The organism is Sphingobium cupriresistens LL01, assembly GCF_001046645.1.
Classification (GTDB): Bacteria; Pseudomonadota; Alphaproteobacteria; order Sphingomonadales; family Sphingomonadaceae; genus Sphingobium; species Sphingobium cupriresistens.
In genome coordinates this window covers 377,941-434,269 of the sequence record NZ_KQ130435.1, presented here as the reverse complement: position 1 = coordinate 434,269, position 56,329 = coordinate 377,941, and the positions used below count along the sequence as shown (strand labels likewise).

51 protein-coding genes, 1 tRNA gene and 1 riboswitch (2 of these 53 running past the window's edge) are annotated in these 56,329 nt (G+C 65.6%); of the genes, 14 read left to right on the top strand and 38 right to left on the bottom strand.

Annotation, left to right across the window (positions count from 1 at the left end):
• On the bottom strand, positions 1-1,519 hold the 5' portion of the coding sequence (gene acs, locus V473_RS15130) for an acetate--CoA ligase (protein ID WP_066607468.1). 425 nt of this gene lie to the left of the window's left edge; only the first 1,519 of its 1,944 coding nucleotides appear in the window; the start codon lies at positions 1,517-1,519; its stop codon lies off the left edge, out of view.
• 184 nt (positions 1,520-1,703) lie between these two features.
• Here acs and V473_RS15125 point away from each other — a divergent pair, with 184 nt between their 5' ends.
• Positions 1,704-2,375 carry a glutathione S-transferase family protein gene (locus V473_RS15125; protein ID WP_066606631.1) on the top strand — a complete coding sequence of 224 codons (672 nt, stop codon included), beginning with the start codon at positions 1,704-1,706 and terminating at the stop codon, positions 2,373-2,375.
• Between the two features lie 5 nt (positions 2,376-2,380).
• Here the strand turns inward: V473_RS15125 and V473_RS15120 are convergent, their stop codons facing one another.
• The 3 genes from V473_RS15120 to V473_RS24145 are packed head-to-tail and all read right to left on the bottom strand — an operon-like array spanning position 2,381 to position 4,658.
• The gene (locus tag V473_RS15120; RefSeq protein ID WP_066607460.1) at positions 2,381-3,538 is read right to left on the bottom strand and encodes a GGDEF domain-containing protein; all 1,158 of its coding nucleotides are present in this window, start codon (positions 3,536-3,538) and stop codon (positions 2,381-2,383) included.
• A 58-nt stretch (positions 3,539-3,596) separates the two neighbouring features.
• Entirely contained in the window at positions 3,597-4,475 is an 879-nt protein-coding gene (locus tag V473_RS15115) for a LysR substrate-binding domain-containing protein (protein ID WP_066606627.1), read from the bottom strand.
• A 6-nt stretch (positions 4,476-4,481) separates the two neighbouring features.
• Positions 4,482-4,658 (bottom strand): hypothetical protein, encoded by a 177-nt coding sequence (locus V473_RS24145; protein WP_169793948.1) that lies wholly within the window; start codon positions 4,656-4,658, stop codon positions 4,482-4,484.
• Positions 4,659-4,811: 153 nt separating this feature from the next.
• Here V473_RS24145 and V473_RS15110 point away from each other — a divergent pair, with 153 nt between their 5' ends.
• The 4 genes from V473_RS15110 (at position 4,812) to V473_RS15095 (ending at position 10,589) form a co-directional block, all read left to right on the top strand.
• Positions 4,812-7,106 (top strand): CDC48 family AAA ATPase, encoded by a 2,295-nt coding sequence (locus V473_RS15110; RefSeq protein ID WP_066606624.1) that lies wholly within the window; start codon positions 4,812-4,814, stop codon positions 7,104-7,106.
• A gap of 143 nt (positions 7,107-7,249) precedes the next feature.
• On the top strand, positions 7,250-7,894 hold the full coding sequence (locus V473_RS15105; RefSeq protein ID WP_066606622.1) for a class I SAM-dependent methyltransferase: 645 nt from the start codon (positions 7,250-7,252) through the stop codon (positions 7,892-7,894).
• Between the two features lie 108 nt (positions 7,895-8,002).
• On the top strand, positions 8,003-9,103 hold the full coding sequence (locus V473_RS15100) for a helix-turn-helix transcriptional regulator (protein ID WP_066606620.1): 1,101 nt from the start codon (positions 8,003-8,005) through the stop codon (positions 9,101-9,103).
• 220 nt (positions 9,104-9,323) lie between these two features.
• A complete protein-coding gene (locus tag V473_RS15095) occupies positions 9,324-10,589 on the top strand; it encodes a glutamate-5-semialdehyde dehydrogenase (RefSeq protein WP_066606618.1) in 1,266 nt (421 codons plus the stop codon).
• A gap of 82 nt (positions 10,590-10,671) precedes the next feature.
• Here the strand turns inward: V473_RS15095 and kdsA are convergent, their stop codons facing one another.
• The gene (kdsA, locus tag V473_RS15090) at positions 10,672-11,499 is read right to left on the bottom strand and encodes a 3-deoxy-8-phosphooctulonate synthase (protein WP_066607454.1); all 828 of its coding nucleotides are present in this window, start codon (positions 11,497-11,499) and stop codon (positions 10,672-10,674) included.
• Positions 11,500-11,504: 5 nt separating this feature from the next.
• Positions 11,505-11,798: a hypothetical protein gene (locus tag V473_RS15085; protein ID WP_066606615.1), complete on the bottom strand. Its 294-nt coding sequence runs from the start codon at positions 11,796-11,798 to the stop codon at positions 11,505-11,507.
• Positions 11,799-11,820: 22 nt separating this feature from the next.
• Here V473_RS15085 and V473_RS15080 point away from each other — a divergent pair, with 22 nt between their 5' ends.
• Complete coding sequence (locus V473_RS15080; protein WP_066607456.1) at positions 11,821-12,954, top strand: hypothetical protein; 1,134 nt, start codon at positions 11,821-11,823, stop codon at positions 12,952-12,954.
• Positions 12,951-14,312 (top strand): cytochrome P450, encoded by a 1,362-nt coding sequence (locus tag V473_RS15075; RefSeq protein WP_066606614.1) that lies wholly within the window; start codon positions 12,951-12,953, stop codon positions 14,310-14,312. The genes V473_RS15080 and V473_RS15075 overlap by 4 nt, the downstream gene beginning before the upstream one ends.
• On the opposite strand, the gene V473_RS15070 is transcribed toward V473_RS15075, so the two are convergent.
• The 4 genes from V473_RS15070 to V473_RS15055 form a co-directional block, all read right to left on the bottom strand.
• Positions 14,305-15,201: a transglutaminase family protein gene (locus tag V473_RS15070; protein WP_066606612.1), complete on the bottom strand. Its 897-nt coding sequence runs from the start codon at positions 15,199-15,201 to the stop codon at positions 14,305-14,307. The genes V473_RS15075 and V473_RS15070 overlap by 8 nt on opposite strands.
• Entirely contained in the window at positions 15,198-17,669 is a 2,472-nt protein-coding gene (locus V473_RS15065; RefSeq protein ID WP_066606610.1) for a circularly permuted type 2 ATP-grasp protein, read from the bottom strand. The genes V473_RS15070 and V473_RS15065 overlap by 4 nt, the downstream gene beginning before the upstream one ends.
• Positions 17,669-21,028: a transglutaminase family protein gene (locus tag V473_RS15060; protein WP_066606608.1), complete on the bottom strand. Its 3,360-nt coding sequence runs from the start codon at positions 21,026-21,028 to the stop codon at positions 17,669-17,671. Before V473_RS15060 ends, V473_RS15065 begins: the two co-directional genes overlap by 1 nt.
• A gap of 124 nt (positions 21,029-21,152) precedes the next feature.
• Positions 21,153-21,239: transfer RNA gene (locus tag V473_RS15055), tRNA-Leu, on the bottom strand.
• Positions 21,240-21,399: 160 nt separating this feature from the next.
• Here V473_RS15055 and V473_RS15050 point away from each other — a divergent pair.
• Positions 21,400-21,897 (top strand): hypothetical protein, encoded by a 498-nt coding sequence (locus V473_RS15050; protein WP_066606605.1) that lies wholly within the window; start codon positions 21,400-21,402, stop codon positions 21,895-21,897.
• 7 nt (positions 21,898-21,904) lie between these two features.
• Here V473_RS15050 and gltB read toward each other — a convergent pair whose 3' ends face one another.
• The 5 genes from gltB to V473_RS15025 all read right to left on the bottom strand — a co-directional run bounded on the left by gltB (position 21,905) and on the right by V473_RS15025 (position 30,556).
• On the bottom strand, positions 21,905-26,443 hold the full coding sequence (gltB, locus tag V473_RS15045) for a glutamate synthase large subunit (protein ID WP_066606602.1): 4,539 nt from the start codon (positions 26,441-26,443) through the stop codon (positions 21,905-21,907).
• Positions 26,444-26,493: 50 nt separating this feature from the next.
• On the bottom strand, positions 26,494-27,939 hold the full coding sequence (locus V473_RS15040) for an NAD(P)-dependent oxidoreductase (protein WP_066606600.1): 1,446 nt from the start codon (positions 27,937-27,939) through the stop codon (positions 26,494-26,496).
• Between the two features lie 164 nt (positions 27,940-28,103).
• Entirely contained in the window at positions 28,104-28,913 is an 810-nt protein-coding gene (locus tag V473_RS15035; RefSeq protein ID WP_066606598.1) for an undecaprenyl-diphosphate phosphatase, read from the bottom strand.
• Between the two features lie 58 nt (positions 28,914-28,971).
• Positions 28,972-29,898, bottom strand: a complete 927-nt coding sequence (locus V473_RS15030) for a complex I NDUFA9 subunit family protein (protein WP_066606596.1) — start codon at positions 29,896-29,898, stop codon at positions 28,972-28,974.
• Between the two features lie 79 nt (positions 29,899-29,977).
• A complete protein-coding gene (locus V473_RS15025) occupies positions 29,978-30,556 on the bottom strand; it encodes a TMEM165/GDT1 family protein (RefSeq protein WP_066606593.1) in 579 nt (192 codons plus the stop codon).
• Between the two features lie 17 nt (positions 30,557-30,573).
• Positions 30,574-30,764: riboswitch (yybP-ykoY riboswitch) on the bottom strand.
• 33 nt (positions 30,765-30,797) lie between these two features.
• Between V473_RS15025 and V473_RS15020 the strand changes: the two genes are divergently transcribed.
• Positions 30,798-31,214, top strand: a complete 417-nt coding sequence (locus V473_RS15020; RefSeq protein ID WP_066606589.1) for a DUF1801 domain-containing protein — start codon at positions 30,798-30,800, stop codon at positions 31,212-31,214.
• Positions 31,211-32,785, top strand: a complete 1,575-nt coding sequence (locus V473_RS15015) for an amidase (protein ID WP_066606587.1) — start codon at positions 31,211-31,213, stop codon at positions 32,783-32,785. The genes V473_RS15020 and V473_RS15015 overlap by 4 nt, the downstream gene beginning before the upstream one ends.
• A gap of 100 nt (positions 32,786-32,885) precedes the next feature.
• Here the strand turns inward: V473_RS15015 and V473_RS15010 are convergent, their stop codons facing one another.
• The 12 genes from V473_RS15010 to V473_RS14960 all read right to left on the bottom strand — a co-directional run bounded on the left by V473_RS15010 (position 32,886) and on the right by V473_RS14960 (position 42,340).
• Entirely contained in the window at positions 32,886-33,287 is a 402-nt protein-coding gene (locus tag V473_RS15010) for a hypothetical protein (protein WP_066606582.1), read from the bottom strand.
• A 92-nt stretch (positions 33,288-33,379) separates the two neighbouring features.
• Positions 33,380-33,928 (bottom strand): hypothetical protein, encoded by a 549-nt coding sequence (locus V473_RS15005; protein ID WP_066606580.1) that lies wholly within the window; start codon positions 33,926-33,928, stop codon positions 33,380-33,382.
• 13 nt (positions 33,929-33,941) lie between these two features.
• A complete protein-coding gene (locus V473_RS15000; RefSeq protein WP_066606578.1) occupies positions 33,942-34,496 on the bottom strand; it encodes a demethoxyubiquinone hydroxylase family protein in 555 nt (184 codons plus the stop codon).
• The gene (locus tag V473_RS14995) at positions 34,493-34,969 is read right to left on the bottom strand and encodes a disulfide bond formation protein B (protein ID WP_066606575.1); all 477 of its coding nucleotides are present in this window, start codon (positions 34,967-34,969) and stop codon (positions 34,493-34,495) included. Before V473_RS14995 ends, V473_RS15000 begins: the two co-directional genes overlap by 4 nt.
• A 146-nt stretch (positions 34,970-35,115) precedes the next feature.
• On the bottom strand, positions 35,116-36,468 hold the full coding sequence (locus V473_RS14990; protein ID WP_066606572.1) for a S41 family peptidase: 1,353 nt from the start codon (positions 36,466-36,468) through the stop codon (positions 35,116-35,118).
• Between the two features lie 103 nt (positions 36,469-36,571).
• Entirely contained in the window at positions 36,572-37,765 is a 1,194-nt protein-coding gene (locus tag V473_RS14985; protein ID WP_408021515.1) for a murein hydrolase activator EnvC family protein, read from the bottom strand.
• Between the two features lie 178 nt (positions 37,766-37,943).
• Entirely contained in the window at positions 37,944-38,366 is a 423-nt protein-coding gene (locus tag V473_RS14980) for a 23S rRNA (pseudouridine(1915)-N(3))-methyltransferase RlmH (protein ID WP_066606566.1), read from the bottom strand.
• 41 nt (positions 38,367-38,407) lie between these two features.
• Positions 38,408-38,725 (bottom strand): ribosome silencing factor, encoded by a 318-nt coding sequence (gene rsfS, locus V473_RS14975; RefSeq protein ID WP_408021514.1) that lies wholly within the window; start codon positions 38,723-38,725, stop codon positions 38,408-38,410.
• Between the two features lie 84 nt (positions 38,726-38,809).
• A complete protein-coding gene (locus tag V473_RS14970) occupies positions 38,810-39,439 on the bottom strand; it encodes a nicotinate-nucleotide adenylyltransferase (RefSeq protein ID WP_066607450.1) in 630 nt (209 codons plus the stop codon).
• Between the two features lie 58 nt (positions 39,440-39,497).
• Positions 39,498-39,671 carry a hypothetical protein gene (locus tag V473_RS24140; protein WP_165363623.1) on the bottom strand — a complete coding sequence of 58 codons (174 nt, stop codon included), beginning with the start codon at positions 39,669-39,671 and terminating at the stop codon, positions 39,498-39,500.
• Between the two features lie 78 nt (positions 39,672-39,749).
• A complete protein-coding gene (rmuC, locus tag V473_RS14965) occupies positions 39,750-41,228 on the bottom strand; it encodes a DNA recombination protein RmuC (RefSeq protein WP_066606561.1) in 1,479 nt (492 codons plus the stop codon).
• A 128-nt stretch (positions 41,229-41,356) separates the two neighbouring features.
• The gene (locus V473_RS14960) at positions 41,357-42,340 is read right to left on the bottom strand and encodes a GlxA family transcriptional regulator (RefSeq protein ID WP_066606555.1); all 984 of its coding nucleotides are present in this window, start codon (positions 42,338-42,340) and stop codon (positions 41,357-41,359) included.
• Positions 42,341-42,469: 129 nt separating this feature from the next.
• Between V473_RS14960 and V473_RS14955 the strand changes: the two genes are divergently transcribed.
• The 3 genes from V473_RS14955 to V473_RS14945 all read left to right on the top strand — a co-directional run bounded on the left by V473_RS14955 (position 42,470) and on the right by V473_RS14945 (position 44,806).
• Positions 42,470-43,300: an alpha/beta fold hydrolase gene (locus V473_RS14955; protein ID WP_066606552.1), complete on the top strand. Its 831-nt coding sequence runs from the start codon at positions 42,470-42,472 to the stop codon at positions 43,298-43,300.
• Positions 43,301-43,385: 85 nt separating this feature from the next.
• Positions 43,386-44,162: an SDR family NAD(P)-dependent oxidoreductase gene (locus tag V473_RS14950; RefSeq protein ID WP_066606550.1), complete on the top strand. Its 777-nt coding sequence runs from the start codon at positions 43,386-43,388 to the stop codon at positions 44,160-44,162.
• Positions 44,163-44,293: 131 nt separating this feature from the next.
• Positions 44,294-44,806, top strand: a complete 513-nt coding sequence (locus tag V473_RS14945; protein WP_066606549.1) for a hypothetical protein — start codon at positions 44,294-44,296, stop codon at positions 44,804-44,806.
• On the opposite strand, the gene V473_RS14940 is transcribed toward V473_RS14945, so the two are convergent.
• From V473_RS14940 to rpsM, 9 genes are all read right to left on the bottom strand, one after another.
• Entirely contained in the window at positions 44,761-45,933 is a 1,173-nt protein-coding gene (locus tag V473_RS14940; protein ID WP_066606543.1) for an aminotransferase, read from the bottom strand. The two genes, V473_RS14945 and V473_RS14940, sit on opposite strands and share 46 nt — an antisense overlap.
• Positions 45,934-46,011: 78 nt before the next feature.
• A complete protein-coding gene (gene guaA / locus V473_RS14935; protein WP_066606541.1) occupies positions 46,012-47,571 on the bottom strand; it encodes a glutamine-hydrolyzing GMP synthase in 1,560 nt (519 codons plus the stop codon).
• A 43-nt stretch (positions 47,572-47,614) separates the two neighbouring features.
• Positions 47,615-48,865: a TCR/Tet family MFS transporter gene (locus V473_RS14930; protein WP_066606539.1), complete on the bottom strand. Its 1,251-nt coding sequence runs from the start codon at positions 48,863-48,865 to the stop codon at positions 47,615-47,617.
• 47 nt (positions 48,866-48,912) lie between these two features.
• Positions 48,913-49,539 carry a hypothetical protein gene (locus V473_RS14925; protein ID WP_201785529.1) on the bottom strand — a complete coding sequence of 209 codons (627 nt, stop codon included), beginning with the start codon at positions 49,537-49,539 and terminating at the stop codon, positions 48,913-48,915.
• Positions 49,540-49,603: 64 nt separating this feature from the next.
• Positions 49,604-51,799: a prolyl oligopeptidase family serine peptidase gene (locus V473_RS14920; RefSeq protein ID WP_066606536.1), complete on the bottom strand. Its 2,196-nt coding sequence runs from the start codon at positions 51,797-51,799 to the stop codon at positions 49,604-49,606.
• 101 nt (positions 51,800-51,900) lie between these two features.
• Positions 51,901-52,323, bottom strand: a complete 423-nt coding sequence (rplQ, locus tag V473_RS14915) for a 50S ribosomal protein L17 (protein WP_066606534.1) — start codon at positions 52,321-52,323, stop codon at positions 51,901-51,903.
• 176 nt (positions 52,324-52,499) lie between these two features.
• The gene (locus V473_RS14910; RefSeq protein ID WP_066606532.1) at positions 52,500-53,561 is read right to left on the bottom strand and encodes a DNA-directed RNA polymerase subunit alpha; all 1,062 of its coding nucleotides are present in this window, start codon (positions 53,559-53,561) and stop codon (positions 52,500-52,502) included.
• Positions 53,562-53,679: 118 nt separating this feature from the next.
• Positions 53,680-54,069: a 30S ribosomal protein S11 gene (gene rpsK / locus V473_RS14905; RefSeq protein ID WP_004208752.1), complete on the bottom strand. Its 390-nt coding sequence runs from the start codon at positions 54,067-54,069 to the stop codon at positions 53,680-53,682.
• 111 nt (positions 54,070-54,180) lie between these two features.
• Complete coding sequence (rpsM, locus tag V473_RS14900; RefSeq protein ID WP_066606530.1) at positions 54,181-54,549, bottom strand: 30S ribosomal protein S13; 369 nt, start codon at positions 54,547-54,549, stop codon at positions 54,181-54,183.
• Between the two features lie 279 nt (positions 54,550-54,828).
• Between rpsM and V473_RS14895 the strand changes: the two genes are divergently transcribed.
• On the top strand, positions 54,829-55,410 hold the full coding sequence (locus tag V473_RS14895; RefSeq protein ID WP_066606528.1) for a hypothetical protein: 582 nt from the start codon (positions 54,829-54,831) through the stop codon (positions 55,408-55,410).
• A gap of 454 nt (positions 55,411-55,864) precedes the next feature.
• Here the strand turns inward: V473_RS14895 and V473_RS14890 are convergent, their stop codons facing one another.
• Positions 55,865-56,134 (bottom strand): 3TM-type holin, encoded by a 270-nt coding sequence (locus V473_RS14890; RefSeq protein ID WP_066606526.1) that lies wholly within the window; start codon positions 56,132-56,134, stop codon positions 55,865-55,867.
• An 11-nt stretch (positions 56,135-56,145) separates the two neighbouring features.
• Positions 56,146-56,329, bottom strand: the 3' end of a protein-coding gene (locus V473_RS14885; RefSeq protein WP_066607444.1) for a glycoside hydrolase family 108 protein. It continues 356 nt past the right edge of the window; only the last 184 of its 540 coding nucleotides appear in the window; its start codon lies beyond the right edge, outside the window; the stop codon is at positions 56,146-56,148.

The window sequence follows — 56,329 nt, the reverse complement described above, 5'->3', positions numbered from 1 at the left end:
AGCCGTCGCCGTCGCGCCGGGCGCCGTCGCCGGTGGTATATTTGCCGGGGAAGGTGGTGAAATAGGTCTGGAAGAAGCGGTCATGATCGCCCCAGACGGTGCGCATCTGGCCCGGCCAGCTTTGCGCGATGACGAGATTGCCCTCAGCCGCGCCGTCCAGCACATGGCCCTCCGCATCCACGATCTGCGGCGCCACGCCGGGCATGGGGAAGGTGGCGGAGCCGGGCTTGAGATCGGTGGCGCCCGGCGTCGGTGCGATCATGGCGCCGCCCGTCTCGGTCTGCCACCAGGTGTCGATGATCGGGCAGCGGCCTTCGCCCACGACTTCATGATACCAGCGCCAGGCTTCCGGGTTGATCGGTTCGCCCACCGTGCCGAGCAGACGCAGCGAAGCGCGGCTGGTGGAATGGACGAAGCCGTCGCCTTCCTTCATCAGCGCGCGCAGCGCCGTGGGGGCGGTGAAGATGGTCTGGACCTGATGCCGGTCCACTACTTCCCAGATGCGGCTGGGGGTCGGCCAGTTGGGGACGCCTTCGTACATCAGCGTCGTCGCGCCGTTCGCCAGCGGGCCATAGACGATATAGCTGTGGCCGGTGACCCAGCCGATATCGGCGGCGCACCAGTAGATGTCGCCGGGGCGATAATCGAAGCAGAGTTCGTGCGTGAGGGCCGCCCAGAGCAGATAGCCCCCGGTCGTGTGCAGCACGCCCTTGGGCTTGCCGGTGGAACCGGAGGTGTAGAGGATGAACAGCGGGTCTTCCGCGTTCATTGGTTCGGGCGGGCAGTCGGGCGATGTCTTGGCGGCTTCCTCATGCAGCCACAGGTCGCGGCCGTCCTGCATCGTCACCGTTCCGCCGGTCGCCTTGACGACGATGACCTTCTTCACACTGGGGCAATGGACGAGCGCGGCGTCGACATTGACCTTGAGCGGCACCGCCTTGCCGCCGCGGCGGCCTTCGTCGGCGGTGATGACGATATTCGAATCGCAATCCTGGATGCGACCGGCCAGCGCGTCGGGCGAGAAACCGCCGAACACGACGCTGTGGACCGCGCCGATGCGGGCGCAGGCGAGTAGCGCGAAGGCGGCCTCCGGGATCATCGGCATATAGATGGTGATGCGGTCGCCCTTCTTCGCGCCGGCGGCCTTGAGCACATTGGCGAGGCGGCACACCTCTTCGTGCAGTTGGGCATAGCTGTAGCGGCGCGGCTGGGCATCGGGCGAATCGGGTTCCCACAGAATGGCGGTCTGGTCCGCCCGCTGCGCCAGATGGCGGTCGATGCAATTGGCGCTGACGTTCAGCACGCCGTCGGCGAACCATTTGACGCCGAAATCGCCCTCGGCGAAGCTGCTTTCATTGCATTTGGTCGGGACTGTAATCCAGTCCAGCCGCTGTGCCCGCTCCAGCCAATAGGCGTCGCTATCCTCGATCGAGCGCGCATAATCGGCGTCGCGCGCCGCCCGGTCCATCAATGCTCCCTTCGCCCAGCTTTCAGGGACCGGGAAGAAATCATCAGACATTGGGCATCCTTTCCATCGCGAAACCGTTATTGCCGCCTCTTCTATCGCGCTGATAGCAGGATCGAAAGGCCGCACCATGCCGATCGCCACCATCCTTTTGGCCAATAGCGCCCTATGAATGGAATATTATGCGGCGATTTTGCTGCTTCCCCCGCGGCGCGCCCGCGCCTAACAGGGGTCGCTTATGTGGCTGCTTTATCAATTCCCGCTCTGTCCCTTCTCTCGCAAGGTCCGGCTTCTCCTGGGCGAGAAGGGGATCGGCTATGATCTGGTGCGAGAATCGCCCTGGGCGATGCGCGACGAATTTCTGGACCTGAACCCGGCCGGCACGACGCCGGTGATGGCGGACGCGGACAAGGGCGTCACCCTGATCGACAGCCAGGCGATCTGCGAATATTTCGAGGAGACGGTAGAGAAGTTCCCGCTGATTTCCGGCACCGCCGCAGGGCGGGCGGAAGTGCGGCGGCTCACCGTCTTTTTCGACCAGAATTTCTATGGAGACGTGGTCGGCCCGCTGCTGCACGAACGAATGAAGAAGCGGCTGATCGAGCGTGCGCCGCCCGACGCGCGCATCCTGCGCGAGGCGATGAAGCGCGCCAATGTCCATATGGACTATATGGACTATCTGCTGGATCATCGCAGCTGGATGGCGGGTGGGACGCTGAGCCTGGCCGACATCGCGGCGGCGGCGCATCTGTCGGTGGCGGACTATCTGGGTGGGATCGACTGGCAGGGGCATGAGCCGGTCAGACGCTGGTATGCGGGCTTCAAGTCGCGCCCCTCCTTCCGGCCTCTATTGTCGGAACGGATGGAGGTCATCACCCCGCCGGCGCATTATGAGAAGCCGGATTTTTAGCGGTTTTAGTCCGTTTCGGCCGCGAGATAGACGCGGTTGCGGCCATGTTCCTTGGCCAGATAAAGGGCGCGGTCGGCGGCCTTGAGCGCGGCGCGCGGGTCTTCGTAGATCAGCACATTGGCGACGCCGGCGGAAAAGCTGACTCGCTCCATCCGTTCGCCATTGGTGCGGTTGACCAGGCTGCGCGTGGCCAAATCCTCGCGCACGCTGTCCACCGCTTCGCAGGCTTCGGCAGCGCTCTTGCCGCGGAACAGCATCACAAATTCCTCGCCGCCATGGCGGGCGACGTGGCAATGGTCGTTCGAAGCCTTGGCCAGCAGGCCGGCGACGAATTTCAACACCCGGTCGCCCGTATCATGGCCGTGCGTGTCGTTGACATGCTTGAAATGGTCGATGTCGCAAAAGGCGACCGAGAGCATTTCGCCATTCTGCTGCGCCAGGGCCACTTCCTCCCGCAGCACCCCTTCGAATGCGCGGCGGTTGGGGAGGCCTGTGAGATGGTCATGTTCGGCGGCGCGGCGGGCATTTTCCAGGCTGGACTTGAGCGCCTGGGTCTGGCGCTGATTATCGCGCAACTGGGTTTCGACCTGACGGGTCTTTTCGACCATTGAGCGGGTCAGGCCGACCAGGCGGGCCAATACCGGTTCATTGTCGCGGCCTTCGCCCAAATCCTTGGCTTGCTCCTGCAGCGCAGCGCCATAATCCTTCGCCGAATTGCGCGACTCATGCATCAGGCCGGTGAATTGGGTGAGGTTTTCCTCCACCTTGTCCAACATGGTCGCCAGCGATTCGGGCGTCACCTCATCGGCGCGCTGTTCGGCGGCGATCGATTCGATCCAGCCATTGGTGATCTTGCCGCGTTCCATCATCACCGCCCTGATCGCCTTTTCGACGCCAATATTGGCGCCGGTCAGATAATCCAGCGCGACGCTGAAATTGATGGGAGTCAGATCGAGATCATGGGCGAAGAGGAAATCGCCTATATCGCCATAAAGCTGTCGGCGGCGGTTGATTTCCCGGTTGGATGCGGTGCCGCTGCGCGGCCTTAATTCCTCTTCGACGCTATCCTCCTCGGATTTGCCGGAAAACCCTCTGGCCCAGCGCGCCAGACGATCGGTCAGCCCATGTTGCGGGCTGGCGGAAGAAGATTGTGCCCCGTTCATATGCTTCATAACGGACGGCGGGAAACAAGGTTAAGGCGGCGACAGCGAAATAATCGGGTCAGATGTCGGCGCTGACCAGCCAGTCGCGGAAAATGCGCACGGCGCGGGTCTGCAGCGCGCGGGGCCGGCAGACGAAGAAATAGCGATAGGGGCTTTCGACATGGATCGGGAACAGCCGCACCAACCGCGGATCGCCCGACTGTTCATAATGGCTGGCGTGCATCACCGCGACGCCCAGCCCCTGGGCGGCGGCCTCCAGCATCAATTGCCCTGAATCATAATTGTCGATCGCCAGCGGTTGCAGGTCGGGCAGGCCCGCCGCCTCCTTCCAGGCGTCGAACGACATCGCCATGTCGCGGTGGAGCAGGATCGTCTGCTGCGCCAGTTCGGTGGGAGAGGCGAGCGCCTGTGACCCCTCCAGCAATTCGCGCCGGCCGATCAGATAGACTTCCTCATGATCCAACTCATGTGCGTAGAGCGCGGGATCGATGTCCTTCGACAGCACGATCGCCGCATCCAGCCCTTCGCCCAGCCGCGCGACCGCATGGGGCGTCGTTTCGATGTCGATATGCAGCTGTGGATGTTGCTGGCGCAGCTTGCCCAGATGGGGAAAAAGGCGCTGCGTCGCGAACAGCGGCATCACGGCCAGGCGCAGGCGCAACTGGTTGCCGCCGCTCTGAATATTTTCCAGCGCCTGCGCCAGGGAATCGAGGGCGGGCGCGATATCGTCCAGCAACCGCTGCCCTTCGGCATTGATTTCCAGCGCCTGATGCTTGCGGTCGAACAGGGGGCGGCCAATGAAGCGTTCCAGCGCCTGCACGCGGCGGCTGAGCGCCGGAGTCGAAAGGGCGAGTTCTTCCGCCGCCGCCTTGACGGAGCCCAGGCGAGCAACCTGAACAAAGGCCTCCAGGGCCGTGAGGGGCGGCAATCTGCGCATATCTCGTCAAATATCAAAGCCGGTGCGCTGCGCCGCGTCATGTCTTCTTGTCGGGCGCATCGCGAGCCGGGGTTCAAGCATCCTCTCCGCACTGAGCAGGAAAATGGGCAAAATGGCAAGATGCATTTTTTGCAACTCCGCGTTTCTTTTCGCACTTGCAATAAAATGTGCCGCGCCGCACATAGGAGGTGCCTTTCAGGCATCCTCTCCTAAAACTTTCAGGGCTGGCCTTTTGGGCTGGCCCTTTTTTTCGTCGGTCGATCCGGCGGCTTGCCCCTTTTCGCGCGTCCTTGCGTTTCCTATCTCGTTACGGAACCAGAAAGACGGGGATGGCTTGTGGCCGATCAGGAAAGTAGCGGACGCCGGATTCAGGTCGCCAATGCACGGCCGGAGGATGCGGGGCGCGGTTTGGCGCGGTTGCCGCTGGCGGTGATGGCGGAATTGCAGCTGGCCGAAGGCGATGTCATCGAGATTGTGGGCAAGCGATCGACATCGGCGCGGGTCGTGCGGCCGTATAAGGAGGATGAGGGCTTGGATGTGCTGCGCCTGGATGGCTTGCAGCGCGCCAATGCCGGGGTCGGCTCTGGCGACTTCGTGGAGATCGGCAAGGCGGAGCCGCGGCCCGCCCAACGAGTGGTGTTCGCGCCTGCACAAAATAATCTGCGGTTGCAGGGCAATCCCGATGCCTTGAAGCGCGTCTTTTATCAGCGGCCGCTGACCGCGGGCGACGTCGTCGCGACATCGGGACAACAGCAGGTGCCGCCCGGCGACATGCCTCCGCAGTTGCGCCAGATGCTGGCCGCGCCCGCCTATGCCTTGCAGGAAATCCGTCTGGTCGTGGTGTCGACGGTGCCCAAGGGCATCGTCCATATCGACGCGGATACCGAAGTGGAACTGCGCGCTGAATATGAGGAGCCGCGCGAATCGCGCCGGGCCGACGTGACCTATGACGATGTCGGCGGCATGGCCGATGCGATCGACCAGCTGCGCGAGATGGTCGAGCTGCCGTTGCGTTATCCCGAATTGTTCACCCGGCTGGGCGTCGATCCGCCCAAGGGGGTGCTGTTGCATGGCCCGCCGGGGACCGGCAAGACGCGGCTGGCGCGGGCGGTCGCCAATGAATCGGACGCTGAATTCTTCCTGATCAACGGGCCGGAGATCATGGGGTCGGCCTATGGCGAATCCGAAAAGCAGTTGCGCGAGATTTTCGAGGCGGCAGCCAAGGCGTCGCCTTCGATCCTGTTTATCGACGAGATTGATTCGATCGCGCCCAAACGGGGGCAGGTGACGGGTGAGACGGAGAAGCGTCTGGTCGCCCAGTTGTTGACGCTGATGGACGGGTTGGAGCCGCGCACCAATCTGGTCGTCATCGCCGCGACCAACCGGCCCGAGGCGATCGACGAGGCATTGCGGCGGCCCGGCCGGTTCGACCGCGAGATCATCGTCGGCGTGCCCGACGAGCGCGGGCGGCGCGAGATATTGGGCATTCATACCCGCGGGATGCCGCTGGGTGACAAGGTCGACCTCGCCGAACTGGCGCGCATGACCTATGGATTCGTCGGCGCGGACCTCGCCGCGCTGACCCGCGAGGCGGCGATCGAGACGGTGCGCCGCTTCATGCCGCGCCTGAACCTGGAGGACGGGACGATTCCGGCCGACGTGCTGGAGGAATTGTCCGTCACGAGGGAGGATTTCCTGTCGGCGATCAAGCGCGTCCAGCCTTCGGCGATGCGCGAAGTGATGGTGCAGGCGCCCAATGTCAGTTGGGAGGATATTGGCGGGCTGGACGACGCGCAGATGCGGTTGAAGGAAGGGGTTGAGCTGCCGCTGAAAGACCCCGACGCCTTTCGCCGCATCGGCATCCGCCCGGCAAAGGGGTTTTTGCTTTACGGCCCGCCCGGCACCGGCAAGACCTTGCTGGCCAAGGCGGTGGCGCGTGAGGCGCAGGCCAATTTCATCGCTACCAAGTCGAGCGACCTGCTGTCCAAATGGTATGGCGAAAGCGAACAGCAGATCGCTCGCCTGTTCGCGCGCGCGCGGCAGGTGGCGCCGACGGTCATCTTCATCGATGAACTGGACAGCCTAGTGCCTGCGCGCGGCGGGGGGCTGGGCGAACCGGCGGTGACGGAGCGGGTCGTGAACACCATCCTCGCCGAGATGGACGGGCTGGAGGAGTTGCAGTCGGTGGTCGTCATCGGCGCGACCAACCGCCCCACCCTGATCGATCCGGCGCTGCTGCGGCCGGGGCGGTTCGACGAGCTGATCTATGTGCCGGTCCCCGACGAGGCGGGCCGCCGCCGCATATTGGGCATTCATACCGGCAAGATGCCGCTGGCCGATGATGTGGACCTCGATCATATGGCGCGCGAGACGGAGCGTTTCACCGGCGCGGACCTAGAGGATCTGGTGCGGCGCGCGGGCCTGTTCGCGCTGCGCCAGTCGCTGTCGGTCGACAAGGTGACGCAGGCGCATTTCGACAGCGCGCTGGGCGACACTCGCGCGTCCGTCACGCCCGAAATGGAGCGCGAATATGAGCAGATCCAGTCGCAATTGAAGCAGCGGGCGATGCAGGTCGATCCGATCGGCTTCGTGTCGCCAGGCATGGTTCGATCGCGCGACGGGGCTGACTGAGCGAGCGGATCGACTGAACGGGCGGGGCGGCGGATTGAACCCATCCGCCGCCGCCGCGTTCATGACGATAGTGTCGCAAAGCCGCTTGCCAGCAAGGCCGGGATTTGCAAGGCGGTGAGCATGATCCAGATAGGCGGGTGTTGATGGCCTCCATTCCATTGAAGAAGAACAAGAATAAGGCCGACGCGGGTAAGGCGGGGTCATTTTTCAGCCAATGGGGCATGTTCTTCCGCCAGTTCGTCAGGCATCCCGGCATGATAGGTTCTGTCATCCCGTCCTCCGCGACATTGGTGGACCGGATGCTGGACCAGGTCGATTGGCGCGATACGCGGCTGTTCGTGGAATATGGGCCGGGTGTGGGCACCTTCACCCGATCGATCCTCGATCGCTTGCCGACCGACGGCACGTTGCTCGCGATCGACCTCAATCTCGACTTCGTCGCCTATCTGGAGGCGAAGATCGACGATCCGCGTTTGCGCGTGGTCCACGGATCGGCAGCCGATGTACGCCGCTTCATCAAGGAAGCGGGCCATTATCAGGCCGATTATGTCTTGTCGGGCATCCCCTTTTCGACCCTGCCCGAAGGCGTGGGCGAGTCGATCTGCGCGGAAACGCGCAGCGCATTGCGGCCGGGCGGGGCGTTCCTGATCTACCAATATTCGCGCTATGTGCTGCGCCTGCTCAATCCGCTGTTCGGCGATGTCAGCGATTCGCTGGAATGGCGCAACATCCCGCCCTGCCGGATGATTCGCGCGGTCCGGCGGGAGGCATTGGCACAAGCCGCCTGAAATTTCCTAATCGAGATCAAGTCTCCGGACTAAACCGGCAGCCTTCCAAAGCGAATTTGACTTCCGCCCCGCTTGAGCTAACCCCGTTGCGGGGCATGGGGGAAGATCATGGCGACACGCGCCGAAGGTAGCGATCCGTGGGCGGACCTGTTCCTGTCCGCAGCGCTGCAACCGGAAAAATGGGGGGAAGCCATCAAGGCGATGGCCGACGCCACAGGATCGCGCCATGGGCAGTTGATCGGCTTTGGGCCGGGCGCGTCGAGCTTCAACTGGATCAGCGATATCGACGCCAGCGTCGTCACCAAGACGGCATCGATCGACCAGTCCGCGCCCGACCTGAATTTCCGGGTGGCGGCGGATCGGCTGGCCGATCGGCCGACCATCGTGCATGAAGCCCATTATGACGTCGCCCGGCAATCGCTGCGGTCCGACGTTTATCTGGACCTATGTTCCGACTTCGATATTTTCGATGGGTGCCAGACGCGGCTGGTGGTCAATGACGACCAGATGATCGGACTGGCCCTGTTGCGCGACAGCAAGGACGGGCGGACCAGCGAGCGGGATCGTGATCTGTTCGGGCAGATTGCGGGCCATGCGCGGAACGCCGTTCGGCTCCAACAGGCGATCGAGCAGCAGGGCTTCGCCTTGCTGTCCGGCACGTTCGAGGCGATGGACCGGGCCTGCTGGCTGCTCGACGCGACCGGACGGGTGGGCGGCATGACGCCGCGCGCCGAAGCGTTGCTGTCGTCCAGCCGAATCAGGGTCAGCGACGGCTGGTTGGCCAGCGATCGGGCGGAGGAAACGCGCGCGATGGTGCGGGCGATGCGTGCGGTGATCGATCCGCCCGGCCTGCCGGCCGATCCGGTCGCGCTGGCGGACGATGCCGGCGGGGTCGCGATCATGCTGGAGTTTCATCCTTTGCCGGTGCGGCCTTGGGCGCTGCCCTTCGCCCCGCGCGCGATCGTCATCGCCCGCGTCGGCGCGCCGACCGACCGGCATGTGCAATCGCTGACGCGGGCCTTCCGCCTGACCCCTGCCGAAGCGGACATCGCCATACGGCTGGCGGCGGGCCAGGGGCGCAAGGACATTGCCGTGGCCCGCGGCGTGTCGGTGGAAACGCTCAAGGTGCAACTGCGCAGCATCTACGACAAGACCGGTTGCAGCCGGGAATCGCAACTGGTGCGCATCGTCGGCCTGATCAGTCACTGATTTTGCGAATTTTCTGTTGCCTACCCCCTTTGGGGTATGTGGCGGCCATCACGAAAGGGTAGAGAATGCCGCAGGCGGGTTCGTCCTGCTGGGCCGGCGGCCGGATCATATTGCGACCCATGATCCGGTCGTCGGCACTATTTCTCCCCAAGGTCTGCCGCTTTCGTTTCGGCGCGCTTTCATGCTAAGGCGCGGCCGACCTTTCGGCGAGAGCTTTCCCATGAACGACCTGACCCAGACCCCTGAAATGTTGATCGCCATGCTGGGCGCGCGGGCGCGCGCGTCCGCCGCGACGATCGCGCAGGCGAGCGACGCGCAAAAGGCCGACGCGCTGCGGCGCGCGGCGCAGGCGTTGCGGGATCAGGCGCCGGCGATCATCGCCGCCAATGCGCGCGACATGGACAATGCGGTCGCCAATGGCCTCTCGCCTGCGCTCCTCGACCGGCTGAAGTTGAACGCAGAGCGCGTCGCCGCCACCGCCGAGGGCGTTGAGCAGGTCGCGACGCTCGCCAATCCGCTAGGCAGCGTGATCGACAGCGTGGTGCGCCCCAATGGCTTGGAACTCAGTCGGGTGCGCGTGCCGCTGGGCGTGATCGGCATCATCTATGAAAGCCGCCCCAATGTGACGGCGGACGCGGCGGCTTTGTGCCTGCGCGCGGGCAATGCGGTGATCCTGCGCGGCGGCAGCGAAGCGAAGGAGAGCAACCGTGCGATCCATGCTGCGATGGTCGAGGGCATCGTCGCCGCCGGCCTGCCCGCCGATGTCGTGCAATTGGTGCCCACGACCGATCGCGCGGCCGTGGGTGCGCTGCTGAAAGCCGCCGAGTTTGTCGATCTGATCGTGCCGCGCGGCGGCAAGAGCCTGGTCGCGCGGGTGCAGGAAGAGGCGCGCGTGCCGGTGCTGGCGCATCTGGACGGCATCAACCACAGCTACGTCGACGGGGCGGCCGACCCCGCCATGGCGCAGGCGCTGGTCGTCAACGCCAAGATGCGGCGGACGGGCGTGTGCGGCGCCACCGAAACGGTGCTGATCGATCGCGCCTATGGCGCGGCGGCGGCACTGGTGACGGCGTTGCTGGACGCCCGATGCGAAACGCGCGGCGACGAGGATGTGCAGGCGATGGATGCGCGGGTCATTGCGGCGGCGGATGCGGACTGGGACACCGAATATCTCGACGCGATCGTATCGGTTCGGTTGGTCGATGGCGTGGAGGATGCCATTGCCCATATCGCCGCCCATGCCAGCCACCATACTGACGCGATCATCACGGAGGATGGCGCGACGGCCGAGCGCTTCCTCAACGCCGTGGATAGCGCGATCGTGATGTGGAACGCATCGACCCAGTTTGCCGATGGCGGCGAATTTGGGCTAGGCGCGGAGATTGGCATTTCGACCGGGCGGCTCCATGCGCGTGGGCCGGTGGCGCTGGAAGGGCTGACGACCTATAAATGGATCGTGCGCGGGACGGGGCAGGTGCGGCCTTAAAGATATGGGGTGCTCCCGCGCAGGCGGGAGTCCAGTTCTGAGGCCGGGACTAGCTTCCCGCCTGCGCGGGAACCGGCGGTTTTTATCCCTTCACAACCTCGTCGATCGCCTTGAGCTTCTCCAACATTGGCCCCACCCAGTCCAGCGGCAGCATCACCGGGCCGTCGGAGGGCGCGTTGTCGGGGTCGTCATGTGCTTCGGCGAAGATCGCGCCGACGCCTGCCGCCACCGCGCTGCGGGCCAGAAGGGGCGCAAATTCGCGCTGGCCGCCCGATGCGGTGCCTAGACCGCCGGGCTGCTGCACCGAATGGGTGGCGTCGAAGATCACCGGATAGCCGGTCTGGGCCATGGTCGGCAGCGCGCGCATGTCGCTGACCAAGCTGTTGTAGCCGAAGCTCGCCCCGCGTTCGGTCAGCAGGATGCGGTCGTTGCCGGTGGAGGCGACTTTCTGCGCCACTGCCGCCATGTCCCAGGGCGCGAGGAACTGGCCCTTTTTCACGTTGATGATCGCCCCGGTGCGCCCGGCGGCGAGCAGCAGGTCGGTCTGGCGGCAGAGGAAGGCGGGGATTTGCAGGATATCCACCGCCTGCGCCGCGGCTTCGACCTGTTCGGGACCATGGATGTCGGTCAGCACCGGGCAGCCGAGCGTCGCCTTAACGTCCGCCAGAATCGCCAGCCCCGCGTCAATGCCGACGCCGCGTCGGCCCGATACCGACGTCCGGTTCGCCTTGTCGAAGGAGGATTTGAAGATGAAGGGCACGCCCGCTTTGTCGGCCGTCTTGGCCAGCGCATCGGCCATGAACAGCGCATGGTCGCGGCTTTCGATCTGGCAGGGGCCGGAAATCAAGACGAAGGGCAGGTCGTTGCCGAAGGTGATAGGCCCTGCGGACACATGTTTGGGATTGGTCATGGCGGTCATTTGGGCGCTTTAGCGAAGCGGCGCAACAATTGCCCGCGCCACAGCCCCTTGTCCGGATGATAGTTCCAGCAGAACCAGCCGAAGGCGAGGCAGGCGAGCAAGGACGGGATTGCCATCGGATCGCCATTGGATTTCATGTGGCGGTAGAAGGTCAGGTCGGCCCGCCACCGGTCCCGTTCGCTGCCGCCGCCATTGATGCCGTACATATTGTCATGCTTTCGACAGCCGACATTGCGGTTGTATTTGCGGTGGTCGATGAAATAGCAGTAGTCGCGTTCGGGCGTGCTCATGCGCGTGATTAGGGCAATGCTGTTGGAAAAGTTCAAGCGTAAAGTCTTCTACCTCGGCGGTTTCGATCCACGTGGCGTGCGTTTCTACCACCAGCTCTATCGCGAGCAGGCGGCGCGCCATGCGGCACTGACGGGCGAAACGCTGGCCGTGGGCGGCCGGCAGGCGGGGGCAGCCGGATCGATCGTATCGGCGCATTGGACCGTCGATAACCCGCAGGCTGGAGTCGAAATCGACTATGAATATCTCCGCTGGGAGGATTTGATCGGCAAGGTGTGGATTCGCAATCCGCTCAGCCTCGCCCTGCGCGCGGCCCGCGCCTATGCCGGCCATGCCCGTCAGATGGATTTCCTGCGGATGCGCCGGCTGCGCAAGGGGCCGGTCGTCACCATCCTCTATCCGCCGCTGTTGGCCGTGCTGATCCCGCTGTTGCTGGCGCTGGCGCCCGCGCTGTTGCTGTCGCTGCTACTGCCCTTCTGGATCGGGGCGATCATCGGCATCGCGTTCAGCGCCTTTCTGTCGGGCCGCATCCTGGCCAAGCTGGTCGTGCCCTGGCTGCTGCGCTTCATGACCTATCATGGCGCGCTGGCCGCGCAGGGACCGGGCGCGGCGCTGGATGAGCGGATCGACCAGTTCGCCGCGCGGATGGCGCAGGAACTGGATGGGAATTGGGACGAGGTGCAACTTGTCACGCACAGCGCGGGGACGATATTGGGGATGCGGTTGATGCGCCGCCTGATCGCGTTGCGCGGCGGCAGCCTGCCCGATCATTTCGTGATGCTGGGGTTGGGGCAGGTGGTGCCGGTCATCGGCCTGCGCCGCGACGCGACCTGGTATCATGACGATCTGCGCGCGCTGACCGACAAGGCCTTCCGCTATGTCGACATCAGTTCCCCGCCCGATGGCGCGGCCTATTATAACGTCAATCCGTTCCGGCTCGTCGCCGACGCCCATGCGGCGCGGGTCGACATGCTATCGCCGCGCTTCCATCTCTTCTACGAGCCGGACAATTATCATGGCGGATGGTCGAACAAATATGAGGCCCATTTCGACTATCTGCGCGTCGGCGATCGGCTCTCGCCGCTCGATTTCATCAGCCTGACCGCTGGCCGCCGCACTGTGGACGACGCCGTCGCCGCGTTCAGGACGATCCCGTGACCGATCTTTTCACGCCCCCCTATCCGCAGCCGCCCCGCACCAAGCGGGGCCTGATCAAGCGGTTTCTGCGCGGCTGGCATAGCTGGATCCATGTGCTGTTCGACAAAAGCTATACGATGAAGATGGGCGAGATCCGCTTGCCCGGACGCACCATGTATATCGCCAACGAACTGAGGCTGGTCGACCAGATATTGCGCGGCGGCACCGCTTATCCCAAGCATAGCGAACTGGTGCGTAACCTCGATCCGCTGATCGGTAACAGCGTCTTTTCGGCCAATGGTGCGGATTGGGAAAGCCAGCGGGCGATGGTCAACCCCGCCTTCGCCCATACTGCGCTTGGCCGCTCGATGCCCTTGATGGTCGGGGCGGCGGACGACCTGCTGGCGCGGCTCGACGCGGCGGACCGGGACAAGCCGGTCGATATCGACCCGATGATGACCCATGTGGCGGCCGACATCATCTTTCGCACGCTGTTTTCGCAGACGCTGGATGCCGAGCGATCGAACATCATCCACACCGCCTTTGGCAAATTCCAGCGGCTGGCGCACAGCGCGTCGATGCTGCGCCTCTACGGCATCCCAGCTGGCTGGTTCGAGAAGCGGTCGAAAGGTCCGGCGCGGGCGATCCACGACGTGTTCCGGCCGATCGTGGAGGCGCGCTACGAAGGATGGCACGCCCGCGGGCAAGCGCCGCATCGCGACATATTGCAATCGCTGATCGAGGCGAAGGACGCGCAGACCGGCTTATCCTTCACCTGTCAGCAGGTGATGGAACAGGTGTCGACCATCTTCCTGGCCGGGCATGAAACATCGGCCAGCACCATGACCTGGGCGCTCTACATGCTGGCCGAATGCGCCCATATCCAGGATCGGGTCCGGGCGGAAATCGCGGAGGTCGCGGGCGACGCCCCGCTGACCGCGGCGATGCTCAAGGACATGGGACAGGTCCGCAATATCTTCAAGGAGACGCTGCGCCTCTATCCGCCCGTGTCCTTCCTGCCGCGCGAAGTTACCTGCCCGATGCCGATGCGCGACAAGCATCTGGAAGCCGGATCGATGCTGGTGGTCGCGCCCTGGCTGACCCAGCGCAACAAGGATAATTGGGCCTGTCCCCATGCCTTTGATCCCGATCGCTTCGACGATCCGGCCAATGCGGACATGGCGAAACAGGCCTGGTTCCCGTTCGGCCGCGGCCCGCGCGTGTGCGTCGGCGCGGGCTTCGCCCAGCAGGAGGTGATGACGGTGATCGCCAGCGTCGTGCGCCGCTTTTCCCTTGCCGTGCCGGAAGGCTTCAAGCCCGAACCGATCAGCCGCCTGACGATTCGGCCCAGGACGGGAATGCCGCTTCTGTTCAGCTGAGCGCGGTTTCTTCTTCCGGCGCGACGTCGACCATGACTCGCAGGCTCTGGCCCGCGCCGCCGACGAACAGCCCGTCCATCGGCGCGACATCGGCATAGTCGCGGCCCATCGCCACGAACAGATGCCCGTCATGCGTGATGACGCCGTTGGTGGGGTCGAAGCCGATCCAGCCGCGCGTCGGGCCGCACCACAGCATCACCCAGGCGTGCATCGCGTCGGCGCCGATCAGCCGGGGGCGGCCGGGCGGCGGCAGGGTGCGCAGATAGCCGCTGACATAGGCGGCGGGCAGGCCGGCGAGGCGCAGCGCCACCACCATCACATGCGCGAAATCCTGACACACGCCATGGCGCGCGGCGAAGGCGTCGGCGACCGGGGTGGAGGCGTCGGTCGCACCGGGTTCATAGGCGAACTCGGCCTGGATGCGCCGGGTCAGGTCCAGCGCGGCGGCGACGATCGGCCGGTCCGGGGCCAGCATATTCCCCACCCATTCGCCGATTGGCGCCAGCAGCGGCGCGCGGGGCGAGGCATAGAGATAATGGGCGGGGGCGGACGGCCCCATGTCGCGATCCAGCAGGGCGGCTTGCGCGACGGTGGCGATGGTCGGGTCGTCGCTCTGCGGCGCGATCTGTGGGCCATTATCCACCCCGGCCCGGAACCGGCTTTCGATCGTCAACTGGCGGATCGGATTTTCGATCACCAGCCGGGCGACGTTGACCGGCCAGGCGCCGGGCCGCGATTCGATGGCGGAGGGCAAGGGATCGACGGTCAGCGCATAGTCGGACGTCCACTGGCCCGTCCAGGGCGCGGGGCGCAGCCGCAGGTTGAAGCGGGCGAGCCGCACGGGACTGGCATAGCGGACGATGGTCTGGTGGCGGACATGGTAGATCATGACAGCAGGTCCGGCGTCTGGGTCTTGCGCAATTGCAGGAAGTAACGCTGGCCGATCGCATCCGACAGGCGCAGCAGGCGGCTTTCAACATCGCCGATGTCGCCCATGGTCAGCATGTCTCCGGTCAGCGGCGCGAGCCGGGCGACCAGCGCGTCGGCCAGGCGGCGGGGCTCTTCGGGCATGCCGTCGGCACGCAGCGTGGGCAGAGCGGCGACATGCTCGGCCAGCCGCGCCGCCTGATAGGCGATGGCGCGGGGATTATGCGGCTCCAAAGCAACCAGATCGCGCACCGGGGGCAGCGCCGGGCCGGTCAGGTAGCGGGTGCGATAGCTGATCTGGCTGTCCATCAGGTCCAGCAGCACGGTCAGGTCGTCGGCTGAGGCCTGGTCGTTGCCGAACGCGGTCAGCAGGCGGCAGCCGTTGACCGCCCGTTCCATCCGCCGCCCCATATCGTGGAAGCGCCAGCCCTCGGTCCGGCCCATATTTTCCGCGGCCAGGCCCGACAGCGCGGAAATCCGCTCGATCATGCGGGACGAGGCGTCGAGCAGGGTTTCGGTGACGTTCCCGTCGAAGCCGGGCAGGGGAAGGCGCACCAGTCGCCAGAAATCGCTGGCGAGCCGGTCGCGCAGCCCCTCGCCGATATTGGCCACCACGCCCATCAGCGCGCGCACGCTGCCCGACTGGCGCGCATCGCCCAGCGCCGTGGCGCAGAGGGGGCCGATCGCGCCGCCTCGCCCCGCGATCGCGCCCCACAGCGCCAACTGGTCGACCAGCCGCGCCATGGTGGGCGAAGCCAGCGACGGCCCCAGATCGGCCTCGATCGATCCGCCGACGATCGCCCGGACCAGCCGCAGCGTCATTTCCGCCCGTTCGATATAGCGGCCGAGCCAGAAGAGATTGTCCGCTGCCTTGGCCGGCAACATGCCGCCGACGCGGCGGATGGCAGGCGCACCGACGCCCAGCAGGCTGTCGGGCGGCACCGGATGGCTGTCGATCACGCACAGGTCGGCGGACATGTCGCCCCGACCCATCAGCGCGGCGCGAATGTCGCCATGGCCCGCCAGCCGCGCAAAGCCGCCGGGCATCACCCGCCACTGGCCGGCGGCGTCGCGCGCGACGAAGATGCGCAGGGTGAAGGGCAGCGGCGTCAATTGCCCGTCGATGATCGCGGGCGTGGTCGAGAGCTTGACCACCTCCTGCCCGACATAGTCCATCGGCCGCCGCGCCATCGCATCGAGCAGGGCCGCGCGCTGCGTGCCGTCCAGCGCCGATCCGGGGGTGAAATGGGCGTCGGGCAGGCCCGCGACATCCTGGTCGAAGGCGGAACCGACGACCAGATTGTCGAGCTGCGCCCGCACATGGTCGCGCTCCTGCCGCTGGCCGCACCACCAGGTCGCGATATTGGGCAGCAGCAATTCTGCGCCCAGCAACTCGCGCGCCAGTTGCGGCAGGAAAGCGGCGAAAGCGCGCGATTCGATCACGCCGGCGCCGGGCCAGTTGCTGACCATCAACCCGCCCCGCGCGCAGGCGTTATAGAGGTCGGGCACGCCGATATGCGATCGGCCGTCGAAGGCGAGCGGGTCGAGGAAGCGGCTGTCCATCCAGCGCCAGAGGCCATCGATTCGCTTGAGCCCCTGGATGGTGCGCACGAACAGTCGCCCGTCCGACACGATCAGGTCGTCGCCCTCCACCAGCAAGAGGCCGAGATAGCGGGCGAGATGCGCCTGTTCGGCATAGCTCTGATTGAATCGACCGGGCGTCAGCAGGCCGATGCGCGGATCGGTGCGCTCGCAATCGGCGGCGAGGCCGCGGCGCAACTCGTCGAAAAAGGGGGCGAGCCGCCGCGTGTTCATCGCGCCGAGCAGGTCGCCGGTGGCGCGGGACAAAGCGAGCCGGTTTTCCAGCGCATAGCCCACGCCGACGGGGGTCCGCACCCGATCGGCCAGCACGCGCCATTCGCCGGTCGGCCCGCGGCCGATATCGGCGGCGTAGAAATGAAGATGATGGCCGCGCGGCGGCGGTGTGCCGGTCATTACCCGCCAATAATGGGGGCTGCCGGTAAGGATGCTGGCGGGGAGCTTGCCGTCGCGAACCAGCGACTGGGTCGAATAGATGTCGCTGACCACCCGTTCGAGCAGGTTGGCCCGCTGCATCAGCCCGCGTTCGATCTGCGCCCATTCCGCCGCGTCGATCAACAGCGGCACCGGGCCGAGCGGCCAGGAGCGTTCCTGTTCGTCGCCGGTCAGGCGGAACGCCATGCCGAGGTCGATCGCCTGCCGCGACACATGGTCGGCCAGCGTCGCGGGATCGCCCTGCGCCTGAATCGACAGCCGCCCCAGCATGTCGCGCCAGCGCGTCGCCATGGCGGGGGCCGCGCCGGCGAACAGGTCGCCGGCCGGCGCGGTGGCGAGATAGGCGTCCGCCCAGGCTTCACCGCTTGCGCGGGGCGCGAGGACGTCCGCGGCCATCAGAGTCCGCTATAGTGGAAACGCAGGTCGAGCGTCATCGGGAACTCGTTGGCGGGTTCGGCGGCGGGCATGTCGACCTGGCCGGGCGTATGGCCATAATCCTGGAACCGCGCCTTGCGCCGCGCCTCCGCTTCATAGCCGTTGACCGGCAGCGTGTCGTAATTGCGCCCGCCCGGATGGGCGACATGATAGACGCAGCCGCCCAGCGACCGCCCGCTCCAGCTATCCAGCACATCGAAGGTGAGCGGCGCATTGGCGGGCAGGTTGGGGTGGAGGCAATTGGCGGGCGTCCAAGCCTTGTAGCGCACGCCGCCCACGCCTTCGCCGGGCACGGCGGTCGCGGTCATCGGTACGCGGCGACCGTTGCAGGTCACGATGTGGCGACCGGCGACCAGCCCGGTGGCGCGGACCTGCAACCGTTCGGTCGATGAATCGACATAGCGGACCGTGCCGCCGATCGCGCCGGTTTCGCCCAGCACGTTCCAGGGTTCGAGCGCATGGGTGATCTCCAGCCCAACGCCGCCCGCATCGACCGCGCCATGGATCGGGAAGCGGAACTGGCGCTGCGCCTCGAACCAGTTGGGGTCGAAGTCATAGCCTGCGCCGCGCAGGTCGGACAATACCTCCAGGAAATCGGCCCAGACGAAATGGGGCAGCATGAAGCGGTCGTGCAGTGTTGTGCCCCAGCGGACCAGGCCACCCTGTTGCGGCTGGCGCCAGAACCAGACGGCGAGCGCACGGATCAGCAATTGCTGGGCCAGGCTCATGCGGGCTTCGGGCGGCATTTCGAAACCGCGAAACTCCAGCAGGCCCAGGCGTCCGGTCGGGCCGTCGGGCGAGAACATCTTGTCGATGCAGATTTCGGTACGATGGGTGTTGCCCGTCACGTCGACCAGCAAGTTGCGGAACAGGCGATCAACCATCCACGGCGCCGGAGCCACGCTTTCTCCCGCGAACGGGTTGGGCACCTGCGCCAGCGCGATCTCCAATTCGTACAGGCCGTCATGCCGGGCTTCGTCGATGCGCGGTGCCTGGCTCGTCGGGCCGATGCACAGGCCCGAAAAAAGATAAGAGAGGGCCGGATGCCGCTGCCAGTAGAGGACGAAGCTCTTCAGCAGGTCCGGGCGGCGGATGAACGGGGAATCGGTCAGCGTCGCGCCGCCCAGCACGATATGATTGCCGCCGCCGGTGCCGACGGAGCGGCCGTCCACCATGAACTTGTCGGCGGTCAGTTCGCATTCGCGGGCCAGCGCATAGAGGCGTTCGGTGATCGCGACCGTTTCGTCCCAGCTTGATGCGGGCTGGACATTGACCTCGATCACGCCGGGATCGGGGGTCGCCTTCAGCACGTCGATGCGCGGGTCCGGCGGGGGGGCATAGCCCTCGATCCGCACGGGGATGCGCAGCGCTTCGGCGGTCGCTTCTACTTCCGCGATCAGTTCCAGATAATCTTCCAGCGCCTGCACCGGCGGCAGGAAGACCGACAGATAATGGCCGCGCGGCTCGACGGTGACGGCGGTGCGCACCGCGCCCTCGATGAAGACCTGCTCGACCCGGTCCTGCGCGGCGACGCCGCCGTCCGGCCCGGCGACGCGCTGCGATTGCTGGGCGCGGACTTCCTCGATGCTGGCCTGTTGCGGCGCCTGCGCACGGAAATCGGGCAGGGGTTCGCGCGGCTCGCTGGTGTCGCGGGGATGGATATAGGGATAGTCGGACGGCGGCACATAGGGCAGCGACCCCAGCGGCAGGCGATAGCCCAGCGCCGAATCGCCCGGAACCGCGAACAGGCGGCCGCGGCGCAGCTGCCAGATTTCGCTCTGCCAGCGGGGCGTCGCGGCCTGGCTTTGCCAGCGTTGTACGGGCAGGACGTAGCCGACCGGCTGGTCGAGGCCGCGCTCGAACGTCTTGACCATGCGCGCGCGGGCTTCGGGATCGCTGATCTTGGGATCGTCGGGGCTGGCGTTGAGCGGCAGGTCGGCTTCCTTCACCGCCCACACCGCCGGATCTTCATAGACGGCATGGGTGTATTCGTCAGAAAAGCCCATATTGCCCGCCATGTGGGCGAGGAACGCCTTCGCGTCGGCGGCCGTGACCTGCGCCGCGCCTTCGGGCGCGTCGTCGGGCGCGATCAGGCTGTCGTCGCGCCAGATCGGCGTGCTGTCCTTGCGCCAATAGACCGCATAGGCCCAGCGCGGCAGGCTTTCGCCCGGATACCATTTGCCCTGGCCATGGTGCAGCAGGCCGCCGGGCGCAAATTCGGCGCGCAGCTTGCGGATCAGCCGGTCGGCGTAGGCGGCCTTGGTCGGGCCGACCGCATCGCCATTCCATTCGCCCGCGTCGCCGCCATCTTCGGCCACGAAGGTCGGCTCGCCCCCGGTAGTGAGCCGCACATCCTGCGCGATCAGGTCCGCATCCACCTTGGCCCCCAGCGCCATCACCGCGTCCCAGCGATTGTCGGTGAAGGGCTTGGTGATGCGCACCGCTTCGGCGATGCGGCTGACGGTCATCGCAAATTCGAAATCGACTTCGGCCGGTTCGGCCATGCCGCTGATCGGCGCGGCGGACTTGTAGTGCGGGGTGGCGCAGAGCGGGATATGGCCTTCGCCCGCGAACATGCCGCTGGTCGCGTCGAGCGCGACCCAGCCTGCGCCGGGCACATAGGCTTCCGCCCAGGCGTGGAGGTCGACCACGTCCTGGGTGACGCCCTTTGGCCCTTCGATCGGTTCGACATCGGCGACGAGTTGGATCGAATAGCCCGACACGAAGCGCGCAGCAAAGCCCAGCCGGCGCAGCAACTGCACCAGCAGCCAGGCGGAATCGCGGCAGGAGCCGGTGCCGATGTCCAGCGTCTCCTCCGGCGTCTGTACGCCTGCCTCCATGCGGATGACGTAACCCACCTGTTGTTGCAGGCGGCGGTTCACCTCCACCAGGAAATCGACGGTGCGGCTTTGATAGCCGTCATATTGGGCGACCATTGCCTCGAACCTTGGCCCCTGATCCTCGATATCGAAATAGGCGGCGAGGTCGGTCTTTAGCTGGTCGTCATAGGCGAAGGGATAATTTTCCGCATAGGGCTCCACGAAGAAGTCGAACGGATTGATGATGTCGAGATCGGCAAGCAGGTCGACCTGGATGCGGAAATGATCGACCGGATCGGGAAACACCACCCGCGCCAGCCAGTTGCCGTGCGGATCCTGCTGCCAGTTGAGGAAATGGTTCGCCGGCTCGATCTTCAGCGCATAATTGGGCACCTTGGTCCGGCTGTGCGGCGCGGGGCGCAGGCGGATCACCTGCGGGCCGAGCCGGATCGGGCGGTTGTAGCGATAGGCGGTGAGATGGTGGAGGGCGGCCTTGAGCATGGCCGGATCAAACGCCACCGCTTGTTGCAATGCAACAGCCAATCTCTGCATGGGTGAAGTTTCTGGCCTGTATCGGCCAGCTTTCCCGGCCGCTCGCCCCGATGGCGATGGCGCGGGATAATGATGGTGCGGCCAAGAAGACTCGAACTTCCACGGGCTTTCGCCCACAACGACCTCAACGTTGCGCGTCTACCAATTCCGCCATGGCCGCACATCAACAGGGAAACCGGCGGGGCCGGTGCCTTGGTAGGAGGCGGCCCTTAGCAAAGGCTTTTACACCATGCAACAAGTGATCGGCGTCGGCGTTGTGATTGGTTGGAGAAGGTGATGCCGCTGTCGCGCCATAGCGTGAGCGGCCTAGGAGAAACCGCATGACGACGGCGCATTTCTGGATGGGTGCCGGCGCGACCTTGGGCGCGGCGGCCATGATGGGGCTGGGGCTGGGCAGTTATGTGACCAGCCCGCAGGTGCCTGCGCGCAACGCCAGTGAATATGTGGAGACGGTGATCAGCGATCAGGCGGCGACCGACACGTCGTTTGCAATGCAGAAAGGGCCGGGGGCGATCCATTGCACAGGTTGCGGCCCGACACTGGCCGAGCGGCGCTGGCAGGCGGACATGGCGGAGCTAGAATTGGACGCCATGACCCGCGGCGGGAGTAGCGATCCAGCGATGCGGGATTACGAGGCGGAACAGCCGCCTGAAGACATCATGCCTGCGGCCGCGCCTGTGCCGGTCCGTATCGTGCCGCCACAGGCCGCGCGATTCGCCGACGACGCGCCGCCGCCCGCCATCGTGACGCGCACCGGCGCAAGCGCGGTTCCGCCGCCGACGCTGGTGGCGACGACGGCGGAGGGTGTCCGGCCTTAAAGCGGGTCTATTCGGCGGCGACCGTTTCCGCTGCGCTGTCGCTGAGCGGATGGGCGATGCGGCCCAGCATTTCCTTGGGGCAGACCTGCCAGATATAGCGGCGCCAGCGATCCCAGTCGTCCAATATGGTGTTGGACCATTTGCTGTCGGTCGCCACCGCATGTTCGGCGATCAGCGCCTTGACCTGCGCCTCCCAATGGGCGCTGTCCAGTCGCTGCCAGACAATGCCTTCGGGGTTGGCCTGCGCCGGGAAGCTGCCATCCTCGTCCAGGATGAAGGCCATGCCGCCGGTCATGCCCGCGCCGAAATTCGCGCCGGTCTTGCCCAGAATGACGGCTGTGCCGCCGGTCATATATTCGCAGCCGTTCGCGCCGCAGCCTTCGACCACGACCTGCGCGCCCGAATTGCGGACGGCGAAGCGCTCGCCCGCCTGACCCGCCGCGAACAGCTTGCCGCCGGTCGCGCCGTAGAGGACGGTGTTGCCGATGATCGTATTGTCTTTTGACGACAGCGGGCTGGATACGGTCGTGCGCACCTTGATGATGCCGCCCGACAGCCCCTTGCCGACATAGTCGTTGGCGTCGCCGAACACTTCAAGCGTGATGCCCTTGCACAGGAACGCGCCCAGCGACTGCCCGGCGGACCCGCGCAACCGCACGGTCAGATGCCCGTCGGCCAGCGTGGACATGCCGAAACGATCGGTTACGGCGGACGACAGACGGGTGCCGACCGCACGGTGCGTGTTGCGCACCGTGTAGGTCAATTGCATCTTCTCGCCCCGTTCAAACACGGCCTTGGCATCGCGCATCATCTGCGCGTCCAGGCTGTCGGGCACTTCGTTGCGCCAATGGTCCAGGCTGAACCGGCGCTGGTCGTCGGGGGCATCCACCTTGGCCAGAATGGGGTTGAGGTCGAGATCGTCGAGATGTTCGGCCCCGCGATTGACCTGCTTGAGCAGTTCCGTCCGCCCGATCACTTCGTCCAGGCTGCGGAAGCCGAGGCGGGCGAGGACTTCGCGCACTTCCTCCGCGATGAAGGTCATCAGGTTGATGACCTTCTCCGGAGTGCCGGTGAACTTCTGGCGCAGCTTTTCATCCTGCACGCACACGCCCACCGGGCAGGTGTTGCTATGGCACTGGCGCACCATGATGCAGCCCATGGCGACCAGCGACAGCGTGCCGATGCCATATTCTTCCGCGCCCAATATCGCGGCGATCACGATGTCGCGCCCGGTTTTCAGGCCGCCATCGGTGCGCAGCTTCACCCGGTGGCGCAACCCGTTGAGGGTCAGCACCTGATTGGCTTCGGACAGGCCCATTTCCCATGGTGTGCCGGCATATTTGATCGACGTCTGGGGCGACGCGCCAGTGCCGCCGACATGGCCCGCGATCAGGATGACGTCGGCGTGCGCCTTCGCCACGCCTGCCGCGACGGTGCCTATGCCGGCCTGGCTGACCAGCTTCACGCAGACGCGAGCGCGCGGGTTGATCATCTTGCAGTCGTAGATGAGCTGCGCCAGATCCTCGATCGAATAGATGTCGTGGTGCGGCGGCGGCGAGATCAGCGTCACGCCCGGCGTCGAATGGCGCAGCTTGGCGATGAACTCGGTCACCTTGAAGCCGGGCAACTGGCCGCCCTCGCCGGGCTTGGCGCCCTGCGCGACCTTGATCTCGATCTCCTCGGCCGACGCCAGATATTCGGCATGGACGCCGAAGCGGCCCGACGCGATCTGCTTGATGACCGAATTGGCGTTGTCGCCATTTTCGTATGGCTTGAAGCGGTTCGCATCCTCGCCGCCTTCGCCCGACACCGCCTTGGCGCCGATGCGGTTCATCGCGATCGCCAGCGTTTCATGCGCTTCGGGGCTGAGCGCGCCCAGCGACATGCCGGGCGTTACGAAGCGTTTGCGGATTTCGGTGGTGGCTTCCACTTCATCGATGGGCACGGCTTCGCGGGCGAAGTTGAACTCCATCAGATCGCGCAGATAGACCGGCGGCAAATCGCGCACGCCGCGCGAAAATTGCAGATAGGTCGAATAGCTGTCGGTCGCCACGGCCGTCTGTAACAGGTGCATCAGCTGCGCCGAATAGGCATGGCTCTCGCCGCCCTGGCGCTGGCGGTAGAAGCCGCCGATCGGCAGGCGTACGGCAGCGGCGTCGAACGCCTGCTCGTGGCGCAGCATCGCGCTGTAATGGAGCGAGGCATAGCCCTCGCCTGAAATCTTCGCTGGCATACCGGGGAACAGATCGTTGACCAGAGCGCGCGACAGGCCGACCGCCTCGAAATTATAGCCGCCGCGATAGCTGCTGATGACCGCGATGCCCATTTTGGACATGATCTTGAGCAGGCCTTCGTTGATGGCCGTGCGATAGCGTTCGAAGCAGGCGTCCAGCGACAGGTCGCCGAACAGGCCGCGGCCATGGCGGTCGGCGATGCTGGCTTCGGCCAGATAGGCGTTCACCGTGGTCGCGCCGACGCCGATCAGCACCGCGAAATAATGGGTGTCGAGCGCTTCGCACGACCGCACGTTGATCGATGCGTAGCTGCGCAGCCCCTTGCGCACCAGATGCGTATGGACCGCCGCCGCCGCCAGCACGCCGGCGATCGCCGCACGATCGGCATTGACGCCCTCGTCGGTCAGGAAGATTTCGGTGCGCCCCTCGCGCACCGCCTGCTCGGCCTCCTCGCGAATGCGGGAAATGGCGGCGCGCAGTTGCTCCTGCCCGCCGCTCGCGGGGAAGGTGCAGTCGATCACGGCCACGGACGGACCGAAATAGGCCTTCAGCCGCGCCCATTCGGCGCTCGTCACGACCGGCGATTCCAGCACCAGCACATGGCTGTTCTGTGCGCCTTCCTCCAGAATGTTGTGGAGGTTGGAGAAGCGCGTCTTGAGGCTCATGACGTGCCGTTCGCGCAAGGGGTCGATCGGCGGGTTGGTGACCTGGCTGAAATTCTGCCGGAAGAAATGGCTGATCGTGCGCGGCTTGTCGGAAATGACGGCCAGCGGCGTGTCGTCGCCCATTGATCCGATGGCTTCCTTGGCGTCCTCCACCATGGGCGCGAGGATCAGTTCCAGATCCTCCAGCGTCAGGTTGGCGGCGACCTGGCGGCGGGTCAGTTCAGCCTTGTCCCAAGCCGGCAGCGCGGTCGGCGCTTCGGCCAGGTCTTCCACGGCCAGGAAGTCCTTGATCAGTTCGCCATAGGGGCGTTCGCCCGCGATCCGGTCCTTGATCGCGCGGTCGTCATAGATTTCGCCTTCGAGCAGGTCGACGGCGATCATCTGGCCTGGCCCCATGCGGCCCTTCTTGACGATGGTGGTTTCGGGCACGACGACCATGCCGGTTTCCGACCCTACGATCAGCAGATTGTCGCCGGTCAGCGTGTAGCGCAGCGGACGCAGCGCATTGCGATCGACACCAGCCACCACCCAGCGGCCGTCGGTCATGGCGAGCGCGGCCGGGCCATCCCACGGCTCCATGACGGAGGCGAGATAGTCGTACATGTCGGCATGGGCCTTGGGCAGGTCGGCGCTTTTGGCCTGCCAGGCTTCGGGGACCAGCATCAGCTTGGCCGTCGGCGCGTCGCGGCCCGACCGGCAGATCGCTTCGAACACGGCGTCGAGCGCGGCGGTATCGGACGCACCCGCCGGGATCACCGGCTTGATGTCCTCCGACTGCTCGCCGAAGGCGAGGCTCGCCATCTTGATCTCGTGGCTCTTCATCCAGTTCTTGTTGCCGCGGATCGTGTTGATCTCGCCATTATGGGCGAGAGTGCGGAACGGCTGGGCCAGCCACCATTGCGGGAAGGTGTTGGTCGAATAGCGCTGGTGAAAGATCGCGACCCGGCTTTCGAACCGCTCGTCCTGCAAATCGGGGAAGAAGACCGACAGGGATTCGGCGAGGAACAGCCCCTTGTAGATGATCGACCGGCACGACAGCGAGCATACGTAGAAATCCTGGATCTGCGCGGCGATGACCTGCTTTTCGATCCGGCGGCGGATCAGGTAGAGATCCTTTTCGAATTCGGCTTGGTCGCGTTCCTCCGGCATCGGGCCGGCGATCATGATCTGCTCGATTTCGGGGCGCGTGCGCTGCGCCTTTTCGCCGATGACCGACACGTCCACCGGCACCTGGCGCCAGCCATAGATGGTGTAGCCGGCCTCAATGATTTCGGCTTCCACGATAGTACGGCAGGTTTCCTGGGCGCTGAGGTCCGTGCGGGGCAGGAAGATCATGCCGACGGCGAGGCGATTGGGCAGCGGCTTGTGGCCCGAATCCGCGATCGCATCGTCGAAGAAGCGCACCGGCAGGTCGACATGGATGCCCGCGCCGTCGCCGGTCTTGCCATCGGCATCGACCGCGCCGCGGTGCCACACGGCCTTGAGCGCATCGATCGCGGAGGCGACGACGCGGCGGCTGGGGCGACCATCGGTCGCGGCGACCAGGCCCACGCCACAGGCGTCGCCTTCCATTTCGGGGTGATACATGCCCTCGGCCGCGATCCGTGCGCGTTCTTCGGGGCTGGCCATGAAATTGGTGTCGGTCATGATCGGGCCTTCCTTCCGATGATGATGGTGTTGAACGGGCGAGGGGCTGCTTACGCCGCGACCCTTTCGCCCGTCTTCGCCTTGGCCTTTAGATATTTGTGCATATGCTCGATCACGTCGCGGCCGTCGCGGATCGCCCAGACGACCAGCGATGCGCCGCGCACGATGTCGCCTGCGGCGAACACGCCGTCCACGCTGGTCATCATCGTCTTGTGATCGACGCGAAGCGTGCCCCAGCGGGTGACCGACAGGTCGTCGGCGCCGAACAGCCTGGGCAGTTCTTCAGGGTCGTAGCCCAGCGCCTTGATGACGAGATCGGCTTCCAGCGTATGTTCGCTGCCCGGATCGGCTTCCGGCGCACGACGACCGGAGGCGTCGGGCTGGCCGAGACGCATCTTGGTGACCTTGACGCCGGTGACATGCTCCGTGCCTTCAAAGGCGATCGGGGCGGTCAGCCAGACAAATTCGACCCCTTCTTCTTCCGCATTGGCGACTTCGCGCTGCGATCCGGGCATATTTTCCCGGTCGCGGCGATAGAGGCACTTTACCGACTTAGCGCCCTGGCGGATGGCGGTGCGGACGCAGTCCATCGCGGTGTCGCCGCCGCCGATGACGACGACATTCTTGCCGGTCGCCAGCAGCGACCCGTCGTCATGTTCCGGCACCGCATCGCCGAAGCCCGCCTTGTTGGAGGCGGTGAGATAGTCGAGCGCCTTCACCACGCCCGCGGCGCCGACGCCCGGCGCCTTGATGTCGCGCGGCTTATAGACGCCCGTCGCGATCAGGATCGCGTCATGCTTGGCGCGCAGGCCTTCCAGCGTCGCATCGCGGCCGATCTCGAAATTCTCATGGAAGACGATGCCGCCATCCTTGAGGCGCTGGACGCGGCGCATGACCACGTCTTTCTCCAGCTTGAAGCCGGGGATGCCATAGGTCAGCAGGCCGCCGGCGCGGTCGTGTCGGTCATAGACATGGACCTCATAGCCCGCCACGCGCAGATATTCCGCCGTCGTCAGGCCCGCAGGGCCGGCGCCGATGACGCCGACCGACTGGCCGCGCGCCGCGCCGGGGACCAGAGGTTCGACCCAGCCTTCCTTCCAGGCGGTGTCGGTGATGTATTTTTCGACGCTGCCGATGGTGACGGCGCCGTGGCCGGAAAATTCGATGACGCAATTGCCTTCGCACAGGCGGTCCTGCGGGCAGATGCGGCCACAGATTTCCGGCATGGTGCTGGTCAGGTTCGACAGCTCATAAGCCTCGCGCAACCGGCCCTCGGCGGTCAGGCGCAGCCAGTCGGGGATATGATTGTGCAGCGGGCAATGGGTCGAGCAATAGGGGACGCCGCATTGCGAGCAGCGCGACGCCTGTTCCTCCGCCTTATCGAGAATGAAGCTGCGGCTGATTTCCAGAAAATCGTCGGCGCGGTCGTCCGCCGCGCGCTTTTCCGGGTAGGATTGCGCCTTACCCACAAATTTCAGCATCGGATTGTCAGCCATGGATCGCCTCTGAATCTGTTTCAGCAGCGCGTATAGCGGAAAAACCCGCGCAGTCACGTGGATTCTGCCAGTTAGGTCAGCATGACTTACTAATTAAATGGGATTTTACCGCTTAGTTGCGAATTGATCGCAAAAACAAGCGTAATATAAGGACCGTTTCGGACCTACCTCATGCCGAGCCAGATCAGCGCGGCGCAGCCGGCGACGATTCGATACCAGGCAAAAGGGGTGAAGCCATGTTTGGACACCAGCCCGACGAACCATTTGATGACCAGAAGGGCGACGAAGAAGGAGACGATGAAGCCGAGCGCGATACTGTCCCAGCCCACCGTCGCGCTGGTGATCTGGTCGCCCTTCTTCAGCAGTTCCAGGGTCGTCGCGCCCAACATGGTCGGTATCGCCAGGAAGAAGCTGAACTCCGCCGCGGTGCGCCGCTCGACGCCCAGCGTCAGCGCGCCCATGATCGTGGCGCCCGACCGGCTGACGCCGGGAATCATCGATATGCACTGGATCAGGCCCACGCCCAGCGCGCGGATGGCGGGAATGTCGGCGATGCCGTGAAACCGCTGCTCCTTCACCATGCGTTCGATGAGCAGGATCGCCACGCCGCCCACGATCAGCGCCCAGGCGACGACCTTGGGCGCGCCCAGCAGCATCTCGACATAATCGTGCAGCGCCAGGCCGACGATGGCGGCGGGCATGAAGGCGAGCAGGAGGTTGCGCAGGAACCGCCAACTCACCGGCTCGCGTCGCAGCAGCCCCATGCCCACTGCCCAGAAGGTGCGCCAGTAGAGCACCACCACCGCCAGGATCGCGCCGAGCTGGATCACGACGTTGAACATCGCCCAGGTCGCCGAATCATAGCCCAACAATTCGCTCGCCAGGATAAGGTGGCCGGTCGAGGATACCGGCAGGAACTCGGTCAGCCCCTCCACGATGCCCAGCAGGATGACGGTGAGGTAATGCAGGTCCATGGATGGGCTAGCCTTTTGGCGCAGCATACTCCCGCCTGCGCGGGAGCACGAGGATATGTCAGGCGCGCGCGCGGCCGGCGAAACGGCCGTGGCGGCGATAGCGGACCATCCATTTGTCGGCGACCGCGCCCAGCGGGGTGGGGGCCACGCCGAGCGCTTCCAGCCCTTCCGAGCCGGCCGCCACGACATTGTCGCGGCCCAGCATGGCGAGTTGGTCGCGGCTGATCGGTCCGCCCGGCAGCATCGCCAACAGCGAAGCGACGCCCCGCGGCACATCGATCAACGGCTTGTCGCGGCCGATCGCCTTGGCGATCCAGGCGTTGATTTCTTTCATACTCATCACCTGCGGGCCGGCGACTTCATAGGTCTTGCCGCCATGCACGCCGGGCTGCGCCGCTGCATGGGCGATCGCGTCGGCGACGTCGCCGACATAGACCGGCTGGAATTTGGTCGCAGGCGCAATCACCGGAACGACCGGGAACAGGCTGATGATGTCGGCGAAGCGGTTGAGAAACTGGTCCTCCGGCCCGAAGATGATCGACGGGCGAATGACGGTCGCGGTGGGGAAGGCGGCCTTGACCGCGGTCTCGCCCGCCGCCTTCGACCGGCCATAGGCCGACGGGCTTTCGGCGTCCGCACCGATCGCCGAGACATGGACCAGCGCCCGCACGCCCGCCGCGCCGGCGGCTTTCGCCACATTGGCCGCGCCGACGTGGTGAAAAGCGTCGAAATCGCCCGCCAATATGCCGACCAGATTGACGACGACGTCGCTGCCATGGATGGCGCGGGCTACGCTGTCGGGCTTGCGGATGTCCGCGGCGACGAACTGGGTCTGGCCCAGATTGCCCAGCGTCTTGACCTTCATCGCGGTGGCCAGGTCGCGCTGGGCTATCCGCACCCGCGCGCCCTGCGCCATCAGCGCCTGGGCGACCTGCCGGCCCAGAAAGCCGCCGCCGCCGAACACCGTAACCAGACTGTCCTTCATCACGCGCGTCCCATGTCCAAATTTAAGGGAATGACTCCGCCAACCCCTTGCAACAGCCGCCGCGCGCTGACAACCGCCTTTAGCCGAACCAGCCTTGCAGATCGGCCAGCATCCACAGGCCCAGACCCAGGAACAGCAACGCCGCGCCGATCTGCAACGCGCGCATCGGCACCTTCTTGGCCAGCGCCTCGCCGAACAGGACGGCCGGCACATTGGCGACCATCATGCCCAACGTCGTGCCCATGGTGACGGCGACCAGATTGTCGAACCGCGCGCCCAGCGCCACGGTCGCAACCTGCGTCTTGTCGCCCATCTCGACCAGAAAGAAGGCGACCAGCGTCGTCACGAACACGCCTGCCTTGGTCGGGGCTTTCAGCGGCGCATCCTCGTCGAACGTGTCGGGGATCAGCGTCCAGGCGGCCATGGCGATGAAGGAAGCGGCGACGGCGTAGCGAAACCAGTCCTGCGTCAGAACGCCTGCGATCGAATGGCCGACCAGCGCGGCGAGGAAATGATTGGCGACCGTGGCCGCGAAAATGCCCAGGATGATCGGCACCGGCTTGCGAAAGCGGGTGGCGAGCAGCATGGCCAGCAACTGCGTCTTGTCGCCCATTTCGGCGAGCGCGACGAGCGCGGCGGAAGTGAAGAGAGCTTCCATCGTGAATTTCCGGGGCCGGGCGGAAGTGAAACAGACGCAATGCCACCGTCGCCTCCCGCCCGGCCGGACAGATAAGCGCCGATGCCATTGGTCTCGCCCGATGCGGCTTTTCGCCGCCTCCCATACGCCACGACCTCTCGGCCGAATATGTTGACGCATGGCCCGTTCCTGACACGGAACGGCTGGCTACTCCCCAGATGACGCGCTAGCCTCTAGGCGAGCGGCGCGGGGAAGGCAAGCCATGGCGAAGGACGCGAACAAGACGGTCGAAACGGCGGGGGATGTGGAGGCGTTTCTGGCGGCGGTGGAGCCGGAAGAGCGGCGCGAGGACGTTCGCCGGATCGCCGCGCTGATGGCGGCGCTTTCAGGCGAAGTGGCGCGCATGTGGGGGCCGAGCATCATCGGCTTTGGCCGCTATCGCTATCGCTATGACAGCGGGCGCGAGGGCGAGAGCTGCCGCATCGGCTTTGCGCCGCGCAAGGCGGAGCTGGTTTTCTATCTGGCCGGGCTGGCGGACATGGATTTCGCCACTTTGGGCACGCATCGGCGCGGCAAGGGCTGCCTCTATGTGAAACGCCTGTCCGGCATCGACATGGCGGTATTGGAGGCGCTGATCGTCAAGAGCCTTGCCCATATGGACGAGGTCTATCCGCGATGAAGAGGCTGCTGCCCATCCTGGCCCTGCTGCTGGCCGCATCGCCCGCGCGGGCGCAGATCGAGCAGGCGACGGTCGCGTCGCTCTCCGCCGATCTGGCGGCCGGCCGCATTACCAGTCAGAAGGCGGTGCGCGCCTATCTGCAACGCATCGCGGCGCTGGACCGCAAGGGGCCGCGCCTCAACAGCATCATCAGTCTCAATCCCCATGCGATGCAGGAAGCGCGGGTGCTGGATGCCGAGCGCCGCGCGGGCAAGCTGCGCGGCCCCCTTCATGGCGTGCCGATCCTGCTCAAGGACAATATCGAGGCGGCGGGGATGCCGACCACCGCCGGCTCGCTGGCGCTGGCCCGCAACGATTCGGGTCGGGATTCGTCGGTCGCCGCGGCGCTCAAGGCCAAGGGCGCGATCATCCTGGGCAAGACGAACCTGTCCGAATGGGCCAATTTCCGGTCGGAACGGTCGATGAGCGGATGGAGCGCGATCGGCGGCCTTACCCGCAATCCCTATGCGCTGGACCGCACGACCTGTGGATCGTCGAGCGGATCGGGCGCGGCGGTTGCCGCCGGTTTTGCGCCCGCCGCAATCGGCAGCGAAACCAACGGATCAATCATCTGCCCGGCATCCATGATGGGGCTGGTGGGATTGAAGCCGACGGTCGGCCTGATACCCCGCACCCATATCGTGCCGATCAGCCACAGCCAGGATACCGCCGGTCCGATGGCGCGCAGCGTGCGCGACGTCGCCATCCTGCTGTCTGCGCTGATCGCCAGCGATCCCGCCGACCCGGCCACCGCCGACGCCATGGCCCATGCCAGGGATTATGCCGCCGCGCTTGACCCGACACACATCAAAGGCGCGCGCATCGGCGTGCTGCGCGGCGGCGCGCAGCCGGAACTGCTGGCGCGCTATGAAGCGGCGCTGGCGCTGCTCAAGGGGCTGGGCGCGACGTTGGTGGAGGTAAAGAAGCCGGCGATGGAGGGCATGTCGGCGGCCAGCTACGACGTGCTGCAATATGAATTCAAGGCGGATGTGAACGCCTATCTGGCCTCCACCCGGCCCGATCAGGTGGAGAGCCGGACGCTCGCCGACCTCATAGTGTTTGATGATGCCAACAAAACGTCGGAGTTGCCGCTGTTCGGGCAGGAGATATTCGTCCTGTCGCAGGCGAAGGGCGGGCTGGACGACCCGGCCTACAAGGCGGCGCGCGAAACGTCGTTGCGGCTCGCGGGCAAAGAGGGGATCGACGCGATGCTTGCCGACAACCGCGTCGATCTGTTGGTGACGATCAGCTATGGCCCGGCCTGGCCGTCCGACACGGTGTGGGGCGATCAATATGAGGGGCCAGGCGGCTCCGCCGGCCCGGCGGCGATTGCGGGCTATCCGCATCTGACCGTGCCAATGGGGCTGGTGCGCGGCCTGCCGGTTGGATTGAGTTTCATTGGCGCAGCCTATGCCGAGCAAAGGCTGCTCGATGCGGGCTATGCCTATGAACAGGCGGCGGGGATCAGCAGCAAGCCGGATTTCCGGGCGACCGTGGACAGCGGAACGGAACTGGAGGGGCGTCGGCCCTAAAATTCATCCGGTATAGCAAGAGGCGTGTTCCCGCGCAGGCGGCAATCCAGTCCGCCGTTTGGATCAAGGTTCCCGCCTGCGCGGGAAAACGCAGCGTATTTCACGGCTCGCCGGCGCTTTCCTGCATCCGCCGTTCGGCGAACCATTGTTGCAGCATCTGGGCGGTGCAGCCGGTGAAGCCGTTGCTGCCGATGGCGTTGCAGCTGTTGGGCAGCGTCTGCCGCTGGGTCTGCTCCATCGTCGCCACCTGGCTGCCCCAGCCCGGACCGCCCGATACGGCGGGCTTTTCCCGCAGCTTCTTGGGGATGCGATAGCGTTCGGCCTCCGGCTTGCGGGCGCAGACGACGATATCGTCGCCCTGGCTTTGCGGGCAGGGATCATCGCCATAGACCAGCAGGTTGATGATCCGTTCGGGCGGCGGCTCCGCCTGCGCCAGCGCGGAAGAGGGCAGCAGCGGGAGCAGCAAAAAGCCGACCAGGGGAAGCACGACGCGAGGCCGCATAAGATAAATCCTTTTACCACCCCTGTCAGATGCCGGGCGTGCCCAATGCCCGGCGGTTCGTGGATCAGGACGGCATGAACGCCCCAAAACCGTCAGCGTTGCGGTGCGGCGGGAGCCGGTTGGGGCTGCTGCGCCGCCTTTTCCTCCGCCTTCACCCGCGCTTCGATCGCGTCGCTGTCGGCATCGATGGTCGACAGGCGCTTGGCGCGTTCGGCCGCGACCAGATCCTTCCAACTGGCATTGTCGAGCGCCTGCCGTTCCGCCTTGGCGAGGCGGGACAGTTGCGCGAAGCAGCCGGTCGCGCCGCCGCCGCCGACCGGCGAGCAGCTTTCAGTGCCTTGCCGACCGACATATTCCATCGAGCGGACCCGTTCGCCCCACGCCTGCTTGCTGGGCATATTGGGATCGCCCCGCAGCGGTTCGGGGATGCGATAGCGTTCCTCCTCGCCCTTGCGCGCGCACACGACGATGTCGTCGCCCTGGCTCTGCGGGCAGGCGTCTTCGCCATAGACGATGACGATATTGACCTTTTCCGACGCGGGGTCGGTCACGGCCGTCGGCGCTGTCGCCGGTTGAGCCAGCGCAGGGACGGACGCGCCCAGCATCAGCGCGAAGGCTGCGATCATTCGGGTCTTGCTCATATATCCGTCCTTATCAGAGGCGCTTGGAAAGCGCGATGGCGGCCCGGCATCCCAAACGAATGGCGCCCGACAAAAGGGGGTAGGCGGGTGCTTGTTCGGCGCCATGCGCGAGCGCCGCGTCGCGATGCTCGACCTCCTCCGCCTGGAAATCCGCAATGGCGGTGGAGAGTTCCGGATCGCTGTCGCCCAATTGCGCCAACTGTTCGGCATAATGGCGGTCGATTTCGGTTTCGATCGCCGCGGTGCAGGCCATCGCGGCCTTTGGTCCCATCGCCGCGGTCACCGCGCCCAGCGCGAAGCCGGCCGCGCTCCAGATCGGCGCGAGCGCCGTCGGGCGGACGCCGCGCCGGGCGATCATCGCGTCGAAGGCGGCGCGATGCCGTTCCTCCTGCGCCGCCATGCCGGCGATCAGCCGGCCATAGGGATGGCGATCACCCATCACTGCCAGTTGCCCGGCATAGATGCGCACCGCGCCGAACTCGCCAGCCTGATCGACCCGCACCATGGCGGCGCGATCGGAATCGGACAGGCTCCTGCCGGGGCGTGGAAAATCCTTGGGCGCGGTCATGCTTTTCTCGCTTTAAGCAACAGCGCCAAGATGGCGAGCGCGGCGGCCCCGGACAAGAGGCCGTTATAGCCGGCGAGCGAAATGCCGAGGAGATCCCAGGGCGCGACGTCGCAGCGGACGATCGGGGTCGCCCAAATCTGGTTGAGCAGGTCCGCCCCGCCGGCCGGGGTGGTGGAGCAGGTGGTCAACCCTTCCCACCAGCCATATTCGACCCCGGCATGGAACAGGCCGATCAGCCCGCTAATGCCGATGGCGAGGCCGGCCAGCCCCGCGAACAGCGCGCTGACGCAGGCGCGGCTGCGCAGCGCATAGGCGATCAGCGCCAGCGGGATGGCGGCCATATGCGGGTAACGCTGCCACCAGCACATCTCACAGGGGTGCAGGCCGCCAATATATTGGGAGGCATAGGCCCCGCCCAATAACAGGACCGGGGTCAGCAGGGCGATGGTGCGGGCAAGCGGGATGCTCTTCATAACGCCCGCTTAAAGCCTTGGCTTGCTTTCGTCATGCTGAACTTGATGGTCTGGACGCATCATGGCGTGTTCCCGCGCAGGCGGGCATCCAGTTCGGACGGTGGGACTGGGTTTCCGCCTGCGCGGGAACACGCTGTTGATAGCCGTTATTTCGCCCCCGGCTTGCGCGCGGCGACCTGCGCCTGGGCGATGGTCGCGCCGGGCGTGCTGGCGAGGCGCGCGATCGTCTTGAGCGCATAGTCGAGCTGGAAATCCTCGATGCCCTTCTTCTTCAGCTCCTCGGCCGACAAAGCGAAGCGCGGATCGTCCTTCGTGTCCTCCTCCAGCGCCTTGTCGTCGGTCTTGATCTCGTTGATCAGATGACGGCGCAGGTCGCTCTCGCGGAATTTCGGACGATTTTTGTAATCGGGATCGGATAGCTGCGGCACGCGGATGTCGGGCTGGATGCCGCCTTCCTGCACGCTGCGGCCCGACGGCGTATAATAGCGCGCGGTCGTGAGCTTCAGCGCCGTGGTGTTCGACAGCGGCAACATGGTCTGGACGCTGCCCTTGCCGAAGCTGCGTTCGCCCATCACCAGCGCGCGATGCTGGTCCTGCAACGCGCCGGCCACGATTTCGGAAGCCGAGGCGGACCCCGCATCGACCAGCACGATCACCGGCAGACCCTTCGCATCGTCGCCGGGCTTGGCATAATAGCGTTCGACATCGCCCTTCGCCCGGCCGCGTTGCGACACGATCTCGCCGCGCTCCAGGAAGGCGTCGCTGACCGTCACCGCTTCGTCCAGAAGGCCGCCGGGGTTGGAGCGCAGGTCGAGGACATAGCCGGTGGGCTTGTGACCCAGCGACTTGTCGATGCTGCGGATCGCGGACCGCACGTCCGCCCCGGTATTGGCCGAGAAGCTGACGATGTTGATGACGCCGATATTGTTCTTCACCTCCCATTTCACGGGCTTCAACTGAATGATTTCGCGCGTGAGGGTCAGTTCGATCGGCTTGTCGCGGCCCGCCCGCACGATCGTCAGCTTGAGCGCCGTGCCGGGTGCGCCGCGCATCTTGTCGACCGCCTCGTCCAGCGTGCCGCCATAGATGAGCTGCCCGTCGATATGGGTGATATAGTCGCCCGCCTTGATTCCCGCGCGCCAGGCCGGGGTATCCTGCGTCGGCGCGATCACCTTGACCGCGCCATCCTCCTGCGTGACCGAGAGGCCGAGGCCACCATAGCTGCCCTCGGTCTGGGTGCGCAGATTCTGGAAATCGCGCGCGTCGAGGAAATTGCTATGCGGATCGAGGCTGGCGAGCATCCCGTCTATCGCGCCCTTGATCAGCTTTTCGTCATCGACCTTTTCGACATAGTCGCTGCGGACCTTCTGGAACACGTCCATAAATTCGTCGAGCGCCTTGTAGCTCGACGCCTCCCCGTCGGCGAGGGCTGCGGTGGTGGCAGGGATGAGCGCAAGCGCCCCAAGCGCGACGGCGCCCTGGAGGAAGGTGGATTTCATGGCTGTCCTAGATTCCGGCATCTGATCCCCGATATAGGCCGATTCGCGTGCCAACGCAAAAGCGCGCTTCGATGAATGTCGCGCAGGGTCGATGAGCGTCGGGTTAACCGAGCCCCACCAGCGGCACGATATCGACCGGGCGGCCGTTGCGGCGCAGTTCGATGGTGATGTTGGGGCGTTCCGCGCCGGTGATGCCGACCGGGTCGCCCTGGCGCACGCTATCGCCGACCTGGGCGGTGACGCGGTGCAGGCCGGTGATGAGCGTGGTCCAGCCTTGGCCGTGGTCGATGATGAGGATCTGGCCATAGTCGCGATAGGGGCCGGCGAAGGCGACGCGGCCGGCGGTGGGGGCGATCGCCTGGGCGTCCGGTTGCGTGACCAGGGTCAGGCCGCGCGAGCGGACGCCGCCGTCATTGACTTCGCCCATGCCGGTGACGAGCTGGCCGATCACCGGCAGGCGATAGGGGGGCGGGCCGCCGACCGAGGCGGTACGTTCGGGCGCGGCGGCGCCGGCCTGGTCGGGGCGGGCGGGACGCAGCAGCGGGCCGGACAGCGCGGCCAGCCGATCGCGCAGGTCGCCCGCGTCCTCCAGCCGGTCCATCAGATCGACAATGTCGCGCGCCCGTTCGCCCAGCGCCAGCGCCCGTTCGCCTTCCATGCCCGCATTGGCGCCATAGTCGCGGGCGGCGACCCGCTTTTGCGCTTCGAGCGCAGCCAATGCTGTCTGGCGGTCCTTGCGGTCGGCCTGCGCCTTGCCCAGCGCGTCGGCGGCCTGCCCTGCGGTGGCGCGCAGGGCGCGGCTCTTGTCCAGTTCCAGGCGCAGGCCGGCGGTGCGTTGTTCGATCACCGGCAGCACCTGCCCCAGCACTGCGCGCATATGGACCGCGTCGCCGACCGATCCGGGCTGGACCAGCGCCAGCGCCAACGGACGGCGCGCCATCATTTGCAGCGCGGCGGTGAGGCGGACGACCGGCTCCTGCTTGGCCGCAAGGCGGCTGGCCTGGGCGCGCTGCATCCGGTTGATGATGGCGATGCGGGCCTGTGCGGCCTGGATGTCGGCTTCGGCCTGCTGGATGCGGGCGGCGACCGCGGCGGCGCGGCGGCGCGCCTGTTCGGCTTCGTCGCGGGCGAGGCTGGCCTGCTGTTCCAGCCGGGCGGAACGGTCGCGCGCCTCGTCCGACTGGCGGCGGGCGGCTTTGAGCGCCTGCTGTTCCTGCGCCAACGTGGTGCCGGCGGTGCCGGACAGGATGATCGCGCTGTCGTTGGCGGCGAGCAGGCGCGTGGCGGCCAGGGCCATCAGGCCCGCCACTGTGCTTGCGATGAGGAGGTTGCGCTTCACCCGTTATCCCGACCCTTGTCGTCTCTGACTAGGCGGAAATCCGTCCGGGTTCTAGCGGCGAACGACCTTCTCCGCTCTTTCTTTTGTTGGTCGCATTCTGCGAGGCGTCGGCTGCGCCAGCCGACTTCAGAATGCTTCAGCCTTCGCGGTGATAGGGGTGGTTGGCAAGGATGGAACAGGCGCGCCAGAGCTGTTCCGCCAGCATCGCGCGGGCCATCATATGCGGCCAGGTCATCGCGCCAAAGGCGATCAGCAGGTCCGCATTGTCCCGGTCGGCATCATCGAAGCCGTCCGCCGCGCCGATCAGGAAGCGACATTCGCGGGTGCCCGTGTCACGCCAGCCCTCGATCCGTCGGGCGAAGTCCATGGAGGAGAGCTGCTTGCCCTTTTCGTCCAGCATGACCGTGACGGTGCCGGGCGCGACCGGGGGCAGCTTGCCGCCCCGATCCGGCATTTCGGTGATCTTGTGCGGCATGGTCAGCCGCTTGACATAGCGGTCGACCAGGTCGGCTTCGGGCGAGCGCCCGATCTTGCCGCGCGCTATGATGTGGAGGAGCATGGCGCTCCTCCTAGCCGGTCATCTCGCGCCTGTCGAAGGGTTCAGGCGTTGCCCGCGACCGGCGCGTCGACGAAGCCCCACATCCGTTCCAGATTGTAGAAGCTGCGCACTTCCGGCTTGAACAGATGGACGATCACGTCGCCCGCGTCGATCAGCACCCAGTCGGCGACCGGCAGCCCTTCGACCCGTGCGGAACGGCCGGTTTCCTTCTTGATCCGTTCGGCCAGATGCTGGGCGATCGCGGCGACCTGACGCGATGAACGGCCGCTGGCGATAACCATATAATCGGCGATGCTGCTCTTGCCTTCCAGCGGGATGGAAATGGTTTCCTGGGCCTGGTCGTCGTCGAGCGATTGCATGACGAGGGCGTGCAGGGCGGCCACGGAATCGGCGGCAAAGGCCGGATCGTTGGCAGAGGCGAGGTTAGACAATGAAACTCCAATCTAGATGACGTACCGACGCGTGAGCGGATCGCGCGCACACGTTGCTTCATATTCGCGATGCCAGAGGGGGTCCGCCTGCCGCAGCAGGGTTGCCGATCTTGGATCAGGGCGAAAGCGCAATAGCACGAGCGCCGGTGGTCTCCAATTCGTCCAGTCTGCACCCTGGCGCGCGGACCGGACGAAGCGCCGCAGCCAGCTCATAGCCGCAGAGCCACGAGCGGCATCATCATAGCCCGGACGGGCGATGACAGCAATGGGCATTTGCCGGGCGATGCCGCGCCAGTCGCGCCATTGGCCAAATTGCGCCAGATTATCCGCGCCCATCAGCCAGATGAAGCGGTTTTTGGGGTAGCGGCGGGCGAGGGCGCGGAGCGTATCGATGGTGTAGCGGGTGCGTAACTGGCGCTCGATCGCGGTCGGGCGAATCGGGGCGCGGCGAGCGACGGTGCGGGCATGGGCGAGGCGGGCGGCGAGCGGGGCCATGCCCTTGGCGGGCTTTAGCGGGTTGCCGGGGGAGACGAGCCACCAGATTTCGTCCAGGTCCAGCGCTTCCCTGGCGAAGAGCGAGATGGCGCGATGGCCGCCATGGGCCGGATTGAAGGAACCGCCGAGCAGGCCGATGCGTGTCATGATCCCGCCATGCCAGCGCGGCGACAGGGCCGCAATGGGGGCGATCGGCGGATCGGCGTCAGCGGCCACCGAAAGCGGGCTTGCGCGTCCGTCGATAGGGAATCCGGTCCAGCTTCGCCATCAGGTCGGCGAAAGGTGTGTCGCGCACCATGTGATGGTCGCGCGGCGGCGGATCATCCTTCGCCTTGTCCGGGCGCCGCAGCGGGCGGCGCGTCAATAATGACTTCCACATGATAGTCTCCAAACTGCGATATTGGTCGCTTATGGAGAAGAGACGCAGGCGAGCCGGGCTTGTTCCTCCATTTGTCCGTTACGCCGCCGGCAAAGCGCGCGCTTCTTCGGTCTGCGCGTCGCGCGCCAGCACGTCGAGCGGCTCCATCGCCTCGATCTCCTTGCCGCCGGTTTCGATGTCGAGATCGCGGAACTTGCGGCCGGTCGAGAGGACGCGGCTTTCGAAGCTGCCGATGAAATTATTATAGTTGGACACGGCGCTGTTGAGGCCGGAGCCGAGGCGCTTCAAATGGGTCGCGGCGACGGCGAGGCGCTCGTACAGTTCCTTGCCGAGTTGGCCGACCTGCTGCGCCTGTTCCTGCATCTTGGCCTGGCGCCAGTGGCCCGCCAAGGTGCGGGCGAGGGGCAGGAAGGTGGCGGGGCCGCAGATGATGACGCGATTCTTGGCCGCGCGTTCCCACAGGTCCATGTCCGCTTCGAGTGCGGCGGTGACGAAATTGTCGCCGGGGACATACATGATGACGAAGTCGGGTGCCTTGTCGAATTGCTCCCAATAGGCCTTGCGCCCCAGCGCGTCGGCATGGGTGCGCATGGCGCGGGCATGGTCGAGCATATGGGCGTCGCGCAGCGCGGGATCGACCTGATCGACGGCGTTCAAATAGGCGACCAGCGAGCATTTGACGTCGATCACCATCTGCTGGTCGCCGGGCAGGTTGATGACGAAATCGGGCCGCATTCTGCCGTCCTCGACCGCGACCGACACTTCTTCCTTGAAATCGACGAAGGGGGAGAGGCCGGCGGTTTCGATGAGGTTCTTGAACTGTTGCTCGCCCCAGCGGCCGCGGGTCTTGGGCGCGGCGCGCAGCGCGTTGACCAGCTTGGCGGTTTCTTCGCGCACCTGGCCCTGACCCAGATGCACCTGCTGCACCGCCTCGCGCAGTTCGGCATAGCTGCCGACCCGGTCCTTTTCGACGCGGGCCAGCCCTTCCTCATAGCGTTTGAGCGTGGTTTCGACGGGGTTGAGCAAGGTCTTAAGCTGCGCCTCGCTCTTTTCGTTCGCCTGGGCGAAACGCTGGTCGGCGCGGGTGAGGAACTGGGTCTGGGCGGATTCGAGCAGCTTGCCGCCGATCTCGCTGAACTGGGCGGAGAGTTGCTCCTTGGCGTCCCTGAGCGCGGCGATCTGCTGTTCGAAGGCCTGGGTGCGGGCCTGGATGTCGGATTGGAGCGCGGCGAGTTCGCGCAGCGCGGCTTCGCGTTCGGCCTGGATGGACTCGATACGCTGGGCGGCGGCGGCCTGGATGGATTCGCGCTGTTGGTCGGCGACGACCTGCGCGGTTTCGAGCCGGGCGATGCGGGTTTCGGCCTGGGCGACGCGCTCCTTTTCCACCGCCAGTTCGGCGATGGCGCCGTTGCGCTGGGTGGTGGCGAGGTCGAGCCTGGCGGCGAGATCGGCTTTTTCCGCCGCCAGCGGGGCCATGGACCGGGCGCTGAGCAGCCAGCCGACCGCAAGACCAATCAGCAGGGCGACGAGAATGAAGAGGGCGGCCAGGCTGTCCATGAAATTTCCCTGATAAGAACGAAAAGGGAACTTAACGGGGAGCGACGAGCGCCGCAAGCCTGAGACAGCGAGTGCGACAATTGAATCGCCATCCGCAAATTTAGATAGTTAGCTAACTATCGAAAAATTCAGGCCGCCTGCGTGCTTGGTGCGGCGAAGCGGGCGCGATAGTCGCCGGGCGACAGGCCAACAAGGCGGTGGAATAATTTGCGGAAGGCGGCGGCGTCTTCATAGCCGACGCTCCAGGCGATCTGGTCGATCGTGCGCTTCGTAAACTCCAGATGTTCGCGCGCCTTTGCGACGCGCAGATGCTGGACATATTCGATCGGCGTCATGGCGGTCGCCGCCTTGAAACGACGCTGGAAGGTGCGTTCCTCCATACCGACCTGCGCCGCCATGTCGCCGACGCTGACGGCTTTGGCTTCCCGCGCGGCGAGCCAGTGCTGGGCCTTCAATATCGGTTCGTCGCCATGGGTCATGCGGGGCATGAAGCGGGCGAAATGCTTCTGTTCGCGCCCCGCGCTGTCGATCAGCAGGAATTTGGCGGTGTCGAGCATCACCGTCGGGCCGAGCAGGCGGTCGACCAGTCGCAGGCCAAGGTCGGTCCAGGCCATCAGGCCGCCCGCGGTGATGATGTCGCCATCGTCGATGACGATGCGGTCGCAATCCAGTTTGACGTCGGGGAAGCGCCCCCGAAATGGGTCGGCGAACCACCAGTGCGTCGTCGCCGGGCGGCCGCTGAGCAGGCCGGTCGCCGCCAGCAGGAACGCGCCGCCGCAGTTGGAGGCAAGGGTGGCGCCCGCGGCGTGGCGATCGAGCAGCCAGCGGGCGTAGGGGGCGGCTTCCTCCGCATCGGGGATGCCCGACAGGCGGCCGGGGACGAGCCAGATGTCGGGCGTGCCGGTGTGGCCTTCATGCGTGTCCTGGCTGCGGGCGAAGCCGCCGTCCACCTGCATCTGCCAATGGCTGACGCGGAGTGGCGGGCCGCCATGTTGCCGTGAAAACTGCCCGGCGATGGCGATCAGGTCGGTCATGCCATGGACCATCGCCTGCTGGCAGTCGCGATAGAGGAGGATGCCGATTTCGACCCTGGGGGTCTGGGTTGCGTCCATGGGGCAGCCTTTGTCGGAATCGGCCCGCTTAATGTCGGGACCGCCAATCCCGATCCTCCGTCATTGCCCCTAAAACTGCAAGCACAGGGCGAGACAGACGCTCTTCCAGACACAGAAGGGACTTTCATCATGCGCAATTTCGTCACCACCAGGGACGGCACCCGCCTCTTTTACAAGGATTGGGGGCCGCGCGACGGCCAGCCGATCGTCTTTTCCCATGGCTGGCCGCTGAGCGCCGACGCCTGGGACGCGCAGATGGTCTATTTCGCCGATCGGGGCTTTCGCACCATCGCCCATGACCGCCGCAGCCATGGCCGGTCGGATCAGGTGTGGGACAACAACAATATGGACCAATATGCCGACGATCTGGCCGATGTGATCGCGGCGCTGGATTTGCATGACGTGATTCTGGTCGGCCATTCGACCGGCGGCGGCGAAGTCACCCGTTATGTCGGCCGCCATGGCACGAGCCGGGTCGCCAAGCTGGCGCTGATCGGCGCGGTGCCGCCGCTGATGCTGAAGACCGAGGCCAATCCGGGCGGGCTGCCGATCGATGTGTTCGACGGTATCCGCAAGGGCACGTTCGACAATCGCAGCCAGTTCTTCAAGGATCTGACCATCCCCTTCTACGGCTACAACCGCGCAGGCGCGGTGATGTCCGAGGGCATCAGGGACGATTTCGTGCGGCAGGGGATGATGGGCGGGTTGAAGGGCCAGCTCGACAGCATCCGCGCCTTTTCCGAGAGCGATTTCCATGCGGACCTGGCCAAGGTCGATGTGCCCACGCTCGTCCTGCATGGCGATGACGACCAGATCGTGCCGATCGGCGCGTCCGCGCTCTCCACCGTGAAGATCGTTACGCAGGCGGTACTGATCGTGTATGAAGGCGCCGATCATGGACTGACGGTCACGCATCAGGATCGGTTCAATGCCGACCTGCTCGATTTCATCAACGGCTGACAATCAAGCGCCTTACCCCGGTTCGCGTGCGTGCTTCGACAGGCTCAGCACGAACGGGGAGGCTGCGAATCGAAGGAGACTTCCCATGACCAATGAAACCATCCTCATCACCGGCGCGTCGGACGGCATCGGCGCGGTCTATGCCGGTCGCTTCGCCAAGCGTGGCGCCAACCTGATCCTGGTCGCCCGGCGGGCGGACAAGCTGGAGGCGCTGGCTGTCCAACTGCGCCAGACCGGCGTGCGCGTCGAGGTGATCGCCGCCGATCTGGCCAAGGCGGATGACCTGGCCCGGATTGAGGCGCGGTTGCGCGACGACGACGCCATCACCGGCCTGATCAACAATGCTGGAATTGCGGGCGAGCAGGGCTTTGTCGAGACGGACCCGGATTACCTCTCCGGGATGATCGCCCTCAACATAGTGGCGGTGACGCGGCTGTCGCGGGCGATTGCGCCTCGGCTGGCGGCCAAGGGCGCGGGGACGCTGGTCAACATCACGTCGGTCACCGCGCTGATGCCCGACGGCTTCACCGCCGTCTATCCGGCGAGCAAGGCCTATGTCCTGGCCTTTACCGAGGCGTTGCAGGTCGAACTGGGAAGCAAGGGCGTGCAGGTGCAGGCGGTGCTGCCGGGGATCACCCGGACGGCGATCTGGACCGACGAGCAGATCGCAGGCATCCCGGCCGAGATGGTGATGGATGTCGAGGTCATGGTCGACGCCGCGCTGGCGGGACTGGACATGGGCGAGCCGATCACCATTCCGGCATTGCCGGACCGGGGCGACCTAGACGCCTATCTGGCGGCGCGGGGGGCGTTGCGGCCGGGCCTGTCGCGCAAGGATGCGGCGGCGCGGTATCGCGTCTGAGCTAAATTACTGATCCATTACCGTTCGGGCTGAGCCTGTCGAAGCCTTCTTCTTTCTAGATAAAAGAAACGAAGGCCCTTCGACAGGCTCAGGGCGAACGGAGGCTAATTTGAAATTGAAGAAGACATATCATGATCCTCGGTTTTTCCATTCCCGCCTTCATCGCGCTGCATGTCGCGATCAGCCTGGTCGGTATCCTTGCCGGGATTCTAGCTTTGGTGGCGCAGGCGAAGGGGCGGTTCCTGCCTGGCGCGCAGGCGGTCTTCCTGGGCACGACGCTGCTGACCAGCCTGACCGGCTTCCTCTTTCCCTTTCGCGGCTTCACCCCGGCGATCGGGGTCGGGATCGTCTCGACTTTGGTGCTGATTGTCGCTTTGGTGGCGCTCTATGGACGCAAGCTGCGCGGCCGGGCGCGGGTCGTCTACGCGGTGAGCGCGACCGCGGCGTTGTGGCTCAACCTGTTCGTGCTGGTGGTGCAGAGCTTCCTCAAGGTGCCCTTGCTCAACGCCTTCGCGCCGACCGGGACGGAACCGCCCTTCCTGGCGGCGCAGGGGTTGCTGCTGATCGCGATGCTGATCCTGGGCGCGGCGATCGTCCGTCAGCCGAGCGTCGCGCGGAAGGCGGAGAGCCGTGCGATCGCCTGATCCAATGTCTGGTTCGTCTTCGAAAAGCAGAGGCGGACCAGATGAGTGACCGGGTCGGCCGGATAAAAGGCGCTGATCGGGATCGCCGCCACGCCCGCTTCGTCGATGATGCGGTTGCAGAAAGCGACGTCGTCCAGCGCGATGCCCGACGCGGGCAGATCGATCGACAGGAACCAGGTCGCGGCGCTGGGCTGGACGACATAGCCCGCTGCCGCCAGCCCCGCCGCCAGCCGGTCGCGCGAGGCCTGATAGGCGGCGCGCTGCTCGGAGAACCAGGCGTCAGGATAGGCAAGCCCCTCCGCCACCGCCCATTGCAGGCCCGGCGGGGTGGTGAAGGTCAGGAACTGGTGGGCGCGCGCCAGCAGGGTGGCGATGGGTGGGGCGGCGCACATCCAGCCGACCTTCCAGCCGGTGACGGAGAAGATCTTGCCCGCCGACCCGATCTTCACCGTTCGGTCGCGCATCCCCGGAAAGGCGATCAGCGGGCGGTGCGGGATGCCGTCATAAACGGTCTGTTCCCAGACTTCGTCGCAGATGGCGATGAGGTCGTGGGCGACGCAGAGGTCGGCCAGCAGCGCCAGTTCCGCGGCGCGCAGGACGATGCCGGTCGGGTTCACCGGATTGTTCATCAGCAGGATGCGGGTGCGCGGCGTGATCGCTGCGCTCAGCGCTTCGCGCGTGACGCGCCAGTCGGGCGGGGTCAGCGTCACGACCTTCGCCACGCCGCCGACGCGCTCGACCAATGGCAGATAGGCGTCGTAGAGCGGGGCCAGCATCAGCACTTCGTCGCCCGGCTTCACCAAGGCCAGCAGGCTTGCGGCGATCGCCTCGGTCGCGCCGGAGGTGACGATCACCTCCTGCGGGCTGAGATCGCATTGCTGGTGACGGGCATAATGGTCGGCGATCGCGCTGCGCAGTTCGGGCAGGCCAGCCATCGGCGGATATTGGCTGGATTTGGTGAGCAGCGCCTCGGCGGCAGCCTGCAACACGGCGCGGGGACCGGGGCCTTCGGGAAAGCCCTGGCCCAGGTTGATCGCGCCGGTTTCGCGGGCGCGGGCGGACATATGTTCGAAAATGGTGGTCGGCATGTCCCGATAGACGGGGTGGCCGAGGGGGGCGCTGGTCATATCAGTCTCCACCGCTGCGGCCGCTTGCGCGGCCGAATAAACCGGATGGCCGTCCCCCGAACGGCCGTTGATCCCGGTTTATTCCCACTCGATGGTCCCCGGCGGCTTCGAGGTGTAGTCGTACACCACGCGGTTGATGCCCTTGACCTCGTTGATGATGCGGGTCGCGACGCGGCTGAGGAAGGCGGCGTCGAAGGGATAGATGTCGGCGGTCATGCCGTCGGTGGAGGTCACGGCGCGCACGGCGCAGACGCTGTCATAGGTGCGCAGGTCGCCCATGACACCGACGGTGCGGACCGGGAGCAGTACGGCGAAGGCCTGCCAGATCGCGTCGTACAGCCCTGCGTTGCGGATTTCCTCCAGATAGATGAAGTCCGCCTTGCGGAGAATGTCGCAGCGTTCCTTGGTCACTTCGCCGGGGATGCGGATGGCGAGGCCGGGGCCGGGGAAGGGATGGCGGCCGACGAAAATGTCGGGCAGGCCCAGTTCCTTGCCCAGCACGCGGACTTCGTCTTTGAACAGTTCGCGTAAAGGTTCGACCAGCTTCATGTTCATGCGTTCGGGCAGGCCGCCGACATTATGGTGCGACTTGATCGTGACCGAAGGGCCGCCGGTGAAGCTGACCGATTCGATGACGTCGGGATAGAGCGTGCCCTGCGCGAGGAAATCGGCGCCGCCGACCTTGGCGGCTTCCTCCTCGAAGACCTTGATGAATTCGCCGCCGATGAACTTGCGCTTCTTTTCCGGGTCGGTGAGGCCGGCAAGGCCGCCCAGGAAGCGGTCTTCCGCGTTTACATGGACCAGCTTGATGCCATAATGTTCGCGGAACAGGCTGACCACCTGTTCGGCCTCGCCCAGACGCATCAGGCCATGATCGACGAATACGCAGGTGAGCTGATCGCCGATCGCTTCGTGGATCAGGACCGCGGCGACCGCGCTGTCGACGCCGCCGGACAGGCCGCAGATCACCCGGCCTTCGCCCACTTGCGCGCGGATTTCGGCGATCTTGGCCGCGCGAAATTCGGCCATGGTCCAGTCACCGGCCAGGCCGCAGACATGGCGGACGAAATTGGCGAGCAATTTGGCGCCGTCGGGGGTGTGGACGACTTCGGGATGGAATTGGGTGGCGTAGAAGCGCTTCGCCTCGTTTGCGGTGATGGCGTAGGGCGCGCCTTCGCTGGTGGCGACGACTTCGAAGCCGGGAGCGAGGGTCGTGACCTTGTCGCCATGGCTCATCCAGACCTGATGCTTGTCGCCGGTGGTCCACAGGCCATCGAACAGGGCGCACGGCTTCTTCACTTCGATGAAGGCGCGGCCGAACTCGCCGCTCTCGCCGCCTTCGACATTGCCGCCGAGCTGCTGCATCATCGTCTGCTGGCCGTAGCAGATGCCAAGGATAGGGATGCCCGCGTCGAAGAGGGCTTGCGGGGCGCGGGGGCTGTCTTCCCACATGACCGAGGAGGGGCCGCCCGACAGAATGATGCCCTTGGGCTGCATCCGCGCGAAGGCTTCGGCGGCGGTGTTGAAGGGGGCGATTTCGGAATAGACGCCGGCTTCGCGTACGCGCCGGGCGATGAGCTGGGTCACCTGGCTGCCGAAGTCCACGATAAGGATGGAATCCTGAAGGGGCAGCGTCATCGAATCGCCTTTATGTCGAGCGTGGGAAGGGATTCGCGCCCGGTTAGTCGCCCGGCCCCGATATGTCCAGTTGCGGCTTGAACTGCTGCCCGGCGCGCCAGCCGATGAGCGCGGCGAAGGCCAGTACGGCGGCGGCGATGAGGAAGGCGCTGCCGATGAAGGGCAGGGGCGGGCGGGGGCCGACCGACAGCGAGTAGATGGCGCCAAAGAAGAGCGGCGAGATGATGCCGGCGATCGCGCCGACGCTGTTGTTCGCGCCCTGCAACTGCCCCTGTTCGGATTCGGAGACGTGGCGGGTCATCAGCGACTGGAGCGTCGGCATAGCGAGGCCCCAGAGCGCGTTGGGGAACATGGCGGCGACGAACAGCCAGCCGGTGGACGCGAGGCCCATGGACGCAATGCCGATGGCGCCGAAGCAAAGGCCCACGACCATGGTGGCGCGGTCGCCCAGGCGCTTGACCACCGGGCCTACAGCCAAGCCCTGCACCCCCATGTCCATCAGGCCCACCAGCGCTAGCAGCCCGCCCACCTGCCACGCCCCCCAGCCATAGCGATCGCCGGCATAGAGGACGAAGATGGCGGAGAAGATATGATGGGCGAAATAGAGGAGGAAATTGCCGATGGCGAGGCTGGAGAGTTCCGGGTGCGAGCGGAGCAGCTTCAATGCGCCGAAGGGGTTGGCGCGGCGCCAGCTGAACGCCATGCGCTTTGCCGGGGCGAGTGATTCGGGCAGGACGAAGCAGCCATAGAGGAAGGCGAGGCCGGACAGGGCGGCGGCGGCCCAGAAGGGCGCGCGCAGCGAAATTTCGCCCAGCAATCCGCCGATCAGCGGCCCGGCGACGAAGCCCGCGCTGAACGCCGCGCCGATCAGGCCATAGCCCCTGGCGCGATCCTGTGGCGGGGTGATGTCGGCCATATAGGCGAAGGTGGAGGTGAAGCTGGACGAGGTGACGCCCGCCAGGATGCGGCCCAATGCCAGCCACCAGAGATTGGGCGCGAGCGCCATCAGCACGAAGTCGAGCGCGAGGCCCGCGACCGAGATCAGGATCACCGGGCGGCGGCCGAAACGGTCGGACAGCGAGCCGATGAGCGGCGAACAGACGAACTGCATCCCGGCCCAGAGGGCGACGAACAGGCCGTTCCACATGCCCGCCGCCGCATCCGAGCCGGACAGGATTTCGATCAATTGCGGCAGGACCGGGATGACGATCCCCATCGACATGACGTCGAGCAGCGCCGTGATGAGGATGAAGGCGATCGCGGCGGTGCGACGGGGCATAAACGGGGCGGTCATGGCGGTTGGCCTAACCGGCCATGACCGCCCTGCCAAGCGGATGCGTGTTACTGTGCTGCAAGATCGCGGCTGATGTATACGTTCGCCACGCGGCCGTTTTTCATGGCGCAGGTGAAGCGGCGCGAGACACCGTCATTGGCGCGGTAGCTGGCGCGGGTTTCGACATAGCCGTCGATATTATAACCGTCCGCCGTGGCGAGGGGCGTTTCCATGTGGCGGACTTCGGCATAGCCGCCTTCGCGGTCCTGCGCTTCGTCGCGCGCGGCCATGGCGCAGGCGTCTGTCATGCCGTCGTCCTGCGCGGCGACATCGGAAAAGTCCGCGTCGTCGCGCGCAGGCGTATCGTTGCGGATGTCCGTGCCATAGTCGGTGCCGGTGCGGGGCGGCGGCGCATCATATGTCCCGCCGGTGTTCGGGTCGCGGACCTGCTTGTTCCTGTTCACGGAGGAGGCGACGACCGCGACCGCGCCAAGAATGGCGGCGACGCCGATCGCGTCGCCCAGGCCAAAGCCGTCGCCGCGGCGATGATGCCGGTTCCAGCCGCCAGGACCGCCGCCATTCCAGCCCCGGTCATAGCCATAACGCGGACGAGCCTCTGCGGCGCTGACGCTGCCCAGCAGCAGTCCCGCGCTCACCAGCGCTCCGGTCATCCAGCGTGTCTTGGTCCCGATCATGCCTGCGTCTCCATGCGATGGACGGGGATATAGCGGCGGTCGGCTGTCGCGCGGCTGAATAAAATTACTGCGGCTTGGCCTTGATCTGCAATCCGGTGAAATAGGCCGCGAAGCCGTAGCTGTCGGCATATTCGTCGATCAGCTTATCCACTGGCTTGCCCGATCCATGGCCCGCCCGGTTTTCGACGCGCAGCAGGCGGGGGCGGGCGCCCAGGTCCGCGGCCTGGAGCGCGGCGGCATATTTGAAACTATGGGCGGGAACGACGCGATCGTCGGTGTCCGCGGTGGTCACCAATATCGCGGGATAATCCTTTCCGCCCAATATGTTGTGATAGGGCGAATAGCCATAGAGCAGGGGGAAATCGGCGGCCTTGTCGGGCGATCCATAATCGTCGATCCAGTAGCGGCCCGCGGTGAAGCGGTCGAAGCGCAGCATGTCCATGACGCCGACGGCGGGCAGCGCGGCGGCGAACAGGTCCGGGCGCTGGTTGACCACGGCGCCGACGAGCAGCCCGCCGTTCGATCGGCCCTCGATCGCGAGGCCGTTCTGGGGGGTGAAGCCGTTGGCTTTCAGATATTCGGCCGCGGCGATGAAATCGTCGAAGACATTCTGTTTGTTCGCGCCGCGCCCGGCATCGTGCCACGCCTTCCCATATTCCCCGCCGCCGCGCAGATTGGCGATGGCATAGGCGCCGCCCTGTTCCAGCCAGGCCATGCGGGTCGCCGAATAGCCGGGCGTGAGGCTGATGTTGAAGCCGCCATAGCCGTAGAGGATGGTCGGCGCGGCGATCGCGCGATCGGCCAGCGCCTTCTTGCGCAAGATCGTCATCGGGATCAGCGTGCCGTCCTTCGACGGGTAGAGGCGCTGTTCGATGCCGAAATCACGGGGGTCGAAGGGCAGGTCGGGCTGGGCGAAGATCTGGCTTTGCAGGCTGGCCGTGTCGAAGCGGTAGATGCTGGACGGGGTGACGAAGCCGGAGAAGCTGAAGAAGGTTTCGGGGTCGCCCTCCCGCCCGCCAAAGCCCGCTGCGGTGCCAAAGCCCGGCAGCGGCACGTCGGTCACCTTGCGCCCGTCCAGATCGACCAGTTCGGCGACCGTCTGGGCGTCGCTCATATAGGCCAGGATCATGCGGTTGCCGACCAGCGATCCGCCCGCCAGCGTTTCGGGCCGTTCGCGGACCAGTTCACGCGGTCCCCGGCGCGGCCGCGATGCGTCGAGCGTCACCACCCGCATGTGGGGCGCGCGGTCGTCGGTCAGGAAGAAGAGGGTCGTGCCCTTGCTGCCGATCAGCCGCCAGTCCTGCGCCGGTCCCTTGACCAGCAGGCGGGGCTTGATCGGGCCGCCGGTGAGTTCGGCGACATGGAGTTCGCGGCGGGGGTCTATGCCCTGAAAGGAGCTGATGATCAGCCAGCGGCCGTCGCCGGTCACCTGGGCCTGATGGCTGAGGGCGGGCCGGTCGGGCGTGGCGTAGACGAGTTGATCCTGCGCCTGACGGGTGCCGATGCGGTGATAATAGAGTTGCTGGTCTTCGTTGGCGGAGCGGAAGGCCTGACCCTCCTGGGGCGCGGCGAAGCGGGAGTAGAAAAAGCCCTCTGCCCGGCCGTCCCAGGCGATCTGGGAGAATTTCACCCATTCGACCCGGTCGTCCAGCATTTTGCCGGTATCGACGTCGAGCAGTTTGAGCGTGCGCCAGTCGCTGCCGGCCTCCTGCACCGCGAAGGCGAGGGTGCGGCCGTCGGGGGAGGGGGTCCATTCGGCCAGCGCGCTCGCGCCGTCCTTCGCCCAGTCATTGGGGTCGAGCAGCAGGCGTTGCAGGCCGGACAGCCCGTCGCGGACATAGAGCGGGGTCTGGTTCTCCAGTCCCTTGTTATAGCCATAGAAATAGCGGCCGCCCGCCTTGCGCGGCACGGTGTAGCGCCCGTGCGAGAGCAACGCCCGCATCCGGCCCTTGAGCGCTTCGCGGCCGGGCAGGTCGTCGAGATAACGGCGGGTGAGGGCATTTTCCCGCCCCACCCAGTCGCGCACCGCAGGGTCGGCGCGCAGGTCGTTTTCCAGCCAGCGATAGGGATCGGCGACCTTCACGCCGAAATGATCCTCGACCAGGTCCAGCCGTTTCGTGATCGGATAGCGCAGCACGCCGGCTTCCGTGCGCCCGCCCGCGTCGATGGCGGCGGCTTCCGGGGTCGCGCTGTCCGGTTCCGCCAGGACGGGATTGGCCGCCAGCAACAGCGGCAGCAGGATCAGGGCAGCGGCGCGCATCCTCTCTTTTCGACTCTTTTCCAAACGACAACAGGCCGTGGCTCCTAGAGAGCCACGGCCTGTTGGTAAAGCGCCAGTCCCTTAATCCGGGACTGGTCGGATCACGCTTCTTCCAGCTCGTCGTCTGCGCTGAAGACCGGACCGCTGTCCTGGCCCTTGGCGCTGACGTCGCGGTCGACCAGTTCGATGATCGCCATCGGCGCCGCGTCGGACGCGCGGAAACCGGCCTTGATCACGCGGGTATAGCCGCCGTTGCGGTCCTTGTAGCGCTCGGCCAGGACTTCGAACAGCTTGACCAGCTGCGCATCGTCCTTCAGCCGGGCGTCGGCCAGGCGACGGTTGGACAGGCCACCCTTTTTGGCGAGGGTGATCAGCTTTTCGACGTAGGGGCGCAGCGCCTTCGCCTTGACCGCGCCGGTCATGATCTGCTCATGCTTGATGAGCGAGGCGGCCAGGTTGCGCAGAAGCGCATTACGATGGCCGGTGGCGCGTTGCAGCTTACGCTGACCCATTTTGTGACGCATGTTGCATTCCTTCGTTCGTTAAGGGACCGTGTGAGGTATCCCAGACCAGGCGGCGAATAAGGGGCGCCGCCCAAAACCCCGATAAACCAGCATCCGTTCGCTTCGAGCGTGGCGAGAAGCGTCTTGCGCGCGCTTCCCGCTGCTCGACTTCGCTCGAAACGAACGGCAGTCTGGCTTTAACCCAGCAGCTCCTGTTCGAGCTTCTTGGCCATTTCCTCGATATTCTCCGGCGGCCAGCCAGGGATGTCCATGCCCAGGCGCAGGCCCATGGACGACAGCACTTCCTTGATTTCGTTCAGCGACTTGCGGCCGAAATTGGGGGTGCGCAGCATCTCGGCTTCGGTCTTCTGGACCAGATCGCCGATATAGATGATGTTGTCGTTCTTGAGGCAGTTGGCCGAGCGGACCGACAGTTCCAGTTCGTCCACCTTCTTGAGAAGATAGCGGTTGATCTGGTTGGTGTCGCTTTCGCCTTCCGAAGCCGCAGCGGCGGTGTGACCCGCAGCAGGCGCAGCGGCGGGCAGCGCGTCTTCGAAGTGGACGAACAGCTGGAGCTGGTCCTGCAGGATACGGGCGGCGTAGGCCACCGCGTCTTCCGGCGTGACGGTGCCATCGGTTTCGATGGTCAGCGACAGCTTGTCATAGTCCAGTTCCTGGCCGACGCGGGTATTGTCCACTTTGTAGGCGACCTGACGGACCGGCGAGTAGAGCGCATCGATCGGAATGAGGCCGATAGGGGCGTCCGCCGGGCGGTTGGCGACGGCGGGGACATAGCCCTTGCCGATGTCAGCCGTCAGTTCCATGTTGAGCGTTGCGCCCTGGTCCAGATGACAGATGACCAGTTCGGGGTTCATCACTTCGATGTCGCCCACGACGCTGATATCGCCCGCCTTCACCACGGCCGGGCCCGTGGCGGACAGCTGCAGCCGCTTGGGGCCTTCGCCTTCCATGCGCAGCGCGACCTGCTTGATGTTGAGGACGATGTCGGTCACGTCTTCGCGCACGCCGGCGAGCGACGAGAATTCATGCAGGACGTTCTCGATCTTGATCGAGGTGACCGCCGCGCCCTGGAGCGAGGAAAGAAGAACCCGCCGCAACGCATTGCCGAGCGTCAGGCCGAAACCACGCTCAAGCGGTTCGGCGACGAAGGTCGCCTTGCGCTTGCCGTCGCTTGTCGGCTTGATTTCGAGGGCGTTGGGCTTCTTCAATTCCTGCCAGTTCTTCATGTTGACAGTCATGTAATTCCCCTGGGGATGTGGCCGAAACGCTTATCATCCTGGACCCGACAGGACGTTGCGGCCGATGTAGACGGGTAACGGGCGGCGCGTCCGCCGCCCGCATGTCGTTCAGCCGCTGTTAGACGCGGCGACGCTTGGACGGACGCACGCCATTGTGCGGGATCGGCGTCACGTCGCGGATGGAGGTGATGTGGAAGCCGACTGCCTGCAGCGCGCGCAGAGCCGATTCACGGCCCGAACCGGGGCCTTTGACTTCGACTTCCAAAGTACGGACGCCATGTTCGGCGGCCTTGCGGCCAGCGTCTTCGGCGCACACCTGAGCGGCGTACGGCGTGGACTTGCGGCTGCCCTTGAAGCCCATCATGCCGGCCGAGGACCACGAAATCGCGTTGCCCTGGGCGTCGGTGATGGTCACCATGGTGTTGTTGAAGCTGGCGTTGACGTGGGCCACGCCGGCCGAGATGTTCTTGCGTTCGCGGCGCTTAATGCGCTGGGGTTCGCGTGCCATTTTGAGTTCTTCCTACAAAATCTGCTAGGCCTAGGCCGCGCCTTGTCGATGGCTGCCTCCGGCGGAGTAAGGCTGAAAACAGTCCCCCGGACTGTTTTCCCGGCGCCTTACTTACTTCTTCTTGCCAGCGATCGGCTTCGCCTTGCCCTTGCGGGTGCGCGCATTGGTGTGCGTGCGCTGGCCGCGGACCGGCAGGCCCTTGCGATGACGCAGGCCGCGATAGCAGGCCAGATCCATCAGGCGCTTGATGTTCATCGCGGTTTCGCGACGCAGGTCGCCCTCGACGGACAGGTCGGCGTCGATGGTTTCACGAATCTGAAGCACTTCGGCGTCGGACAGGTCCTGCACGCGGCGGCTGTGATCGATGCCCAGCTTGTCGGCGATGTCGACGGCGGTCTTGCGACCGATGCCGTGGATGTAGGTCAGCGCGATGATCACGCGCTTGTTGGTCGGGATGTTCACACCCGCAATACGTGCCATGGTAATAGTGTCTCCTGCTCCACAGGGTCGACCGGAGCCGTCCCTATCTCAAAGCGTCCGAGCCGATTTTCCCTGGCCAGGAAAAACGGCCAATTACATAGCCCCAGGACGCAAAAAAGACGGCCAGTGCCAAAAGCACCGCCGCTCGCCACGTTCAGGGGAAGGGGGCCTTTAGCGATTCGGCGGAAAACTGTCAATTGCCATGCGGCCGGACGCAGCGGGTCGGCGGCTCGACCCTTTTCGGGTTGAGCGGGAGCCAAGCGTCCGGCATGGAAGGCTATGCGTCTTATCCCATCCTTCACCGCGCTTGCGCCGTTTTTGATCCTGCTCGGTTCCTGCGTCGGTCCCGGCGCGCAGCGGCCGGTGACGCGGCCCGCGTCTGTACCGGCGCCTGCGTCCGCGCCTGCGCGGCCGTCTCCGGCTGCGCCTGCCCCCGCATCGACGCCGCAGCCCGCGCCGGTCGCGAGCGGCTGGCAATATCGGCCGGTTGCGCCGGGCGGCTGGACCTATCGTGCCGAGGCGGCGGGATCGTCGGCCGCGTTCGGACCCGGCGTTGCCGATGCGCAACTGACGCTGCGCTGCGATCGTGCCAGCCGCCGGGTCAGTCTGGCGCGGGCGGGGGCCGGGGCTGGGCAGGGCGCGCTGATCGTGCGGACCAGCTATGGCGCGGCGAGTTGGCCGGCGACGGTGTCTGCCGGAGCGGCGGGGCAACTGGTCGCCTTCCGCGCGGCGTCCGACGCGGGGCTCGACCAACTGGCCTATAGCCGTGGCAAGATCGCGGTGGAGGCGGCGGGCGCGCCGATGCTGATCGTTCCGGCCTGGGCCGAAATATCGCGCGTCATCGAAGATTGCCGGGGCTGAACCGTTGGACGCGATTCCGGTCGAGGTGCGGACGCGGAAGTATGATTCGAAAAAAGAAAATTACAAGTCTTGATCCTACCTTGCGTCTGATTCAAAGTCCGTCTCGTGGCCGATAAGAGGTTACATCGAAGTCGGCCACGCGGGCTTCAACTAGCGAAAGGAGGTGATCCGATGTCTCATGGTTCAGCATTGGGGTCGGTTCAGTCCATTCGGGAAACGCGCCGCTGAGCGACGCCTTGGCGTCGACCCCTCTCCAGAGACTGTGAGCGCCAATAGACAGGCCATGTCTCTGTGCGGGCGATAGCGCGATATTCCGTTTTCCTTGGGCGGTGCTTCCGGCCGCTGACCATGCACATGATGGGTCGTCGGGTTTCCCCCGACGGCCCCTCTCATGCTTTGCGTGGTCGATGGCATATTGCAGTCCGGGACATAGGAACGGCTGATACTCAGCCGGTCAGCGCTCCAGCCCCTTCGCCTTGCCCCAGGCGCGCGCGGCGGTGTAGCCCAGATAGCCGGTGCCAAAGAGCGCGTAGAGCGGTTCGGGCAGGGCATCGAGATAGGCGCGCATCCCCGCGATGATCGCCGCCGCCGTGGCCGGATGGACGCCTGCGACCAACCCCATCGGCACCGACCAAAGCAGCAGCGCGTACATGACATAGAGGAAGGCGGGCCGCGCCCGCCGTGCCCACGGGTCGGTGGAATCAGATTCGGTCTCCTGCTGCATCACGGCCTCCCTTAACCGATCCGGTTGGCGAGCCAGCCATAGAGAAAGGCTTCGTTGGCCGGGCGCTGCTCCGCCAGGGCGATATAGCGTTCGCCCTGGAGCGCCTCCATCGCCTTGAGCAGAACCTTGTCGCCGGCCGCGCCGCGCAGCGTGCGGAAGGCGCGTAGAGCAGCGAGCGTCCGTGCGCCGATCGCC

Excerpts from the sequence above, each read along its gene's own strand:
- rpsM (WP_066606530.1), bottom strand. The coding sequence starts at position 54,549 with ATGGCACGTATTGCGGGTGTGAACATCCCGACCAACAAGCGCGTGATC.
- V473_RS15120 (WP_066607460.1), bottom strand. The coding sequence starts at position 3,538 with ATGAACGGGGCACAATCTTCTTCCGCCAGCCCGCAACATGGGCTGACC.
- V473_RS15015 (WP_066606587.1), top strand. The coding sequence starts at position 31,211 with ATGAAGAGGCTGCTGCCCATCCTGGCCCTGCTGCTGGCCGCATCGCCC.
- guaA (WP_066606541.1), bottom strand. The coding sequence starts at position 47,571 with ATGACGCTGCCCCTTCAGGATTCCATCCTTATCGTGGACTTCGGCAGC.
- V473_RS15020 (WP_066606589.1), top strand. The coding sequence starts at position 30,798 with ATGGCGAAGGACGCGAACAAGACGGTCGAAACGGCGGGGGATGTGGAG.
- V473_RS15040 (WP_066606600.1), bottom strand. The coding sequence starts at position 27,939 with ATGGCTGACAATCCGATGCTGAAATTTGTGGGTAAGGCGCAATCCTAC.
- V473_RS24145 (WP_169793948.1), bottom strand. The coding sequence starts at position 4,658 with ATGTGCGGCGCGGCACATTTTATTGCAAGTGCGAAAAGAAACGCGGAG.
- V473_RS15060 (WP_066606608.1), bottom strand. The coding sequence starts at position 21,028 with ATGCTCAAGGCCGCCCTCCACCATCTCACCGCCTATCGCTACAACCGC.
- V473_RS14995 (WP_066606575.1), bottom strand. The coding sequence starts at position 34,969 with ATGAAGAGCATCCCGCTTGCCCGCACCATCGCCCTGCTGACCCCGGTC.
- V473_RS14895 (WP_066606528.1), top strand. The coding sequence starts at position 54,829 with ATGCGTCTTATCCCATCCTTCACCGCGCTTGCGCCGTTTTTGATCCTG.
- V473_RS15125 (WP_066606631.1), top strand. The coding sequence starts at position 1,704 with ATGTGGCTGCTTTATCAATTCCCGCTCTGTCCCTTCTCTCGCAAGGTC.
- V473_RS14960 (WP_066606555.1), bottom strand. The coding sequence starts at position 42,340 with ATGGACGCAACCCAGACCCCCAGGGTCGAAATCGGCATCCTCCTCTAT.
- V473_RS15070 (WP_066606612.1), bottom strand. The coding sequence starts at position 15,201 with ATGATCTACCATGTCCGCCACCAGACCATCGTCCGCTATGCCAGTCCC.
- V473_RS15100 (WP_066606620.1), top strand. The coding sequence starts at position 8,003 with ATGGCGACACGCGCCGAAGGTAGCGATCCGTGGGCGGACCTGTTCCTG.
- V473_RS15030 (WP_066606596.1), bottom strand. The coding sequence starts at position 29,898 with ATGAAGGACAGTCTGGTTACGGTGTTCGGCGGCGGCGGCTTTCTGGGC.
- V473_RS15035 (WP_066606598.1), bottom strand. The coding sequence starts at position 28,913 with ATGGACCTGCATTACCTCACCGTCATCCTGCTGGGCATCGTGGAGGGG.
- V473_RS14890 (WP_066606526.1), bottom strand. The coding sequence starts at position 56,134 with ATGCAGCAGGAGACCGAATCTGATTCCACCGACCCGTGGGCACGGCGG.
- V473_RS14985 (WP_408021515.1), bottom strand. The coding sequence starts at position 37,765 with ATGGCCCTGGCCGCCACGCGCCTGCTCGCCGCCAACGACAGCGCGATC.
- rpsK (WP_004208752.1), bottom strand. The coding sequence starts at position 54,069 with ATGGCACGCGAACCCCAGCGCATTAAGCGCCGCGAACGCAAGAACATC.
- V473_RS14970 (WP_066607450.1), bottom strand. The coding sequence starts at position 39,439 with ATGACACGCATCGGCCTGCTCGGCGGTTCCTTCAATCCGGCCCATGGC.
- V473_RS15095 (WP_066606618.1), top strand. The coding sequence starts at position 9,324 with ATGAACGACCTGACCCAGACCCCTGAAATGTTGATCGCCATGCTGGGC.
- V473_RS15085 (WP_066606615.1), bottom strand. The coding sequence starts at position 11,798 with ATGAGCACGCCCGAACGCGACTACTGCTATTTCATCGACCACCGCAAA.
- V473_RS14950 (WP_066606550.1), top strand. The coding sequence starts at position 43,386 with ATGACCAATGAAACCATCCTCATCACCGGCGCGTCGGACGGCATCGGC.
- V473_RS14920 (WP_066606536.1), bottom strand. The coding sequence starts at position 51,799 with ATGCGCGCCGCTGCCCTGATCCTGCTGCCGCTGTTGCTGGCGGCCAAT.
- V473_RS14910 (WP_066606532.1), bottom strand. The coding sequence starts at position 53,561 with ATGACTGTCAACATGAAGAACTGGCAGGAATTGAAGAAGCCCAACGCC.
- V473_RS14955 (WP_066606552.1), top strand. The coding sequence starts at position 42,470 with ATGCGCAATTTCGTCACCACCAGGGACGGCACCCGCCTCTTTTACAAG.
- V473_RS15105 (WP_066606622.1), top strand. The coding sequence starts at position 7,250 with ATGGCCTCCATTCCATTGAAGAAGAACAAGAATAAGGCCGACGCGGGT.
- V473_RS15115 (WP_066606627.1), bottom strand. The coding sequence starts at position 4,475 with ATGCGCAGATTGCCGCCCCTCACGGCCCTGGAGGCCTTTGTTCAGGTT.
- kdsA (WP_066607454.1), bottom strand. The coding sequence starts at position 11,499 with ATGACCAATCCCAAACATGTGTCCGCAGGGCCTATCACCTTCGGCAAC.
- rplQ (WP_066606534.1), bottom strand. The coding sequence starts at position 52,323 with ATGCGTCACAAAATGGGTCAGCGTAAGCTGCAACGCGCCACCGGCCAT.
- V473_RS15025 (WP_066606593.1), bottom strand. The coding sequence starts at position 30,556 with ATGGAAGCTCTCTTCACTTCCGCCGCGCTCGTCGCGCTCGCCGAAATG.
- V473_RS15010 (WP_066606582.1), bottom strand. The coding sequence starts at position 33,287 with ATGCGGCCTCGCGTCGTGCTTCCCCTGGTCGGCTTTTTGCTGCTCCCG.
- V473_RS24140 (WP_165363623.1), bottom strand. The coding sequence starts at position 39,671 with ATGTGGAAGTCATTATTGACGCGCCGCCCGCTGCGGCGCCCGGACAAG.
- V473_RS15065 (WP_066606610.1), bottom strand. The coding sequence starts at position 17,669 with ATGGCCGCGGACGTCCTCGCGCCCCGCGCAAGCGGTGAAGCCTGGGCG.
- V473_RS14940 (WP_066606543.1), bottom strand. The coding sequence starts at position 45,933 with ATGACCAGCGCCCCCCTCGGCCACCCCGTCTATCGGGACATGCCGACC.
- rmuC (WP_066606561.1), bottom strand. The coding sequence starts at position 41,228 with ATGGACAGCCTGGCCGCCCTCTTCATTCTCGTCGCCCTGCTGATTGGT.
- gltB (WP_066606602.1), bottom strand. The coding sequence starts at position 26,443 with ATGACCGACACCAATTTCATGGCCAGCCCCGAAGAACGCGCACGGATC.
- V473_RS14990 (WP_066606572.1), bottom strand. The coding sequence starts at position 36,468 with ATGAAATCCACCTTCCTCCAGGGCGCCGTCGCGCTTGGGGCGCTTGCG.
- V473_RS15050 (WP_066606605.1), top strand. The coding sequence starts at position 21,400 with ATGACGACGGCGCATTTCTGGATGGGTGCCGGCGCGACCTTGGGCGCG.
- V473_RS14925 (WP_201785529.1), bottom strand. The coding sequence starts at position 49,539 with ATGATCGGGACCAAGACACGCTGGATGACCGGAGCGCTGGTGAGCGCG.
- rsfS (WP_408021514.1), bottom strand. The coding sequence starts at position 38,725 with ATGCAATCGCTCGACGACGACCAGGCCCAGGAAACCATTTCCATCCCG.
- V473_RS15005 (WP_066606580.1), bottom strand. The coding sequence starts at position 33,928 with ATGAGCAAGACCCGAATGATCGCAGCCTTCGCGCTGATGCTGGGCGCG.
- V473_RS15000 (WP_066606578.1), bottom strand. The coding sequence starts at position 34,496 with ATGACCGCGCCCAAGGATTTTCCACGCCCCGGCAGGAGCCTGTCCGAT.
- V473_RS14930 (WP_066606539.1), bottom strand. The coding sequence starts at position 48,865 with ATGACCGCCCCGTTTATGCCCCGTCGCACCGCCGCGATCGCCTTCATC.
- V473_RS14980 (WP_066606566.1), bottom strand. The coding sequence starts at position 38,366 with ATGCTCCTCCACATCATAGCGCGCGGCAAGATCGGGCGCTCGCCCGAA.
- V473_RS14945 (WP_066606549.1), top strand. The coding sequence starts at position 44,294 with ATGATCCTCGGTTTTTCCATTCCCGCCTTCATCGCGCTGCATGTCGCG.